Annotated in this window: 44 protein-coding genes and 7 pseudogenes (2 of these 51 running past the window's edge); 30 read left to right on the top strand and 21 right to left on the bottom strand. The window is 70.4% G+C overall.

All coding sequences use genetic code 11. The features are described 5' to 3' along the window. The 3 genes from EZH22_RS17710 to ligD all read left to right on the top strand — a co-directional run. Positions 1-32: the 3' end of a hypothetical protein gene (locus EZH22_RS17710; protein WP_203191832.1), read on the top strand. 253 nt of this gene lie to the left of the window's left edge; the window shows 32 of its 285 coding nt (coding positions 254-285); its start codon lies off the left edge, out of view; the stop codon is at positions 30-32. A gap of 169 nt (positions 33-201) precedes the next feature. After that, positions 202-1,119 (top strand): non-homologous end joining protein Ku, encoded by a 918-nt coding sequence (gene ku, locus EZH22_RS17705; protein ID WP_203191831.1) that lies wholly within the window; start codon positions 202-204, stop codon positions 1,117-1,119. A 3-nt stretch (positions 1,120-1,122) separates the two neighbouring features. Further along, a complete protein-coding gene (gene ligD, locus EZH22_RS17700; protein ID WP_203191830.1) occupies positions 1,123-3,732 on the top strand; it encodes a DNA ligase D in 2,610 nt (869 codons plus the stop codon). Between the two features lie 4 nt (positions 3,733-3,736). Here the strand turns inward: ligD and EZH22_RS17695 are convergent, their stop codons facing one another. The 3 genes and pseudogenes from EZH22_RS17695 to EZH22_RS17685 form a co-directional block, all read right to left on the bottom strand. After that, entirely contained in the window at positions 3,737-4,912 is a 1,176-nt protein-coding gene (locus EZH22_RS17695; RefSeq protein ID WP_203191829.1) for an NAD(P)/FAD-dependent oxidoreductase, read from the bottom strand. Between the two features lie 5 nt (positions 4,913-4,917). Continuing rightward, the gene (locus tag EZH22_RS17690) at positions 4,918-6,093 is read right to left on the bottom strand and encodes a CaiB/BaiF CoA transferase family protein (protein ID WP_203191828.1); all 1,176 of its coding nucleotides are present in this window, start codon (positions 6,091-6,093) and stop codon (positions 4,918-4,920) included. Positions 6,094-6,278: 185 nt separating this feature from the next. Beyond that, positions 6,279-7,483 (bottom strand): annotated as a pseudogene (locus EZH22_RS17685) (acyl-CoA dehydrogenase). A 224-nt stretch (positions 7,484-7,707) separates the two neighbouring features. On the opposite strand from EZH22_RS17685, the gene EZH22_RS17680 reads away from it, so the two are divergent. Continuing rightward, positions 7,708-8,289 carry a TetR/AcrR family transcriptional regulator gene (locus tag EZH22_RS17680; protein ID WP_203191827.1) on the top strand — a complete coding sequence of 194 codons (582 nt, stop codon included), beginning with the start codon at positions 7,708-7,710 and terminating at the stop codon, positions 8,287-8,289. Positions 8,290-8,348: 59 nt separating this feature from the next. Here EZH22_RS17680 and EZH22_RS17675 read toward each other — a convergent pair whose 3' ends face one another. Continuing rightward, the gene (locus EZH22_RS17675; protein WP_231711026.1) at positions 8,349-8,783 is read right to left on the bottom strand and encodes a hypothetical protein; all 435 of its coding nucleotides are present in this window, start codon (positions 8,781-8,783) and stop codon (positions 8,349-8,351) included. A gap of 160 nt (positions 8,784-8,943) precedes the next feature. Beyond that, the gene (gene amaB / locus EZH22_RS17670) at positions 8,944-10,476 is read right to left on the bottom strand and encodes an L-piperidine-6-carboxylate dehydrogenase (RefSeq protein WP_203191825.1); all 1,533 of its coding nucleotides are present in this window, start codon (positions 10,474-10,476) and stop codon (positions 8,944-8,946) included. A gap of 232 nt (positions 10,477-10,708) precedes the next feature. On the opposite strand from amaB, the gene EZH22_RS17665 reads away from it, so the two are divergent. The 3 genes from EZH22_RS17665 to ku (EZH22_RS17655) all read left to right on the top strand — a co-directional run bounded on the left by EZH22_RS17665 (position 10,709) and on the right by ku (EZH22_RS17655) (position 12,040). Beyond that, a complete protein-coding gene (locus EZH22_RS17665; RefSeq protein WP_203191824.1) occupies positions 10,709-10,900 on the top strand; it encodes a DUF2934 domain-containing protein in 192 nt (63 codons plus the stop codon). A 121-nt stretch (positions 10,901-11,021) separates the two neighbouring features. Continuing rightward, positions 11,022-11,210, top strand: a complete 189-nt coding sequence (locus tag EZH22_RS17660; RefSeq protein WP_203191823.1) for a DUF3008 family protein — start codon at positions 11,022-11,024, stop codon at positions 11,208-11,210. Positions 11,211-11,239: 29 nt separating this feature from the next. After that, positions 11,240-12,040: a non-homologous end joining protein Ku gene (gene ku, locus EZH22_RS17655; protein WP_203191822.1), complete on the top strand. Its 801-nt coding sequence runs from the start codon at positions 11,240-11,242 to the stop codon at positions 12,038-12,040. A gap of 37 nt (positions 12,041-12,077) precedes the next feature. Here the strand turns inward: ku (EZH22_RS17655) and cimA are convergent, their stop codons facing one another. The 4 genes and pseudogenes from cimA to cysS form a co-directional block, all read right to left on the bottom strand. Beyond that, entirely contained in the window at positions 12,078-13,676 is a 1,599-nt protein-coding gene (gene cimA / locus EZH22_RS17650) for a citramalate synthase (RefSeq protein WP_231711025.1), read from the bottom strand. 384 nt (positions 13,677-14,060) lie between these two features. Further along, positions 14,061-14,252 (bottom strand): annotated as a pseudogene (locus EZH22_RS32925) (endonuclease domain-containing protein); the annotation flags it as partial. A gap of 79 nt (positions 14,253-14,331) precedes the next feature. After that, positions 14,332-14,832, bottom strand: a complete 501-nt coding sequence (locus EZH22_RS17645) for a GNAT family N-acetyltransferase (RefSeq protein ID WP_203191820.1) — start codon at positions 14,830-14,832, stop codon at positions 14,332-14,334. Further along, entirely contained in the window at positions 14,829-16,217 is a 1,389-nt protein-coding gene (gene cysS / locus EZH22_RS17640) for a cysteine--tRNA ligase (RefSeq protein WP_203191819.1), read from the bottom strand. The genes EZH22_RS17645 and cysS overlap by 4 nt, the downstream gene beginning before the upstream one ends. A 565-nt stretch (positions 16,218-16,782) precedes the next feature. Between cysS and EZH22_RS17635 the strand changes: the two genes are divergently transcribed. After that, positions 16,783-17,094: a hypothetical protein gene (locus EZH22_RS17635; protein WP_203191818.1), complete on the top strand. Its 312-nt coding sequence runs from the start codon at positions 16,783-16,785 to the stop codon at positions 17,092-17,094. 46 nt (positions 17,095-17,140) lie between these two features. Here the strand turns inward: EZH22_RS17635 and EZH22_RS17630 are convergent. Next, positions 17,141-17,590: pseudogene (locus EZH22_RS17630) on the bottom strand (CreA family protein); the annotation flags it as partial. A 303-nt stretch (positions 17,591-17,893) separates the two neighbouring features. Between EZH22_RS17630 and EZH22_RS17625 the strand changes: the two are divergent. The 3 genes from EZH22_RS17625 (at position 17,894) to EZH22_RS31910 (ending at position 20,349) form a co-directional block, all read left to right on the top strand. Beyond that, positions 17,894-18,982 (top strand): TRAP transporter substrate-binding protein, encoded by a 1,089-nt coding sequence (locus EZH22_RS17625; protein ID WP_203196609.1) that lies wholly within the window; start codon positions 17,894-17,896, stop codon positions 18,980-18,982. Positions 18,983-19,195: 213 nt separating this feature from the next. Continuing rightward, positions 19,196-19,930: a hypothetical protein gene (locus EZH22_RS31915; RefSeq protein WP_231711023.1), complete on the top strand. Its 735-nt coding sequence runs from the start codon at positions 19,196-19,198 to the stop codon at positions 19,928-19,930. Further along, positions 19,813-20,349, top strand: a complete 537-nt coding sequence (locus EZH22_RS31910; protein WP_231711022.1) for a DUF2865 domain-containing protein — start codon at positions 19,813-19,815, stop codon at positions 20,347-20,349. The genes EZH22_RS31915 and EZH22_RS31910 overlap by 118 nt, the downstream gene beginning before the upstream one ends. Positions 20,350-20,421: 72 nt before the next feature. Here the strand turns inward: EZH22_RS31910 and EZH22_RS17615 are convergent. From EZH22_RS17615 to EZH22_RS17595, 4 genes and pseudogenes are all read right to left on the bottom strand, one after another. Then, positions 20,422-21,767: pseudogene (locus tag EZH22_RS17615) on the bottom strand (glutamate--tRNA ligase). Positions 21,768-21,867: 100 nt separating this feature from the next. Beyond that, entirely contained in the window at positions 21,868-22,302 is a 435-nt protein-coding gene (locus EZH22_RS17610) for a hypothetical protein (RefSeq protein WP_203196836.1), read from the bottom strand. A gap of 1,032 nt (positions 22,303-23,334) precedes the next feature. After that, positions 23,335-23,478 (bottom strand): annotated as a pseudogene (locus EZH22_RS32920) (SH3 domain-containing protein); the annotation flags it as partial. Positions 23,479-23,634: 156 nt separating this feature from the next. Further along, a complete protein-coding gene (locus tag EZH22_RS17595; protein WP_203191816.1) occupies positions 23,635-25,059 on the bottom strand; it encodes a helix-turn-helix domain-containing protein in 1,425 nt (474 codons plus the stop codon). Between the two features lie 228 nt (positions 25,060-25,287). Here EZH22_RS17595 and EZH22_RS17590 point away from each other — a divergent pair, with 228 nt between their 5' ends. The 7 genes from EZH22_RS17590 to EZH22_RS17560 all read left to right on the top strand — a co-directional run bounded on the left by EZH22_RS17590 (position 25,288) and on the right by EZH22_RS17560 (position 36,165). Further along, positions 25,288-26,820, top strand: a complete 1,533-nt coding sequence (locus EZH22_RS17590; protein WP_203191815.1) for an acyl-CoA carboxylase subunit beta — start codon at positions 25,288-25,290, stop codon at positions 26,818-26,820. A 202-nt stretch (positions 26,821-27,022) separates the two neighbouring features. Continuing rightward, a complete protein-coding gene (locus EZH22_RS17585; protein WP_203191814.1) occupies positions 27,023-29,050 on the top strand; it encodes an acetyl-CoA carboxylase biotin carboxylase subunit in 2,028 nt (675 codons plus the stop codon). A 380-nt stretch (positions 29,051-29,430) separates the two neighbouring features. Continuing rightward, positions 29,431-30,660 (top strand): SAM-dependent methyltransferase, encoded by a 1,230-nt coding sequence (locus EZH22_RS17580; protein WP_203191813.1) that lies wholly within the window; start codon positions 29,431-29,433, stop codon positions 30,658-30,660. Positions 30,661-31,046: 386 nt separating this feature from the next. Next, positions 31,047-32,660, top strand: a complete 1,614-nt coding sequence (locus EZH22_RS17575) for a methylmalonyl-CoA mutase family protein (protein WP_333473604.1) — start codon at positions 31,047-31,049, stop codon at positions 32,658-32,660. 15 nt (positions 32,661-32,675) lie between these two features. Then, positions 32,676-33,047 carry a hypothetical protein gene (locus EZH22_RS17570; protein ID WP_203191812.1) on the top strand — a complete coding sequence of 124 codons (372 nt, stop codon included), beginning with the start codon at positions 32,676-32,678 and terminating at the stop codon, positions 33,045-33,047. A gap of 68 nt (positions 33,048-33,115) precedes the next feature. Beyond that, positions 33,116-35,272: a methylmalonyl-CoA mutase gene (scpA, locus tag EZH22_RS17565; RefSeq protein WP_203191811.1), complete on the top strand. Its 2,157-nt coding sequence runs from the start codon at positions 33,116-33,118 to the stop codon at positions 35,270-35,272. Then, the gene (locus EZH22_RS17560) at positions 35,269-36,165 is read left to right on the top strand and encodes an MBL fold metallo-hydrolase (protein ID WP_203191810.1); all 897 of its coding nucleotides are present in this window, start codon (positions 35,269-35,271) and stop codon (positions 36,163-36,165) included. The genes scpA and EZH22_RS17560 overlap by 4 nt, the downstream gene beginning before the upstream one ends. Before the next feature lie 141 nt (positions 36,166-36,306). Here EZH22_RS17560 and dxs read toward each other — a convergent pair whose 3' ends face one another. From dxs to EZH22_RS17545, 3 genes are all read right to left on the bottom strand, one after another. Further along, positions 36,307-38,253 (bottom strand): 1-deoxy-D-xylulose-5-phosphate synthase, encoded by a 1,947-nt coding sequence (gene dxs, locus EZH22_RS17555; RefSeq protein ID WP_203191809.1) that lies wholly within the window; start codon positions 38,251-38,253, stop codon positions 36,307-36,309. 384 nt (positions 38,254-38,637) lie between these two features. Then, on the bottom strand, positions 38,638-39,435 hold the full coding sequence (locus EZH22_RS17550; protein WP_203191808.1) for a DsbA family protein: 798 nt from the start codon (positions 39,433-39,435) through the stop codon (positions 38,638-38,640). Positions 39,436-39,461: 26 nt separating this feature from the next. After that, positions 39,462-40,895 carry a M48 family metalloprotease gene (locus EZH22_RS17545; protein ID WP_203191807.1) on the bottom strand — a complete coding sequence of 478 codons (1,434 nt, stop codon included), beginning with the start codon at positions 40,893-40,895 and terminating at the stop codon, positions 39,462-39,464. Positions 40,896-41,319: 424 nt separating this feature from the next. Here EZH22_RS17545 and EZH22_RS17540 point away from each other — a divergent pair, with 424 nt between their 5' ends. Both EZH22_RS17540 and chpT read left to right on the top strand, forming a co-directional pair. Further along, a complete protein-coding gene (locus tag EZH22_RS17540; protein ID WP_203191806.1) occupies positions 41,320-42,510 on the top strand; it encodes a pyridoxal phosphate-dependent aminotransferase in 1,191 nt (396 codons plus the stop codon). Positions 42,511-42,640: 130 nt separating this feature from the next. Then, positions 42,641-43,363, top strand: a complete 723-nt coding sequence (chpT, locus tag EZH22_RS17535) for a histidine phosphotransferase ChpT (protein ID WP_203191805.1) — start codon at positions 42,641-42,643, stop codon at positions 43,361-43,363. Between the two features lie 214 nt (positions 43,364-43,577). On the opposite strand, the gene ctrA is transcribed toward chpT, so the two are convergent. Beyond that, positions 43,578-44,279 (bottom strand): response regulator transcription factor CtrA, encoded by a 702-nt coding sequence (ctrA, locus tag EZH22_RS17530; RefSeq protein WP_203191804.1) that lies wholly within the window; start codon positions 44,277-44,279, stop codon positions 43,578-43,580. 468 nt (positions 44,280-44,747) lie between these two features. On the opposite strand from ctrA, the gene EZH22_RS17525 reads away from it, so the two are divergent. From EZH22_RS17525 to EZH22_RS17515, 3 genes are all read left to right on the top strand, one after another. Beyond that, the gene (locus EZH22_RS17525) at positions 44,748-45,143 is read left to right on the top strand and encodes a flagellar export protein FliJ (protein ID WP_203191803.1); all 396 of its coding nucleotides are present in this window, start codon (positions 44,748-44,750) and stop codon (positions 45,141-45,143) included. 367 nt (positions 45,144-45,510) lie between these two features. Then, positions 45,511-46,050, top strand: coding sequence for a sigma factor-like helix-turn-helix DNA-binding protein (locus tag EZH22_RS17520; protein ID WP_203191802.1), 540 nt, complete (start codon positions 45,511-45,513; stop codon positions 46,048-46,050). 918 nt (positions 46,051-46,968) lie between these two features. Then, positions 46,969-48,015 (top strand): hypothetical protein, encoded by a 1,047-nt coding sequence (locus EZH22_RS17515; RefSeq protein WP_203191801.1) that lies wholly within the window; start codon positions 46,969-46,971, stop codon positions 48,013-48,015. Positions 48,016-48,038: 23 nt separating this feature from the next. On the opposite strand, the gene EZH22_RS17510 is transcribed toward EZH22_RS17515, so the two are convergent. After that, complete coding sequence (locus EZH22_RS17510) at positions 48,039-49,241, bottom strand: GGDEF domain-containing protein (protein WP_203191800.1); 1,203 nt, start codon at positions 49,239-49,241, stop codon at positions 48,039-48,041. Between the two features lie 205 nt (positions 49,242-49,446). Between EZH22_RS17510 and speB the strand changes: the two genes are divergently transcribed. From speB to EZH22_RS17490, 4 genes are all read left to right on the top strand, one after another. Then, positions 49,447-50,439: an agmatinase gene (gene speB, locus EZH22_RS17505; RefSeq protein WP_203191799.1), complete on the top strand. Its 993-nt coding sequence runs from the start codon at positions 49,447-49,449 to the stop codon at positions 50,437-50,439. A gap of 255 nt (positions 50,440-50,694) precedes the next feature. Beyond that, positions 50,695-51,795, top strand: coding sequence for a calcium:proton antiporter (locus EZH22_RS17500; protein WP_231711021.1), 1,101 nt, complete (start codon positions 50,695-50,697; stop codon positions 51,793-51,795). Between the two features lie 81 nt (positions 51,796-51,876). Next, a complete protein-coding gene (locus tag EZH22_RS17495) occupies positions 51,877-52,287 on the top strand; it encodes an NADH:ubiquinone oxidoreductase subunit NDUFA12 (protein WP_203191798.1) in 411 nt (136 codons plus the stop codon). 379 nt (positions 52,288-52,666) lie between these two features. Continuing rightward, on the top strand, positions 52,667-53,026 hold the full coding sequence (locus EZH22_RS17490) for a DUF2155 domain-containing protein (protein ID WP_333473738.1): 360 nt from the start codon (positions 52,667-52,669) through the stop codon (positions 53,024-53,026). Here EZH22_RS17490 and aat read toward each other — a convergent pair. Then, positions 52,960-53,635, bottom strand: a pseudogene (gene aat / locus EZH22_RS17485) (leucyl/phenylalanyl-tRNA--protein transferase). The gene EZH22_RS17490 and the pseudogene aat sit on opposite strands and share 67 nt — an antisense overlap. Before the next feature lie 209 nt (positions 53,636-53,844). Between aat and cysQ the strand changes: the two are divergent. The 3 genes and pseudogenes from cysQ to EZH22_RS17470 all read left to right on the top strand — a co-directional run bounded on the left by cysQ (position 53,845) and on the right by EZH22_RS17470 (position 57,074). Continuing rightward, positions 53,845-54,681 carry a 3'(2'),5'-bisphosphate nucleotidase CysQ gene (cysQ, locus tag EZH22_RS17480; protein WP_203191797.1) on the top strand — a complete coding sequence of 279 codons (837 nt, stop codon included), beginning with the start codon at positions 53,845-53,847 and terminating at the stop codon, positions 54,679-54,681. Between the two features lie 167 nt (positions 54,682-54,848). Then, positions 54,849-55,513: pseudogene (locus EZH22_RS17475) on the top strand (DUF1134 domain-containing protein). A 259-nt stretch (positions 55,514-55,772) separates the two neighbouring features. After that, on the top strand, positions 55,773-57,074 hold the full coding sequence (locus EZH22_RS17470; protein WP_203191796.1) for a coiled-coil domain-containing protein: 1,302 nt from the start codon (positions 55,773-55,775) through the stop codon (positions 57,072-57,074). Positions 57,075-57,116: 42 nt separating this feature from the next. Here the strand turns inward: EZH22_RS17470 and EZH22_RS17465 are convergent, their stop codons facing one another. Beyond that, positions 57,117-57,407, bottom strand: the 3' portion of a protein-coding gene (locus EZH22_RS17465) for a DUF2865 domain-containing protein (protein WP_203191795.1). Its footprint extends 435 nt past the window's final position; the window shows 291 of its 726 coding nt (coding positions 436-726); its start codon lies beyond the right edge, outside the window — the gene reads right to left on this strand; the stop codon is at positions 57,117-57,119.

Here is a 57,407-nt window from a genome sequence, read left to right as displayed (position 1 = left end):
CGCTCTTCTACGCCCGCCGCACCTGCGGCTGAGGAGATCGGCGCACGGCGGGTGTCCGCCTCCAAGATCAAATGAGAGACCGTTCTGATCAGATTGCCGTGCGCTCTGATCAGAACGGTCCCGAGGATGCCGGAAAGTCCTTGCCTGCCGCCCCGGGCGGGTGTGCCATCGATGGCAGGCGTTTTTGACGATAGGTGCGGGATGGCGCCACGGGCGAGCTGGAAGGGATTTCTCACCATCGGCGCCCTGAGCTGCGCCGTGGGCCTGTACGCGGCCGCCTCCACCGCCGAGCGCATCGCGCTCAACCTGGTGAACCGCAAGACCGGCCACCGCCTGCGCCGCCAGTATGTGGACGAGGAAACCGGCCAGCCGGTGGAGGGCGGCGACCAGGTCAAGGGCTACGAGGTGGAGAAGGGCGCCTTCGTCACGCTGGAGCCCGAGGAGGTTGCCTCCGTGGTCCCGCAGGGCGACAAGACCATCGCCATCGCGGCTTTCCTGCCGTGCGACGGCATCGACACCCTCTATCTCGACCGCCCCTATTTCCTCGCCCCCGTGGACGCCCCCGGCGCGGAAGCCTTCGCGCTCATCGCCGCCGGCATGCAGGCCGCGCAGGTGGCGGCGCTGGGCGAGGCGGTGCTGTTCCGCCGGGTGCGCAAGCTGCTCATCCGTCCCGGCCTCGAGAATGGCGCCCTGCTCGCGGATACGCTGAATTTCGACTACGAGGTGCGCCCGGCCGAAGAGGCCTTCGCCGGCATCCCCGAGGTGGCGGTGACCGGCGAGATGGTCGACCTCGCCACCCACATCATCCGCGGCAAGTCGGGCACCTTCGATCCCGCCGCCTTCGACGACCGCTACGAGGCGGCGCTGGCCGAGCTGGTGCGCGCCAAGATGGAGGGCCGCACCCTGCCCAAGGCCAGGACGCCGCGGGCGGCGAAGGTGGTGGACCTGCTCGACGCCTTGCGCGCCAGCGCCGGGGCGGCGGGCGGGGCGAAAAAACCCGCTCCGAAAGGCACCGGAGCCAAGGCGCGCGCGGCGGGCGGCAAGGCCAAGGCCGGCGAGAAGGCCGGCGCCAAGGCCGCTGCACGCCCTGCACCCCGCAGCGGACGGAAGGCGGGCTGAGCCATGGCCGACCTCGATCTCTACCGTGCCAAGCGCGATTTCGCCGCCACGCCCGAGCCCGAGGGCAAGGCGAAGGGCGGCGCCGGTCGCCGCAAGGGCCGCCAGCCGGCCCCCGAAGGCCTCTTCGTGGTGCAGAAGCACGCGGCGCGCCGGCTGCATTACGACTTCCGCCTGGAGATGGGCGGGGTGCTGAAGAGCTGGGCGGTGACGCGCGGCCCGAGCCTCGTGCCCGGCGAGAAGCGCCTCGCCGTGCATGTGGAGGACCATCCCCTCGCCTATGCCGGCTTCGAGGGCACCATCCCCAAGGGCGAGTATGGCGGCGGCAGCGTCATCGTCTGGGATCGCGGCACCTGGACCCCGGTGGGCGACCCGCACGCCGCCTATGCCAAGGGCCATATGGAATTCACCCTGGACGGGGAAAAGCTCCACGGCCGCTGGCACCTGGTGCGCATGGCGCCGCGCGGCCGGGGAACGGCGGACGGGAAGAAGGACAACTGGCTGCTGATCAAGGCCGATGACGATGCCGCCCGGCCGGAGGGGGCGCCGGATGTTCTCGACGAGCTGCCCCTCTCGGTGCTGAGCGGGCGCGACATCGCCGATCTTTCCAGCGACCCGCCGCCCGAGGGCAAGAGCACGCCGAGGGCGAGAAGCAAGCCGAAGGTGAAGGCGGCTCCCGCAGGCGCGGCGCCGGCGCAAGCGAAAGCGGCTCCGCCGCCGCAGCCCGATCCCCCTGTTTGGCCCAAGGGTGCCAAAGCGGCGCCGCTGCCGGACTTCGTGCCTCCGGCGCTGGCCACCCTCGCCACCCGCCCGCCGGCGGGGCAGCGCTACGTGCACGAGATCAAGTTCGACGGCTACCGCATCGAGGCGCGCATCGCCGGCGGGCGGGTGCGGCTTCTCACCCGCACCGGGCTCGACTGGACCCACAGGTTCGGCCCCGAGGTCCTGGCGGTGCTGGCGGCCTTGCCGGTGCGCGAGGCCCTGATCGACGGCGAGATGGTGGTGGAAAGCGGCAACGGCGCCTCCGACTTCTCGGCCCTGCAGGCGGACCTGAGCGACGGCCGCACCGACCGCTTCCTCTATTGCGCCTTCGACCTCCTGCATCTTGACGGCATGGACCTGACCGGCGCCGCCCTCGTCGAGCGCAAGGCGGCCCTGGAGCGGCTGATCCCGCCCGGCGAGGGCAAGGTGCGGTTCTCCATCCATTTCGAGGACGACGGCTCCCTCGTGCTCCAGCACGCCTGCCGGCTCAGCCTGGAGGGCGTCGTCTCCAAGCTGAAGAATGCCCCCTACCGCTCCGGCCGCTCGCGCGACTGGATCAAGTCCAAGTGCTCGGACCGGCAGGAGTTCGTCATCGGCGGCTTCGTGCCCTCCACCACCACCCGCGACGCCATCGGCTCGCTGGTGCTGGGGGCGTTCGAGGACGGCAAGCTGCGCCACGTGGGGCGCGTGGGCACCGGCTTCACCGCCCGCGTGGCCGCCGACCTGCATGCGCTGCTGGCGCCGGACGCGGTCGCCGCATCGCCCTTTTCCGGCAGGCTCCCGGCGGAGGCGGCGCGGGGCGTCACCTTCGTGAAGCCGGTCCATGTGGCGGAGGTGGAATTCCGCAGCTGGACGGGGGACGGCCATTTGCGCCACGCCGCCTTCCGCGGCCTGCGCGACGACAAGCCCGCCGCCGAGGTGGAGCGCGAGGCGCCGCCGCCCGCCGCCGCGAAAAATACGAAAGACAAGACGGCAGAAGAGGAAGCAAATCCGCCCCGGCGCCGCGTGCGCCTCACCCATCCCGACCGCATCTACTGGCCGGATGTGGGACTGACCAAGGAAGGCCTCGCCGATTACTATGCCGAGGTCTGGCGCCACATGGCCCCCTTCGTCGCTGGCCGGCCGCTGGCCCTGGTGCGCTGCCCGGAGGGGATCGACGGCCCCCGCTTCTTCCAGAAGCACCCATGGAAGGGGCTCGACCGCACCATCCTGCTGGTGCCCGATCCGCAGGAGCCGAAGGCGCCGCCCTATGTGGCCGTCCGCGACCTCGACGGGCTCACCGCTTTGGTGCAGGGGGCGGTGCTGGAGATCCACCCCTTCGGCTCCACCATCGCCGACTGGGAGCGACCCGACACCTTGATCATGGACCTCGACCCCGGCGACGGGGTCGGCTGGCCCGCCGTGCTCGCGGCGGCGGCGGAGGTGCGGGCGCGGCTGGAGAAAGCCGGGCTCGCCGCCTTCGTGAAAACCTCCGGCGGCAAGGGTTTGCACGTCTGCGCCCCGCTGACGCCGAAGGCCGACTGGGCGGCGGCGAAGGCCTTCACCAAGGCCATGGCGGAGGCGATGGCCACCGACAGCCCGACCCTCTATGTCGCCACCATCGCCAAGGCCAGGCGCACGGGGCGCATCCTCGTCGACTACCTGCGCAACCAGCGCGGCCAGACGGCGGTGGCGCCCTATTCCACCCGCGCCCGGCCCGGCGCCCCTGTCTCCATGCCGCTGGCCTGGGAGGAGCTGTCCACCGACATCGGCCCGGCCCACTTTACCGCGCTCAACGCCCTGACGCGGCTTGAAAATCTTTCCGCCGACCCGTGGGCGGACTTCCGCCGGGCGGCGGTTCCCCTGCCCGGCTGAGGGCTCACACCACCTTCAGCTCGCGCACCGGCCGGTTGCCGGCGAGGCGGGAGAAGGCGAGCGGGGAGAGGTCGAGGCTCACATAGCGCCCGTGCACGACCAGTTCGGCAATGCCCCGCCCCACCGCCGGCGCCTGCTGGAGCCCGTGGCCGGAGAAACCGTTGGCGAGGTAGAAGCCCTCCAGGCCGTCGACGGGACCGATGAAAGCGTTCTGGTCAAAGGCGTTCATGTCGTAATGCCCGGCCCAGGCGCGGCCCGGGCGGATGCGCTCGAAGGCTGGCACGCGGGCGGCGAGCGCGGGCCAGACCACGTCGTCGAAGAAGGCGTGGTCCACCTCGAAATCGTCGCTGTCCGGATCGTCCTCCGGCGCCGGCGCCGCGCCGCACAGGAAGCCCCGGCCCTCGGGTCGCACATAGGTGCCGCTGGGATCGATGAGAAGCGGGCAGCCGGGCACCTCGTCCTGCGCGGTGAAGGTGAAAATCATCCGCTTCTTCATATGGATGGGGATGTCGATGCCGGCCGCGCGCGCGATCGCCCGGCCGCCGGCTCCGGCCGCGTTCACCACTGCGCCGCAGGCGATCTCCTCGCCCCCCGCCAGCACCACGCCGGCCACCCGGCCGCCCGCCACCCGCACCCCCTGCGCCCGCGCCGCGCGGTAGGTGACACCCAGCGCGCGCGCCTTGCGGCGAAAGGCCTGCATGAGGCCGTAGCCGTCGAACCAGCCTTCGCCGGAGAGGCCGTGGCAGCCGGCGGCCAGGCCCTCGACATTCAGCCACGGGAAGCGGGCGGCCAGAGCCTCCGGCTCCAGGAAGGCGATGTCGGCGCCATGCGCCACCTGCACGCCGTGCCCCGCCGCCAGCGCCGCCCGCCCCTGCGGACCGGCGAGGAAGAGATAGCCGCCCTCGGTGAGGCCGATCTCCGGCCGCTCCCCCTCCACCGCCAGCCTCTCGCCGATCTCGCGCAGGAAGGAGATGCCGTGGAGCGAGATCTCAACGTTGATGGCGGTGGAATATTGCTGGCGGATGGACGCCGCCGACAGGGCCGAGGCGCAGCGCTGGTAGGAGGGATCGGGCTCCAGCACCAGCACCCGGCCGCCGAAGCCGGGATCCGACGCCAGGTGATAGGCGACGGAGGAGCCGGTCACCGCCCCGCCGATCACCACCACGTCGAACGCCGCCATCGCCCTCAGTCCTGCGCGAGGGCGGCGATGGTGGCGAGCACGGCCTGCGTATCCGCCCCGAGGCGGGGGCTGGCGGCCTTCGCCACCTGCCGCTCGCCGTCGAGCACGATGGGGCTCGCCACCGCCGGCACCGTGCCGCCGCCGGCCTCGACGAGGTCCACGCGCAGGCCGCGGGCCTTCACCTGCGGGTCGTCGAACACCTGGGACACGGTGTTGATGGGGCCGGCCGGAACGCCCTGCTTCTCCAGCGCCGCGAGCAGGTCGTCGCGGCGGAAGGCGGCGGTGCGGGCCGAAAGCTGCGGCACCAGCGCCGCCCGGTGGGCGACGCGCTCGGGATTGGTGCGGTAGTCGTCCTCGTGCGCCAGCTCCGCCACGCCGAGCACGGCGCAGAAGCGGGCGAACTGGCCGTCATTGCCCACGGCGGCGATGAAATAGCCGTCCGAGCAGGGAAAGACCTGGTACGGCACGATGTTGGGATGGGCATTGCCCATGCGCGTCGGCGCCTTGCCGGAGGCGAGATAGTTCATGGCCTGGTTGGCGAGCACCCCCACCTGGGTGTCGAGCAGCGCCATGTCCACATGGCCGCCGACACCGGTGGACTCGCGCCGGCGCAGGGCGGCGAGGATGCCGATGGTGGCGTAGAGGCCGGTGAAGATGTCGGCGAAGGCCACCCCCACCTTCTGCGGCTCGCCCCCGGGCGCGCCGGTGAGGTCCATGATGCCGCCCATGCCCTGCACCAGGAAATCGTAGCCGCGCGCGCGGGCATAGGGCCCGTCCTGGCCGAAACCGGTGATGGAGCAATAGACGAGGCCGGGATTTTCCGCCTTCAGGCTCTCGTAGTCGAGGCCGTATTTCTTCAGGCCGCCGAGCTTGAAATTCTCGATGACCACGTCGCTCTGGCGGGCCAGGGCGCGGATGGTGGCCTGCCCCGCCTCCGTCTCGAAATCCACGGCGACCGAGCGCTTGCCGCGGTTGGTGGCGTGGAAATAGGCGGCACCGAGATCGGCTCCATCCGCCCCGGTCAGGAAGGGAGGCCCCCAGGTGCGGGTGTCGTCGCCGGCGCCGGGCCGCTCCACCTTGATCACCTCGGCGCCGAGGTCGGCGAGCATCTGCCCGCACCAGGGACCGGCGAGGATGCGGGCAAGTTCGAGGACGCGAAGGCCGGCGAGGGGTTGGGACATGATGGGACTCGTATTGACGAATGAGTCGGACGACGATGCCACGACCGCCGCTTCCGTTGTCATCCCCCGGCTTGTCCGGGGGAACCACTCTGCCGTTTGTCAGGCGGCCGGCCAAGCGGCGCGTTGGATGCCCCGGACAAGCCGGGGCATGACAGCTTTTGACGGGCTGAGATTCCCCCCACTTCTCAGAAGAACGCCTGGATGCCGGTGATGGCCCGGCCAAGGATCAGCGCGTGGATGTCGTGCGTGCCCTCGTAGGTGTTCACGGTTTCGAGGTTCGCCGCGTGGCGGATGACGTGGAACTCGGCGGAGATGCCGTTGCCGCCGTGCATGTCGCGGGCGGTGCGGGCGATGTCCAGGGCCTTGCCGCAATTGTTGCGCTTCAGGAAGGAGATCGCCTCCACCGGAAGCTGGCTGGCCTCGAACATGCGGCCGGCGCGCAGGCAGAGCTGCAGGCCGAGGGCGATCTCGGTGGCCATGTCGGCGAGCTTCTTCTGCACCAGCTGGTTGGCGGCGAGCGGCTTGCCGAACTGCTTGCGGTCGAGGGTGTACTGGCGAGCCTGCGCGTAGCAGGCCTCGGCCGCGCCGATGGCGCCCCAGCCGATGCCGAATCGCGCCCGGTTGAGGCAGCCGAAGGGGCCGGCGAGGCCCGAGGCCTTGGGCAGGAGGTTCTCTTCCGGGATCTCCACGTCCTCAAGCACGATCTCGCCGGTGATGGAGGCGCGCAGCGAGAGCTTGCCCTCGATCTTGGGGTGGAAAAGCCCTTCATGCCGCGCTCCACCACGAAGCCGCGGATGGCGTTGTCGTGGGCGGCGGACTTGGCCCACACCACCGCCAGGTCGGCGATGGGGGAGTTGGTGATCCACATCTTGGCGCCGTTCAGGCGATAGCCGCCGTCGATCTTCTCGGCGCGGGTGCGCATGCCGGCCGGGTCGGAGCCGGCGTCCGGCTCGGTGAGGCCGAAGCAGCCCACCCATTCGCCGCTGGCGAGCTTCGGCAGGTACTTCCTGCGCTGCTCCTCGGAGCCGTAGGCATAGATGGGGTGCATGACGAGGGAGGACTGCACGCTCATGGCCGAGCGGTAGCCACTGTCCACCCGTTCCACCTCGCGCGCCGCGAGGCCGTAGGAGACGTAGCCAAGCCCGGCGCCGCCGTATTCCGCCGGGATGGTGGGGCCGAGCAGGCCGAGCTCGCCCATCTCGTTCATGATCTCGCGGTCGAACCGCTCGTCCAGATAGGCCGAGGTCACGCGCGGCAGCAGCTTTTCCTGCGCATAGTCGCGCGCCGTGTCGCGCACCAGACGCTCGTCCTCGGTGAGCTGGCCATTGAGGTCGAACGGATCGGCCCAGTCGAAGACGGGCTTGGAACTGGCGGACGAAGGGGCGGCCATGGCGTGTCTCCCGCTGGAGGCCCGGCGGTCATTGCCGGGCTGCATTTACATTCCTACCAGTCGGTATATAACTATCACGCATCAGTCAAGGGAGCGCACCGCTGCAGGAAGAACGCGACAGGGACGACCGCGACACGGACGAGCCTGGAGGACAGGCCTCGGCGGGCCGGCGCGGGCGGCCGCGCAAGGGTCCGGCCACCGCCGCGCGGCTGGGGCGCCCGCCGATGATGCAGGACCCGCGCGCGGAAATCCTGCGCAAGGCGGCGGAGCTGTTCGCCCAGAAGGGATATTCCGAAAGCTCGCTCAACGAGCTCGCCCGCGCCATGAACTATTCCAAAGGCGCCATCTACAATTATTTCTCCTCCAAGCAGGAGATCTACGACGCCATCATCATCTTCACCCTCACCGGCCTCTACGAAACCGCGGCCAAGGCGGTGAAGGAGGCCGATCCGCCGGTGGAGCGCCTGCGCCACTACATGATGGCCCACGCCCGCTTCCTCGCGGACAATTACGACTGCTTCGTCACCATGCTGGTGGGCTTCTCCGGCATGGCCAATGCCGAGCTCAAGGACGACGCCCTGCGCCTGCGCGATGCCCATGAGGGCCTGCTGCGCCAGATCCTCGCCGCCGGCATCGCCGACGGCTCCTTCCGGGGCATCGACGCGGCCATGACCGGGCGCGCGGTGCTCTCGCTGCTGAGCTGGATGGTGCGCTGGTTCAAGCCCGGCGGAAAAAAGAGCGCCGAGGACGTGGCGCAGGACTATTTCGACCTCGTCCTGCGCGGGATGCAGCCGCGGGAGGGGTGAGGGTTGGGAAGCTCCGATCGCGGTCGCTCCACGGCCCAGAACCGGATGCTCCTCGCTTCCTATGGCAGGCCGGACGGCGCCCCGAGCGCGAAATTGTTCCGGTATCTGGAAAAAAGGCGCTCCACCTCGTCGATCCGAAAATACCTAATGTTCGCGGTCTTGCTTGTCGGCTTGTCCTGCCGCGCCACTTTGGCGGCCTCGGCGCGCGGGATGACATAGATGGCGCGGCCATGGCCTTCGCCTTGGCCCAAGATAACAATTGCAAGCCAGTCGAATTGATCTGGCTCGTTGTACTCCACATAGGCTGATCCGACCTTGAAAGTGCGGGACTTTACAGAGATGCGCTGCGGCGGAAGTCCGAGCGGCTGAGCAATCACATCGTACTGCGGCCAGTTGTCGGGAACCTTCAGGGCGGGAATTCCGGCGAGCGTCAATTCAGCTGCGACGAGCATTTCACAGGCATCGCCCATCTGCTTTGTCGTAAAGTCCCTCACTCTCACTGCCCCTGCTCCCCTCACGGAAAGCCGCCGCATGGACGGCATGTCGGCTTTTAATCTCGCTGCTCGCGAGGGAAGGCGCCACTGCGGACCGCGAGCAGCGGCCGGCAGGCCCTGCCGCCGCAAAGGGAAGAGCCCGCCTCCCCCGCCTCGCACCTCATCCCACCTCGAAGGTCACGCCCTGGGCCAGCGGCAGCTTCATGCCGTAATTGATGGTGTTGGTGGCGCGCCGCATATAGGCCTTCCAGCTGTCGGAGCCGGCCTCGCGCCCGCCGCCGGTCTCCTTCTCGCCGCCGAACGCGCCGCCGATCTCCGCCCCCGACGGGCCGATGTTCACGTTGGCGATGCCGCAGTCGGACCCGGTGACGGACAGGAACAGCTCGGCTTCCCGCAGGTCGGTGGTGAACACCGAGGAGGCGAGGCCCTGGGGCACCTCGTTGTTGAGGCGCACCGCCTCGGCAAAGGCGCCGTAGCGCAGCACGTAGAGGATGGGGGCGAAGGTCTCCGCCGCCACCGTGTCGGTCTGCGCCGGCATCTCCACCAAGGCGGGACGCACATAGAAGGCGCCGGGCAAGGCCGCCTCCCCCACCCGCTCGCCGCCGGTCACCGTGCCGCCGGCGGCGCGCGCGGCGTCGAGGGCGAGCTGCATGGTGCCGAACGCCGCGCCGTCGATGAGCGGCCCCACCAGCGTTGCCGCCGCGCGCGGATCGCCTACGCTCACAGAGCCGTAGGCCGTCTTCAGCCGCGCGACGAGCGCGTCATAGATCCCGTCGTGCACGATGAGGCGGCGCAGCGAGGTGCAGCGCTGGCCAGCGGTGCCCATGGCGGCGAAGGCCACCGCCCGCACCGTGAGGTCGAGATCGGCCGAGGGGCAGACGATGGCGGCGTTGTTGCCGCCCAGCTCCAGGATGGCGCGGCCGAAGCGCTCGGCGACGCGCGGCCCCACGGACCGGCCCATGGCGGTGGAGCCGGTGGCGGAAATAATCGGCACGCGCGCATCGTCCACCAGCGCCTCGCCCGCGTCGCGGCCGCCCAGCACCAGGGTGGAGAGCCCCTCCGGCACGTCGCCGAAGCGCGCGGCGGCCCGGCGGAAGACGGCATCCACCGCCAGCGCGGTGAGCGGCGTCTTCTCCGAGGGCTTCCACACCACCGCATCGCCGCAGACGAAGGCCAGCGCCGCGTTCCACGACCACACCGCCACCGGGAAGTTGAAGGCGGAGATGACGCCCACCACGCCCATGGGGTGCCAGGTCTCCATCATCCGGTGGTCGGGCCGCTCGGTAGCGATGGTCAGGCCGTGGAGCTGGCGCGACAGGCCGGTGGCGAAGTCGCAGATGTCGATCATCTCCTGCACCTCGCCCGCCCCTTCCGAGGCGATCTTGCCCGCCTCCAGCGTCACCAGGGCGGCGAGGTCCGCCTTGACGGCGCGCAGCTCCGCGCCGAACAGGCGCACCAGCTCGCCGCGCCGCGGCGCCGGCACCGTGCGCCAGGCAAGATAGGCGGCGTGGGCGCGGGCGATGGCCCGCTCCACCTCCCCCGCACCCATCTCCGGCACATGGGCCAGGACCTCGCCGGTGAGCGGCGAGCACGCCGCGCGCGGACCCCTGAGGGCATCGCCGCCGACGCCGAGCCGCGTCAGGATCTCCCTGGCCTCAGACGGAAGGATGCCGGGTTCGGGAAAGCGGGACATCACCATCTCCTCGGGTTCGATCGGTTTCCCTTTTAGAGCGTTTTCGAGGGAAGTGGAGACCGGTTCGCGTGAAGAAAACGCGATCACGCAAAGACATAGGGCGTTTCCCCGATTCCATGAAGCGGGCAAGCGCCCCGCCCGTCGCGGCGGAAGCCGGGAACCGGCCGCGGCGGGGATCGTTGGTCTGTGGCGGGCGGCGGTTGCCGCGCGCCCGATGCAAGAGGAGGGATGCATGCCGCAGACCACCAGCACGCCGGAGAAATCCGCCGACATTGCGCTGCGCGGCCTCACCGAAACCGAGCGCGACCAGATCCGCCGGCGCGCCCACGCCATCTGGCGGGAGGAAGGCTATCCGCAGGGCCGCGACCGCGCCCACTGGGAGATGGCGGAGCTCCAGGTGCTCAAGGGGCGACGGTCCTATTAGAGCGTTTTCAGCAAAAGCGGACTCCGGTATTGCGTCAAGAAAACGCGTCGAAACAAAAGCCTGGAGCACATTCGGCAAACCGATGTTCGCCGAATGTGCCCTAGCGGCGGGAGGAGATCTTATGCCTGCCAAATCGAAAGCCCAGCAGATGGCCGCCGGCGCGGCGCTTGCGGCCAAGCGCGGCGAGCAGCCGAAAAGCAAGCTGAAGGGCGCCTCCCACTCCATGGTGGATTCCATGAGCGAGAAGGAGCTCCATGACCTCGCATCCACCAAGAGGAAGGGCAAGCCCGCGCATGCGCCCCGTGACTGAGCCCGGTCCGGCAGGCTGGTGAGGCGACCATGGCGCCGCGCTCCTTCTGGAAAGGCTATCTGAAGCTCTCCCTCGTCACCTGCCGGGTGGCCATGACGCCGGCGACGAGCGAGCGCGAGAAGCTGCGCTTCCATACCCTCAACCGCGCCACCGGCCACCGCGTGGTGTCCCGCTATTTCGACGAAGGGACGGGCAAGGCGGTGGACGAGGCCGACGCGGCGCGCGGCTACCAGACCGGCGAGAACAGCTATGTGCTGCTGGAGGACGAGGAGCTCGACGCCATCGCCCTCGACAGCACCCGCACCATCGACATCGACCGCTTCGTGCCGCGCGACAGCGTCGGCTGGGCGTATCTGGACGCGCCGCATTACCTGGTGCCCGACGACGAGGTGGGCACGGAGGCATTCGCCGTCATCCGCGAGGCCATGGCGCAGAGCCGGACGGCGGCCCTTGCCCGCCTCGTCCTCTACCGGCGCGAGCGCGCCGTGATGGTCGAGCCGCGCGGGCGCGGCCTGGTGCTGTGGACCCTGCGCTACGGCGACGAGGTGCGCCGGTTCGACGGGGCGCCCGCAGCGGATGGCGGCCCCGACAAGGCCGCCCTTGCTTTGGTGAAGAAGCTGATCGCCGAGCGCACCCGCCCGTGGACGCCGGACATGGTGGAAGACCCGGTGCAGGACGCCCTGCTCGGCCTCATCGCGGCCAAGCGCAGCAAGCGCCCGGCGCGTAGGCCGAAGGCCGCCGCCGCGCCGGAGCCGGCCTCCAACGTGGTGAACATCATGGACGCGCTGAAACGCAGCCTTTCGGCCGGGAGGAGGCGCGGCGGCAAGTAACGCCGCCAGGCGCTCAGGAAGTAACGCCGACAGGCGCTCAGGCCGGCGCGCCTTCCTTCAGCAGCTTCCAGGTGATGGAATCGATCAGCGCCTCGAACGAGGCGTCGATGATGTTGGGCGACACGCCGACCGTGGTCCAGCGGTCGCCGGTCTCGTCCGCGCTCTCGATGAGCACGCGGGTGACCGCCTCGGTGCCGCCGTTCAGCACGCGCACGCGATAGTCGGTGAGGTGCAGCCCGGAAATGAAGGGCTGGTACCGGCCCAGATCCTTGCGCAGAGCGAGGTCGAGGGCGTTCACCGGGCCGTTGCCCTCGGCGGCGGAGAGGAGCGTCTCCTCCCCCACCTTCACCTTGACGATGGCCTCGGCCACGGTGGTGATCTCGCCCTTGGCGTTGAAGCGCCGCTCCACCTTCACGCTGAAGCGCTCCACGTCGAAGAAGTCCGGCACGTTGCCGAGCACGCGCCGCGCCAGAAGGGCGAAGGAGGCGTCCGCCGCCTCGTAGGCATAGCCCAGCGCCTCGCGGGTCTTCACCTCGTCGAGCAGGCGGGAGATGCGCGGATCGGCCTTGTCCACCGGCACGCCGAGGCGCTCCAGCTCCGCCAGCACGTTGGACTTGCCCGCCTGGTCCGAGACCAGCAGCTTGCGCCGGTTGCCCACCGCCTCCGGGGCCACATGCTCGTAGGTGGCGGGATCCTTCAGGATGGCCGAGGCATGGATGCCGGCCTTGGTGGCGAAGGCGCTCTCGCCCACATAGGGGGCGTGGCGGTCCGGCGCGCGGTTCAGCATCTCGTCCAGGGTGCGCGAGACATGGGCGATGTCGGCCAGCGCCTGCGGCGAGACGCCGATGTCGAAGCGCTTGGAATAGTCGCTCTTCAGCAGCAGCGTCGGGATGATGGAGCACAGGTTCGCGTTGCCGCAGCGCTCGCCCAGGCCGTTGAGGGTGCCCTGGATCTGCCGCGCCCCGGCGCGCACGGCGGCGAGGGAGTTCGCCACCGCCTGCTCGGTGTCGTTGTGGGCGTGGATGCCCACGTGGTCGCCCGGCACCACCTTCACCACCTCGGCGACGATGGCTTCCACCTCATGGGGCAGCGTGCCGCCATTGGTGTCGCACAGCACCACCCAGCGGGCACCGGCCTCGTAGGCGGCGCGGGCGCAGGCGAGGGCGAAGTCGCTGTCTTCCTTGAATCCGTCGAAGAAGTGCTCGCAATCCACCAGCGCCTCGCGGCCGGCGGCCACCGCCGCCGCCACGCTCTCGCGGATGGAGGCGAGGTTCTCCTCATTCGTGGTCTCCAGCGCCACCCGCACCTGGTAGGCGGACGACTTGGCGACGAAGCAGATGGCGTCCGCCTTGGCCGCGAGCAGCGCGGCGATGCCGGGATCGTTGGAGGCGGAGCGGCCGGGGCGCTTGGTCATGCCGAAGGCGGTGAGGCGGGCCTTCGCCGGATGCTCCTCGGCGAACAGCTGGGTGTCGGTGGGATTGGCGCCGGGATAGCCCGCCTCCACGTAGTCGACCCCGAGCTGGTCGAGCAGGCCCAGGACCCGGATCTTGTCGGCGACGGTGAAGTCCACCCCATTGGTCTGCGCCCCGTCGCGCAGGGTGGTGTCGAAGAGGTAGAGGCGTTCTTTGCTCGGCATGGATCTGGTCTTTCCTCCGGCCGTTCCTGCGGCGACGCCGGCCCCCTCACCCGTCTCGCGGCTGCGCCGCGATCCACCCTCTCCCGCAAGGGGAGAGGGGCTGTCCCGCTTTGCCTCCCCTCTCCCCTCGCGGGAGAGGGGCCGGGGGTGAGGGGTGGCGGGACGGTGCGGTCCATCTCCCGCCACGGATCTGGCGGCACCAGCCCCCTCACCCGTCGCGCGGCCGCGCCGCGATCCACCCTCTCCCGCGAGGGGAGAGGGGCTTCCCCACTTTGCCTCCCCTCTCCCCTTGCGGGAGAGGGGTTGGGGGTGAGGGGTTTCGCGCAGCGCTTGATAGATCGCTTCCAGAACGGACTCCGTCCCCAAGAGGATGTCGTTGTTCCAGAACCGCAGAACACGGAAACCATTGGCCGCGAAATACGCATCGCGCACCGCGTCCCGCGCGGATTCCGCGTGCTGGCCGCCGTCCGCTTCCACCACCAGCCGGTGCTGGAAGCTCAGGAAATCCGCAACATAGGGGCCGACCGGAACTTGGCGGCGAAACTTCGATCCCTCCAGTCGACGATCGCGCAGCATCCGCCACAGCTTCTGCTCGGCATCCGTCATGCTCTCGCGCAAGGCCCTTGCGCGGGAGGATTTCGCGGCGCTCCGCCCCTCAGTGCCGGGGGACGGCATCGTTGTCCCCCAGCTTCTTCTTCATGGCGGTGTTGCCGAGCCAGGTGTCGGCGAGCGGCACCATGTTGCGGCGGTGGGCCTCGTAGCCGCGCTTCTGGAAGAAGCCGAGCGCCGTGTCGCTGGCGTCCACCGTCACCGCCTTGGCGCCCCGGCCCTTCGCCAGCGCCTCCGCCGCATCGCACAGCGCGCGGGCGACGCCGGCGCCGGCGGCGTCCGGGTGCACGTAGAGCAGGTCGATGTGGGTATTGTCCTTGAGCGCGACGAAGCCCGCCGGCGCGCCGTCCTTCAGCGCCACCAAAGTGAGCTGGCCGGCGAGGCGCGCGGCGAAGGCGGCCTCGTCGTCGGCCGCGGCGGCCCAGGCCTCCTGCTGCTCCTCGTCATAGTCCTCGCCGGTGAGATCCAGGATGGAGGCGCGGAACAGGGCCGCCAGCACCGGCGCGTCGGCGGGCAGATAGGGCCGCAGGGACAGGCGCGCGCTCATCGCGACACCTCCCAGGTGGTGGTCCCGTCCTTGTTGTCCATCAGCACGATGCCCTGCGCCGCCAGTTCCTCGCGGATCTGGTCGGCGCGCTTGAAGTCCCTGGCCTTGCGGGCGGCGAGGCGCTCGGCGATGAGGCCGGCGATGACGCCCTCGTCCAGAGCCTTGGCCTCCTTGCCCCGCGCGCGCCACCCGGTTTCGGTGTCGGCGAGAAGCCCGAGCAGGTTGGCCGCGCCCTTGAACCGCCGGCGCAGGGCGAACGAGGTGTCCTCGTGCTCGGCCACCTCGGCGAGGTGGTGCAGGTGGGTGATGGCGGACGGCGTGTTGAGGTCGTCGGCGAGGCGCTCGGCGATTTCGCTCTCGAACGGATTGTCGTCCCCCGCCTCGGCCTCCGCCTCGCCGATGACGCGGTACCACTTGTCCAGCGTCTTGGCGGCGAAGCCCAGGCCCTGGCGGGTCCAGTTGATGGGCTGGCGGTAGTGGGTGGAGAGCATGGCGAGGCGCAGCACCTCGCCCGGCCACTCCTCCAAGAGCTCGCGGATGGTGACGAAGTTGCCGAGGGACTTCGACATCTTCTCGCCTTCCAGCATCAGGAAGCCGTTGTGCATCCACATCTGCGCCATCACCCCGGAATGGAAGGCGCAGCGCGACTGGGCGATCTCGTTCTCGTGGTGGGGAAACACCAGGTCGATGCCGCCGCCATGGATGTCGAAGGTCTCGCCCAGGTGCTTCCACGACATGGCCGAGCACTCGATGTGCCAGCCGGGCCGGCCGGGGGTCCCGATGCCGCAGGGGGAAGGCCAGCCGGGCACGCCCGGATCGCTCGGCTTCCACAGCACGAAGTCCATGGCGTCGCGCTTGTAGGGGGCCACGTCCACGCGGGCGCCGGCGATCATCTCGTCCAGCGGGCGGCGGGAGAGGCGGCCATAGTCGGGCATGGACGGCACGTTGAACAATACGTGTTCCTCGGCCACATAGGCGTTGCCGGAGGCCACGAGGCGCTCGATGAGCGTCTTCATCTCCTCGATGTGCTCGGTGGCGCGCGGCTCGACGCTGGGCGGCAGGCAGTTCAGCGCCGCCGTGTCCTCGCGGAACCAGCGGTAGGTCTCCTCCGTGAGGTCGCGGATGGAGATGGAGCGCTCGGCGGCGCGGGCGTTGATCTTGTCGTCCACGTCCGTGATGTTGCGGACGTACTTCACATGGTCCGCCCCGTACAGCCGGCGCAGCAGGCGGAACAGCACGTCGAAGACGATGACCGGGCGCGCATTGCCGATATGGGCATGGTCGTAGACCGTCGGCCCGCACACATACATGCGCACGCGCGCCGGATCGAGCGGGCGCAGCGTGTCCTTCGACCGGGTCAAGGTGTTGTAGAGCCTGAGCTCCATGGATCGTTCCCCCGAACTCTTAACCGAAGGGGGATCGCGTTGCCCCGCCCCGCAAGGCGGAACGGCGCGAGCCCCTGGCGCGCAATGCGCCGTGCCGGTCCACCGGCCGGGGCGTCCAGGTCCTTAAGATTTAAGGGTGCAGCAAGGGACGGCCGCGGCCAGCTTTTCGGCTAACCGCAAATAATCGCCGCGAAGGCGCGGATGATGGCATTTCGACCGTTCATGGCGCGGGACAATGGTTCGGGCGGGCGCGGGCGTCAAGAGCTTTCGCACGGCCGCGGGCGGACGCCGCGCGCTTCACCGGCGGCGAGCCGGGAGGCACGGCATGCCCTCCCCGCCCCCGGCCGGCGGCCGCCGGCCCGCTCCTGAAAGTGTTATCGGGCCGCGCTTGACCGGTGCCGGCCGGCGCGGCTATCCCGGAGGCGAAGGCGCGCCAGCGGCACCCGGGCGGCTCATCCCGCGCGGTCCGTCCCCTCCGTCCCCGGCATCCTGCAGCGTCCTGCGGATGCCGTCCTTCGGGACGGCGCAGGTCCTGCGCCTTCGTCCGAGAGGCCGTTCGTTCCCCATGCAGATCATTCAAGCGCTGGTTTTCGCGGCCGTGGCGGGCCTGTCGCTCGCTGTCCCCGCCGCGGCCGAAACCCGCATCTTCATCATCGACAATTCCGACGGATACGGCATCGACGCCTGCCTGTCGTCGGGCGCGCCCTGCGGCGAGAAGGCGGCCGCCGCCTGGTGCCGCTCGCATGATTACGACCACGCCATCGATTTCGGCCGCGTGGCGGAAACCCCGCTCACCTCGACCCGCGCCGGCGCGGCCGAGGCCGCCTGCACCGGCCCCCTGTGCGCGGAAGCCGTGGCCATCACTTGCACGCGGTGAGGCGCACGCCAGGACCGCGCGCCAGGGCCGCGCGCCGGGACGGCGCTCACCGCAGGAAATCGGCGCATTTCGGCACGTCCGCGCCGCCGCCCCACGGCATGATGGGCACGGTGGAGGTGGAATTCTTCGGGCTGCCGTCGATCAGCTTGTCGGAATAGACGAGATAGACCAGCACGTTGCGCTTGGTATCGCAGCCGCGCACGATTTGCATCTTCTTGAAGAAGAAGGACCGGCTCTCGCGGAACACCACGTCGCCCTGGTCGAACTTGCCCTTGAACGAGATGGGACCCACCTGCCGGCAGGCGAGCGAGATGTCCGAGACCTCCTCGGCGAGGCCGACCATGCCCTTCACGCCGCCCTTCTCCGGCGTCGTGTAGTGGCAGGCGACGCCGTCCACCACCGGATCATCGATGCCGTAGACGGCGAGCTTGTCGTCGGGGGTCAGGAACTTCCAGACGGTGGACTTCTTGAAGATGAGGTTCGGCTCCTGCGCCGAGGCGCCCCCGCGCCGAGCACCGGCAGCAACAGCGCCAGCGCGGCGAGAAGGTGGATGACCGCGCGCGGCCGGACGAACACAGGCTTCATGGGACCCCCCTGATTGGCTTCCTCCATATAAGCGGCGCACGGCGGGACGGAAGGGCGGGCGGGGCCGCGCCGCGCCGCCTTGCCCCGGCAGGCCGGCGGGCCGGGCGCCAGCCGGCGATTGACGCGCGGCGCGCGCCATGACACCCCTTCGCCCCATCGCCCGGTTTGGAAAAATACCTCCGACAAAAAAAGGCCCAAGGAGCAAGACATGGACATCAGGCGCCGGCACTTCATTGGCGCATCCGCGGGTGCGCTCGCCACGGGGGCCCTTGCCGCACCGGCGGTGGCGCAGACGCAGCCGGAGGTGAAGTGGCGCCTCACCTCCTCCTTCCCGCGCGCGCTCGACACCATCTTCGGCACCGCGCAGATCTTCGCGCAGTACGTGTCCGAGGCCACCGACGGCCGCTTCCAGATCCAGACCTTCCAGGCCGGCGAGCTGGTGCCGGGGCTGCAGGCGCTCGATGCGGTGTCCAAGGGCTCGGTGGAGTGCGCGCAGACAGCCACCTATTTCTACACCGGCAAGGACCCGGCGCTGGCCTTCGGCACCGGCGTGCCGTTCGGCTTCAATTCGCGCCAGCAGCACTCCTGGTGGTTCTTCGGCGGCGGGGCGGAGATCATCAACGGCGTGCTGGCCAAGTATAATGTCACCTCCATGCCCATGGGCAATTCGGGGTGCCAGATGGGCGGCTTCTTCCGCAAGGAGCTGAACGGCGTCGAGGACCTCAAGGGGCTGAAGTTCCGCATCGGCGGCATCGGCGGGCAGGTGCTGGCCAAGCTCGGCGTGGTGCCCCAGCAGATCGCCCCCGGTGACGTGTATCCGGCGCTGGAGCGCGGCTCCATCGACGCGGCGGAGTTCGTCGGCCCCTATGACGACGAGAAGCTCGGCCTCGTGAAGGTGGCGAAATACTATTACTATCCGGGCTGGTGGGAAGGCGGCGCCATGCTCCACCTGGTGGTCAACAACGACCAGTGGAACGCCCTGCCCAAACACTACCAGGCCATCGTGCGCAACGCCGCCGAGGCCGCCAACAACTGGATGCTGGCGAAATACGATTCGGTGAACCCGCCCGCCCTGCGCCGGCTGGTGCAGCAGGGGGTGGAACTGCGCCCCTTCCCCGCCTCGATCATGGAGGCCGGGCACAAGGCGTCGTTCGAGCTCTACAACGAGCTCGCCGCCACCAACCCGGCGTTCAAGCAGGCGCTGGATTCCATGAACGCCATCCGCGGCGAGCAGCTGGTGTGGTGGCGGATCGCGGAATACGCCTTCGACGACTTCAACATCCGATCGCGCGGCAAGATCTGACGCGCGATCCGATGCCGGGCGGGTTTCGCTCAGGCGCCGCGCGGGCTTGCGCCGCGCGGGCTTGAGCGGGGGCCGATGCGGCGCGCGGCCGGCCGGCGGGACGGGACGAAGCCACAGTTTCGTCACCATTGGCCGGCCCTGTCGGGCTATAGAGGGACAAACGGCGACGCCGAGGGCGGCCGGGGGCGTTTTCGAGCGAGCGAGAAGGTAGGAATGGGTCTTTCGCGACGGATGGGCGTCACAGGCCGCAAGCTGGCGCTCGCGGCCCTCGTGGCCGCGACCGGCATCAGCGCGGTCACCCAGGCATGGGCGCAGGGGGCCAGCTGCGCCCAGCTCGAAGGCGCGCTCGCGTCCCTCGATCGCGGCGGCAACGCGGCGGCCCAGCAGGCGCAGGCGGCGAAGATGCGCTCCGACCTCGACCGCCTCAGCGCGCAGGCCCGTGGCATGGGCTGTGACGCGCCGCGCGGCTTCCTCATCTTCCAGGGGCCCCCGCGCCCGCCGGAATGCGACCAGATCAGCGACCAGATCTCCCGCCTGCGCTCCTCGCTCGCGGGCATCGAGCGCGGTGGCACGGACCAGAGCGGCCAGCGCCGGGCGCTCATCGTCGCCCTCGCCCAGAACAATTGCGGGCCGCAATACACCGCCGCCGTCCAGGCCGCCCGGCGATCCGAGCCGCAGCGGCCGAAGAACTTCTTCGAGGCCATCTTCGGCGCCCCCCAGAACGACGTCGAGGAAAGCGCGCCGGACATCGACCTCGCCCCCTGGAGCAGGCGAAGCCGTCCTATTCGCGCACGGTCTGCGTGCGCACCTGCGACGGCTATTTCTTCCCCATGGCCAGCGGCACCAATTCCAGCCGGGCGGCGCAGGACGACCAGCTGTGCAAGCGGCTGTGCCCGGGCTCGGAAGCGCAGCTGTTCACCTATGGCGGCGACATCAAGTCGGCGGTGAGCATCTCCGGGCAGTCCTACATGTCGCTGCCCAATGCCCTGCGCTACCGCAAGGAGCTGGTGCCCTCCTGCACCTGCAAGCCGGCGGGCCAGTCGTGGGCGCAGGCCCTCGCCGGCGTCGAGGACGAGACCACCCTGAAGAAGGGCGACATCCTGGTGACCGAGGAGCAGGCGCGGGAGATGTCGCAGCCCAAGTTCAACGATCCCGGCAAGGGCAAGGCGCAGGCGCCCAAGGGCCCCACGGCGGCCGAGGCCGCGGGCGGCCCCGTCGCCGCCACGGCCGATGCCCCGCTCGCCCCCGAGTCGGAGCAGCCGGGGCAGCGGCAGGTGCGCATCGTCCCCATGCCCCGCTCGCAGGCCCGGCAGAGCGCCGCCCCGCAGAACACCCCCCAGGGCGCAGGCCAAGGCACGGGCCAGTAAGGCACGGGACGGCTCCCGGGCCGCTCCGGCTGGGCCGGCGCGGCCCCGCGCCCTGCCGCGTCCTCCGACCGGCTACGCCGTCCCGCCCGGAAGTCGCCCGGCGACGCGCGCGCGTCCCATCAGCGGCAGCAGCGCCGCCAGTTCCGGACCGGTGTCGCGGCCGGTGAGGGCGCGGCGCAGCGGATGGAACAGCGCCTTGCCCGAGCGCCCGCTCGCCGCCTTCACCGCGCCGATCCAGGCGGCATAGGTGGTCCCGTCCCACGGCTCCGCCGGCAGCGCCGCCGCCGCGACGGCGAGGAAGTCGCGGTCCGCGTCCGCCACCAGCCCCGCGCGGGGGTCGCCACCGTCTCCCACCAGTCGGCCGCATCGGCGAAGCGGGACAGGTTGCCCCGAACCGCGCTCCAGAAGGCGTCCCCGCCGCCGATGCCGAGGGCGGCAAGGCGCGGCGCGGCGGCGGCGTGGGGCATCATGTGCAGGGTGCGGGCGGTGAGGGCCGAAAGCTCCTCCGGATCGAAGCGCGCCGGCGCCCGGGAGATGGCGGAGAGCTCGACCTTCGCCGCGAGGGCCTCCAGGTCCGCCACCGCCTCCACCGCATGGGACGTGCCCACCAGCACCGCCGCCGCCGCCACGGCGAGGGCCTCCTGCCCGTCCGCGCGCAAGGCGGCGAGGGAGAGATGCCCGAGCCGCTTGGACAGCCCCTCGCCGCTCGGCAGGGTGATGAGATTGTGGTGGGCGAAGCGCGGCACGGCGCCGCCCAGCGCCTCGAAAAGCTCGATCTGCACCGCGGTATTGGTGACATGGTCCTCGCCGCGGATGACGTCCGTCACCCCGAGGGCGATGTCGTCCACCACCGAGGGCAGCGTGTAGAGGTAGGAGCCGTCGGCCCGCACGAGGACCGGGTCGGAGAGGTTCGCCGTGTCCACCTGCTGCGGGCCGCGCACGCCGTCCTCCCAGGCGACGGTGCGCTGGGCGAGGCGGAAGCGCCAGTGCGGCGCCCGGCCGTCCGCCTCCAGCCGCGCCCGGTCGGCCTCGGCGAGGGCGAGGGCGGCGCGGTCATACACCGGCGGCAGGCCCCGCGCGCGCTGGAGCCGGCGCTTCAGCTCCAGCTCCTCCTCGGTCTCGTAGGCGGGATAAAGGCGGCCCGCCGCCTTCAGGCGCTCGGCCGCCGCGGCATAGTCGGCGACGCGGTCGGACTGGCGGACGACGAGGTCGGGCGCGATGCCGAGCCATGCGAGATCGGCGCGGATGGCATCGGCATATTCCGCCTTCGAGCGGACCACGTCGGTGTCGTCGAAGCGCAGGATGAAGGTGCCGCCGCCGCGCCGGGCGAGCAGCGCATTGAGCAAGGCGGTGCGGGCATTGCCCACATGCAGGAGCCCCGTGGGCGAGGGGGCGAAGCGAAAGACCGGACGAGACATGCGCCAGCCCATAGCCCGGCGCGGCCCGTCCGTCGATGGGCTCGGCGGCGCCGTGGCCTGAAAGGAAGGAGCCCGGCCTTGCGGGCCGGGCTCCGGTTCGTCAGCGCGGCGGGCAGTCCGGCCCGTTGCAGTTCTGGCGGCCGCCCTGCGGGCGCTGCTGCTGTTGCTGCTGCTGGCGCTGTTGCTGCTGTTGCTGGCGCTGCTGCTGGAACTGCTGCTGTTGCTGCTGGCGCTGCTGCTGCAGCTGTTGCTGTTGCTGCTGGCGTTGCTGCATCTGCTGCTGGCGCTGCTGGACCTGCTCCTGCTGGCGTTGCTGACGCTGCTGGACCTGTTCCTGCTGGCGCTGCTGCTGCTGCTGACGCTGCTGCTGCATCTGCTGCTGTTGCTGCTGACGCTGCTGCTGGATCTGCTGCTGCTGTTGCTGCTGACGCTGCTGACGCTCCTGGATCTGCTGCTGCTGACGCTGCTGCTGATCCTGCTGACGCTGCTGGAACTGCTGCTGGCGTTGCTGCAGCTGCTGCTGGCGCTGCTGCAACTGCTGTTGCTGCCGCTCCTGCGGGGTCAGCCGTCCAGGCTGCTGGCCAGGCTGGCCAGGAATCGAGCCGGGCAGGCCGGGACGACCGGGACCACCAGGCCCACCCGGAGTGCCAGGACCGCCAGGACCACCGGGCTGGCCGGGAGGCAGGCCGGGTTGGCCGGGACGACCGGGACCGCCCGGACCACCGGGAGTGCCGGGACCCCCAGGACCACCGGGCTGACCGGGAGGCAGGCCGGGCTGGCCGGGACGACCGGGACCGCCAGGGCCGCCCGGACCACCGGGAGTGCCGGGACCACCAGGACCGCCGGGCTGACCGGGAGGCAGGCCGGGTTGGCCGGGACGACCGGGACCGCCCGGACCACCCGGACCACCGGGAGTGCCAGGACCACCAGGACCGCCGGGCTGACCGGGAGGCATGCCGGGCTGGCCGGGACGACCGGGACCGCCAGGGCCGCCCGGACCACCGGGAGTGCCGGGACCACCAGGACCGCCGGGACCACCCGGGCCACCAGGATAGCCGGGACCACCCGGACCACCGGGGGTGCCGGGTCCGCCGGGATAGCCGGGACCACCCGGTCCGCCGGGGCCACCCGGACGACCGGGACCGCCCGGATAGCCGGGACCACCGGGGCCGCCGGGGTAACCCGGCCCGCCGGGACGGTTCCAGCCCGGAGGGGGCGGCGGCGGCGCGGGCGGCGGCGGACGCATGCCGGGAGGCGGCATGTAGCCGGAGCGCCACCAGCCGGGCTGACGCGGCCCGGGAGGCGGCGGACCCCAGCCGGGACGCGGGCGGGGATTATAGCCCTCCCACCGGTACCGATCGGCGTACCAGGGCTGGTTCACATAATACGGCCGGCCCACATAATACTGGTTCCAGTACTGGGACGCGGCAAAGGCGACCACCGGCACGCCGATGGCGGCCACGCCCCAGTCGGGAAGCACCGCGGTGCGGCCTTCCTGCTCGAAGCCGAGATATTCGCTGTAGACCCAGCCCCGGTAGTCCATCCAGCTGACGTCGCACCAGGATTCATCCTGGAGGCAGCCCTGGATATCGACCGGGGAGCCCTCGGGAATCACGCCGAGGCTCGGGAATTCGGTGTCCGGGCCGGTCCGGATATTCACGTTGGCGGTGGAGTAGGCCGGCGCCGCCTGCGCGGACACAATCCCTGCCATCGCCAGGCCGGCGACCCAGCCAGCCAGTCTGAGCACCCTCATGGATCACTCCCATTCGACTCGGAGAGAGTCGACGTTGTTACTCTAGCGCCGCGCTCATGGCGTTTCATGTGCCAAGGCGCGACGTTTCCTGAGCGGCAGCACGGCCGAATTGCGTCAGGAAATGGTAAACGGAACAATGCCGCGGACGTTCCCGTCGATGCGAATTTCCCGGTCGAGGGGCGGGAAGGCCCGCAGGTCGCAATCCCGGCGCGGGCAGATGCGGCAGGAGACGCCGAGCCGCGCCACCGGCGCCGCCTTGAGATCCAGCCCGTCCGCATAGACGATGTCGTGGGCGAAGGAGACCTCGCAGCCGAGCCCGAAGGCGAAGGCGCGGGAGGGCTGGCCGTGGCGCAGGCTGGGCGTGGAGACCGCGCGGGCGAGGCAGATGTAGCGCGCCCCGTCGGGCATCTCGCCCACCTGCACCAGAGTGCGGCCCGCCATCTCGAACGCCTCGTGCACGTTCCAGGCGGCGCAGGCGCCGCCATGGCGGGCGAACTGGAAGCGGGTCGCCGAATGGCGCTTGGTGATGTTGCCGGCCCGGTCCACCTTGGCGAAGTAGAAGGGCACCCCCTTCGCCCCCGGCCGCTGCAGGGTGGAGAGGCGATGGCACACCTGCTCCAGGCTCGCCCCGGTCTCCAGCACCAGCCGGTCGAGGTCGTGCCGCAGCGTCCGCGCCAGCTCCAGGAAGCGGCGATAGGGCAGCATCAGTGCCCCGGCGAAATAATTGTGCAGGGCGAGGCGGCAGATCTCCGCCGCCGTCTGGCTGCGGAAGGCGCCCGAGGCCACCGTCTCCTGCACCAGGTCGGCGTGCTCCAGCTGGGCGATGGTGGCGGCGATGCGGAAGGCGCGCGTGGGCGCCGTCAGCACGCCGGACAGCACGAGCCGCCGCGCCCGCGGATCGAAGCGGGAGAGGGGGGCCTCGGGGTCGGGCCGGTCCACCTCCACCTGCACGCCGTGCCGGCGGGAGAGATGCGCGGCGAAGGCCGCGGCGGGGTCCGCCCCGTCCAGCACGCCGAGCGCAAGGGCGGCATTTTCCGCTGCGCGATCAAGGCCATCCACGTAATTGTCAATGTAATGGAAGAAGTCGCGCACCTCCTCGTAGGGGATCAGCTTGGCATCGTCCCCGCCCGGCGCGACGCCGGCGGCGAGCATGTCATCGAGGGAGGCGCGCCACTCCGCCGTCCGCTGGAGCGCCACATGCATGCGCAGGAACGCATGGGCGAAGACGGGCGAGAGGTTGGCCACCGCCTTCACGTCCTGCAACCCCAGGTCCAGGTCGCGGAAGAACGGGTCGGCGGCCACCTCCCGCAGGTCCGCCACCAGGCGGTCGAGATCCTCCGCCCCGAACGAGGTGATGTCCACCGCGAAGGTGCGGGAAATGGCGATGAGGACGGAGGCGGTGAGCGGACGCTGGTTGCTCTCGATCTGGTTGATGTAGGACGGCGAGACGGCGAGGCGCTGGGCCAGCTCGCTCTGCTTCAGCCCCAGCTTCTCGCGCAGCCGCCGCACCGCGTGGCCGGCATACACCTTCTGGCGCATGGCGCCCTCCCCCCAGCCATGGTTCGCGATTGTGAAGAATTCACAAATTACAATACGGAACTTTTACATATTCAAATGTCGCACGCCACCTGCTAGCGAACAAGCCGGCTCAAGTCCGGTCAGGGCCGGGAGGCAGGCGCGGAGGAAGGTGCGTTCGGCGCCCTTTCCTTCGCGCCGCCCGCCGCTACACTCTAGTTTACAATTCCATCCCAGAGAGGGGCGCTCGGCATGAAGGACATCCTCGAAGAGCTCGAGAGCCGGCGCGGCATCGCGCGCCTCGGCGGCGGCGTCCGCCGCATCGAGGCGCAGCACGCGCGCGGCAAGCTCACGGCCCGCGAGCGCATCGAGCTGCTCCTGGACCGCGGCTCCTTCGAGGAATATGACACCTTCGTCCAGCACCGCTGCGTGGACTTCGGCATGGCCGACCAGAAGGTCCCCGGCGACGGCGTGGTGACCGGGTGGGGCACCGTGAACGGCCGCAAGGTCTTCGTCTTCGCCAAGGACTTCACCGTGTTCGGCGGCTCCCTCTCCGAGGAGCACGCGCGCAAGATCACCAAGATCCAGGACATGGCGCTGAAGACCCGGGCGCCGATCATCGGCCTGTTCGACGCCGGCGGCGCGCGCATCCAGGAAGGTGTGGCGGCGCTCGGTGGTTACGGCGAAGTCTTCAAGCGGAATGTCATCGCCTCGGGGGTCATTCCGCAGATCTCGCTGATCATGGGGCCATGCGCCGGCGGCGACGTCTACTCCCCGGCCATGACCGATTTCATCTTCATGGTGCGCGACACGTCCTACATGTTCGTCACCGGCCCGGAGGTGGTGAAGACCGTCACCAACGAGACCGTCACTTCCGAGGAGCTGGGCGGCGCCAAGGTGCACACCTCCAAGTCCTCGGTGGCCGACGGCGCCTATGAGAACGACGTGGAGATGCTGCTGCAGACCCGGCGGCTCATCGACTTCCTGCCGGCCAACAACCTGGAGGGCTCGCCCGAGTGGCCCTCCTTCGACGATCCCGCGCGCATCGACGAGAGCCTCGACACCCTCATCCCGGACAACCCGAACAAGCCCTACGACATCAAGGAGCTGATCCTCAAGGTCGTGGACGAGGGCGACTTCTTCGAGATCCAGGCCGCCTATGCCCGCAACATGGTCACCGGCTTCGGCCGCATCGAGGGGCGCACGGTGGGCTTCGTCGCCAACCAGCCCATGGTGCTGGCCGGCGTGCTCGACAGCGACGCCTCCCGCAAGGCGGCCCGCTTCGTGCGCTTCTGCGACGCCTTCGAGATTCCGATCGTGACCTTCGTGGACGTGCCCGGCTTCCTGCCCGGCACCGCCCAGGAATATGGCGGCCTCATCAAGCACGGCGCCAAGCTGCTGTTCGCCTATTCGCAGGCCACCGTGCCGCTGGTCACCGTCATCACCCGCAAGGCCTTCGGCGGCGCCTATGACGTGATGGCCTCCAAGCACGTGGGCGCCGACGTGAACTATGCCTGGCCCACCGCGCAGATCGCGGTGATGGGCGCCAAGGGGGCGGTGGAGATCATCTTCCGCGCCGACATGGGCGACCCGGAGAAGATCGCCGCCCAGACCAAGAATTACGAGGAACGCTTCCTCTCGCCCTTCGTGGCGGCCGAGCGCGGCTATGTGGACGAGGTGATCATGCCCCACTCCACCCGCCGGCGCCTTGCCCGCGCGCTCGCCATGCTGCGCACCAAGAAGCTGGAGCAGCCCGCGCGCAAGCACGACAACATGCCGGTGTGACCGGCTTCCAAGCGGCACCGACGCTCCCCCTCTCCCCTAGCGGGAGAGGGTTGGGGTGAGGGGTGTGGCGCCGATGGACCCGGCGCCGGGCAGACCCCTCACCCGCCTTCGCTTCGCTCCGGCCCCCTCTCCCGCAAGGGGAAGGGGTAACGGGCCACACCGCACCTATCTCCGCGCCGATGGCGCCCAAGGAACCCGCACCATGTTCACGAAGATCCTGATCGCGAACCGGGGTGAGATCGCCTGCCGCGTCATCAAGACGGCGCGCAAGATGGGCATCAAGACCGTCGCCGTCTATTCCGATGCCGACAAGGACGCCCTCCATGTGGAGATGGCCGACGAGGCGGTGCATATCGGCCCGCCCCAGGCGGCCCAGTCCTACCTGATCGCCGAGAAGATCGTGGAGGCCTGCAAGCTCACGGGCGCCGAGGCGGTGCATCCCGGCTACGGCTTCCTGTCCGAGCGCGCCTCCTTCCCCGCGCTGCTGGCCGAGCATGGCATCGTCTTCATCGGTCCCAACCCCCATGCCATCGAGGCCATGGGCGACAAGATCGAGTCCAAGAAGGCGGCCGCCGCGGCCAAGGTCTCCACCGTGCCCGGCTATCTCGGCGTGCTGGAGAACGGCACCGAGGCGGCGAAGATCGCGGACGAGATCGGCTATCCGGTGATGATCAAGGCCTCCGCCGGCGGCGGCGGCAAGGGCATGCGCATCGCCTATTCCCGCGACGAGGTGCAGGACGGCTTCGACCGCGCCAAGTCCGAGGCCAAGTCCTCCTTCGGCGACGACCGCGTGTTCGTGGAGAAGTTCATCGTCGACCCGCGCCACATCGAGATCCAGGTGCTGGGCGACAAGCACGGCAACGTGGTTTATCTGGGCGAGCGCGAATGCTCCATCCAGCGCCGCAACCAGAAGGTGGTGGAGGAAGCCCCCTCGCCGCTCCTGGACGAGGCGACCCGCAAGAAGATGGGCGAGCAGGCCGTGGCCCTCGCCAAGGCGGTGGGCTACGACAGCGCCGGCACGGTGGAATTCGTCGCCGGCCAGGACAAGAGCTTCTACTTCCTGGAGATGAACACCCGCCTGCAGGTGGAGCATCCGGTCACCGAGCTGATCACCGGCATCGACCTCGTCGAGCAGATGATCCGGGTGGCGGCGGGCGAGCCCCTCACCTTCACCCAGGAGGATGTGAAGCTCACCGGCTGGGCGGTGGAAAGCCGCATCTATGCGGAAGATCCCTACCGCAACTTCCTGCCCTCCACCGGCCGCCTGGTGCGCTACCGCCCGCCGGCCGAGGGCAAGGACGGCCCCATCACCGTGCGCAACGACACCGGCGTGTATGAAGGCGGGGAAATCTCCATCTTCTACGATCCCATGATCGCCAAGCTCGTCACCCACGCGCCCACCCGCGCCATGGCCATCGAGGCCCAGGCGGATGCGCTCGACGCCTTCGCCATCGACGGCATCGGCCACAACATCCCGTTCCTCTCGGCGCTCATGTCCCATCCGCGCTGGCAGGAGGGCAAGCTCTCCACCGGCTTCATCGCCGAGGAATATCCCGACGGCTTCCACGCCCGCGCGCCGGAAGGCGAGCTGGTGCACACCCTCTCCGCCGTCGCGGCGGTGATCGACAACATCCAGAACGCCCGCAAGCGCAAGATCTCCGGCCAGGTCTCCGGCGTGCCGGTGACCTTCGAGAAGCGCCGGGTGGTGCATCTGTCCGGCGGCCACGACACCATCGTCACCTCCTGCGAGGTGGAGCCGGTGGATGGCGGCTACAAGGTGCAGGTCTTCGGCGCCGACGGCACGGCGGGCCACACCCACCTTTTGCGCTCCGCCTGGAAGCCGGGGGAGCCGGTGTGGGCGGGCACCATCGACGCCGACCAGGTGGCGGTGCAGGTGCGCCCCATCCCCAACGGCGCGGCGCTGGCCCATCGCGGCATCGCCACCCAGGCGCGGGTGTTCACCGAGCGCGAGGCGGAACTCGCCGCCCTCATGCCGAAGAAGGAAGCGGCCGGCGGCGGCAAGGAGCTGCTCTGCCCCATGCCGGGCCTCGTGGTCTCCATCGCCGTGGTGCCCGGCCAGGAAGTGAAGAACGGCGAGATCCTCGCCATCGTGGAAGCCATGAAGATGGAGAACGTGCTGCGCGCCGAGCGCGACGGCATGATCAAGGCGGTCCACGCCAAGGCCGGCGACAGCCTCGCCGTGGATGCGGTGATCCTGGAATTCGCGTGATGCGTGCGGCGCGGCATCTCTTCACGACGCTCCTCCCCTCTCCCCTCGAAGTCGGCTGTTGCCGACTTCGACGTTCACGAAACGAACTCGGCAACAGCCGAGTTCGTCCGGGAGAGGGGCCGGGGGTGAGGGAGCTGCCGTGCCGCGTTCCAAATGCAGGGTCAAACGGCTCCATACCCCTCACCCCCGCCCTCTCCCGCAAGGGGAGAGGGGGTACGGACGGTTTGGTGGGGAACCGTCTGCTCTCCTTTCGCTTGCGCTCCAGTCGGCCTGGGCGCGAGGGTGGCCTCGCGCGCCGTCATGTGAAAATGTCCGGCACACCCGCCCCCTCCCCGTCCCTCCCGCATCTGCGGGAGCGGGCGCCTGCCGGAGCCTTGTGAATGCGCCTCCTCTCCCACCTCCTGAACCGCTTCGTGGAGAAGGGCCAGCTCACGGTCCTCACCGCCGACGGGCAGCGCCATGTGTTCGGCTCGGGCCAGGACGGGCCGTCCGTGACCGTGCGCATGCACGACAAGAAGCTGGAGCGGGATCTGTTCTTCAATCCGGAGCTGGTGGCCGCCGAAGCCTATATGGACGGCCGCCTCTCGTTCGAGGACGGGGCCGGGGCGTTCGAGCTGCTGATGCTGTTCTCGGTGAACCGCAAGGGCCTCGGCGCGCATCCGGTGCAGCAGGCGCTGCGCAAGGCGTGGCGTTCGGTGCGGCGGTTCCAGCAGGCGAACCCGGTGGCCAAGGCGAAGGAGAACGTCTCCTCCCACTACGACCACCCGGCCGCCTTCTACCGGCTGTGGCTGGACGAGACCATGGCCTACAGCTGCGCCTATTTCCGCGAGCCGGACGAGCCGCTGGCCGACGCCCAGCGCAACAAGTTCCGCCACATCGCCGCCAAGCTGAACATCTCCCCCGGCATGCGGGTGGCGGAGATCGGATCCGGCTGGGGTGGCCTTGCCATCTACATGGCGAAGGAATGCGGGGCGCACGTCACCGCCATCAACGTCTCGCCCGAGCAGCTGGCCGAGAGCCGCCGCCTCGCCGAGGCCGCGGGCGTGGCGGACCGCATCGACTTCCGCGAGGTGGACTACCGCAACCTTGAGGGCAAGTTCGACCGGGTGGTCTCCATCGGCATGATGGAGCATGTGGGCGTCTCGCACTTCGACGATTACTTCACCACCGTCCGCAACCTGCTGGCCGAGGGCGGCTTCGCGCTGGTGCATGCCATCGGCCGCATGTCGCCCCCCGGCACCACGGCGCCCTTCATCCGCAAGTACATCTTCCCCGGCGGCTATGTCCCGGCCTTGTCCGAGGTGTTCGCCTCCACCGAGCGCACCCACCTGTGGGTGGACGACTGCGAGGTGCTGCGCCTGCACTATTACTGGACCATCCGTGCCTGGCGGCGGAACTTCATGGCGCGGCGCGCGGAAGTGGACGCCATGATGGGCGAGCGCTTCGGCCGCATGTGGGAATTCTACCTCGCCGCCGTGGAGCTGGGCTTCCTGCACGGCTCCAACATGGTGTTCCAGCTCCTCCTCTCCGAGAAGCGCGACGACGTGCCGGTCATCCGCGACTACATGATCGACGGCGAGCGGGCGCTCGCGGCCCGGGAGCGGCGGTGATGGCGGGAGACCAGAGCGGACGCAGCCGTTTGCCTCCCCTCCCCCCTTGCGGGAGAGGGGGCGCGAACGTGAATGCCGGCGCCATCAGAAATCGTTTGTCTGGCGGCGCGCCCCGCGCCCGCCTCCCCTTCCCCGTCCCGAGGTCCTGACATGACCGATGCGACCGCCCTGCCCTTCGCCGAGGACATCGCCCGAGGCCTCCCCCCCGTCACCCGCGCCGACTGGCTGAAGCTGGTCGACGGGGTGCTGAAGGGCGCGCCCTATGACCGGCGCCTCGTCACCCGCACCTATGAGGGCCTCGCCCTCGACGCCCTGCCCGAGCGCAAGGCGCACGCCCCGGTGGTCGCCGGCCGCCCGGCGGGGCCCCGTGGATCATCAGCGCCCGCGTGGACCAGCCGGACCTCGCCGGCGCCAGCGCGCAGGCGCTGGAGGACCTGGACGGCGGCGCCTCCGGCCTGTCCCTGGTCTTCGCCCCTTCCCCCCACGCCCACGGCTTCGGCCTGCCGGACGGCGCCGACCTCGGCGTGGTGCTGAAGGACATTCTCCTCGACCTCATCGAGACCCGGCTGGAAAGCGGCGCCTTCCAGGGCCGCGAGGACGCCCTCGCCTTCGCCGACCATGCGGAAGCCCGCGGCTTCGATCCCAAGGGCCTGTCCGTCTCCTTCGGCCTCGACCCGCTGGGCGACTTCGCCGCCGCCGGCACCCTGCCCATGGCGTGGCCGCTTCTGGCCAAGCGCTTCGCGGAAAGCTCGGCCATCCTCGCCGCGCGCGGCTTTTCCGGCCCGTTCGCCCGGGCGGACGGCGCCATCTATCACGCCGCGGGCGCCTCGGACGCGCAGGAGCTGGCGGGCGTGCTCGCCACCGCCGTCGCCTATCTGAAGGCCTATGCCGAGGCCGGCATCCCCCTGTCCGATGCGGCGCCGCGCATCGAGGCGGCCCTGGTGGCGGACGTGAACCAGATCGCCACCGTCGCCAAGTTCCGCGCCATCCGCCTGCTGTGGAGCGCGGTGCAGCGCGAGTGCGGCATCGAGGCCGCCCCCCTCAAGGTGCACGCCACCACCGCCTGGCGCTCGCTCACCCGCCGCGATCCTTATGTGAACCTGCTGCGCAACACGGTGGCAGCCTTCGCCGCTGGCGTCGGCGGCGCGGACAGCGTCACCGTCCTGCCCTTCACCCAGGCGCTGGGGCTGCCGGATGCCTTCGCCCGCCGCCTCGCCCGCAACACGCAGGTGATGCTGATGGAGGAGAGCAACGTCCACCGCGTGGCCGACCCCGGCGCCGGCGCCGGCGCGGTGGAGGCGCACACGGACGGCCTCGCGGAGAAGGCCTGGGACCTGTTCCGCACCATCGACAAGCGCGGCGGCATGGCCGACGTGCTGGAGGACCGCTGGCTCAAGGCCGAGATCGCCGAGGTGAAGGCGAGGCGCGACAAGGACGTGGCCAGCCGCAAGGCGCCGATCACCGGCACCTCCGAATTCCCCATCCTGGTGCAGCAGGCGCCCGAGGTGCTGGCGCCCCTCGCCCCCGCGTCCCCGGCGGCGGACGGGGCGCTCGCCCCCCACCGCATCGCCGAACCCTTCGAGATCCTGCGCGACAAGGCCGAGGCGGCGGCGAAGGCCCCGTCCGTCTTCCTCGCCGCGCTGGGGCCGGTGGCAGCCTTCACCGCGCGGGCGTCCTTCGCCAAGAACTTCTTCGAGGCCGGCGGCATCTGCGCCACCGTGCCGGACGGCTTCGCCGACCTCGACGCCCTCCTCGCCGCCTTCGGGGCGTCGGGAACGCCCTTCGCCTGCCTCGTCTCGTCGGACGAGGTCTATGGCACGGAAGCTGCTTCTACTGCCTCGGCGCTGAAGGCCGCGGGCGCCGGCGCGGTCTGGCTTGCCGGCAAGCCGGCGGAGCTGGAAGCGGCGCTGACGGCGGCCGGGGTGACCGGCTTCGTCTTCGCCGGCTGCGACGCGCTGGAGACTCTGGCGCGGGCGCAGGCGGCGGCCGGGCTGGGCTGAGGACAGGGGAGAACCATGTCGCAAGTCATTTCGGGCCTGACTGCAATTGCGTTCATCGCTGCCGGCGCCGGGGCGTCCCCCGCTTATGCCGACAACGCCAGGCGGTTCGACGGCACCTGGAGCGTGCGCACCTCGGCCGAGACCGGGGATTGCAACAAGAATTACGACTTCAAGCTGGCCGTGAAGGGTGGCACAGTCACCTATGCGGGCTTCTGGCCGGTGACGGCCACCGGCGGCATCAACAAGCTCGGCGCGGTTCGGATGATGCTCAAGCACGGCAGCCACAAGGTGGCGGCCACCGGCCTCGCCGAGGGGGATCAGGCATCGGGCGACTGGTCCTCGCCCCATCCCAAGTGCAGCGGCTCCTGGTTCGCCAAAAGAAGCTGAGCTGGCGGACCTGAGCTGGACCAACCCGGGCACTCGCGAAGACGCGGTCGATTTCGAGGGAAATGAAGATGAGCCGGATCCCCAATTTCGCCGACATCGACTGGCGCGCGCCGGACGTCGTGCCGCCCTCGGTCGCCGCGCAACCCTGGACCACGCCCGAGGGCATCCCGGTGAAGCCCCTCTACGGCCCCGCCGACATCGAGGGGCTGTCCTATATCGACACCTATCCCGGCATCGCGCCGTTCCTGCGCGGGCCGTATGCGGCCATGTATGCCACCCAGCCCTGGACCATCCGGCAATATGCCGGCTTCTCCACGGCAGAGGATTCCAACGCCTTCTACCGGCGCAACCTCGCGGCCGGGCAAAAGGGCCTGTCGGTGGCCTTCGACCTCGCCACCCACCGGGGCTATGACTCTGATCACCCGCGCGTCGCCGGCGACGTGGGCATGGCGGGGGTCGCCATCGATTCCATCTACGACATGCGCACCCTGTTCTCCGGCATCCCGCTGGACCAGATGAGCGTGTCCATGACCATGAACGGCGCTGTCCTGCCGGTGCTGGCGCTCTACGTGGTGGCGGCGGAAGAACAGGGCGTGCCGCACGCCAAGCTGTCCGGCACCATCCAGAACGACATCCTCAAAGAATTCATGGTGCGGAACACCTACATCTATCCGCCCGCGTCTTCCATGCGCATCATCTCCGACATCTTCGCCTATACGTCGAAGGAAATGCCGCGCTACAACTCCATCTCCATTTCCGGCTACCACATGCAGGAAGCCGGCGCGACGCAGGATCTGGAGCTGGCCTATACGCTGGCGGACGGCGTCGAATACGGCCGCGCCGGCGCCGCCGCCGGCCTGCCCATCGACGTATTCGCGCCGCGCCTCTCCTTCTTCTGGGCCATCGGCATGAATTTCTACATGGAGGTGGCGAAGCTGCGCGCCGCCCGCCTCCTGTGGACGCGGCTGATGACCGACCTCGGGGCCAAGAACCCCAAGTCCCTGCCCCTGCGCACCCATTCGCAAACCTCCGGCTGGTCGCTCACCGCGCAGGACGTGTTCAACAACGTCATGCGCACCGCCATCGAGGCCATGGCCGCCACCCAGGGCCAGACCCAGTCGCTGCACACCAATGCGCTCGACGAGGCGCTGGCACTGCCCACGGACTTTAGCGCCCGCATCGCCCGCAACACCCAGATCCTGCTGCAGCAGGAGAGCGGCACCACGCGGCAGATCGACCTGTGGGGCGGCTCCTATTTCGTGGAGAAGCTCACCACGGACCTCGCCGCCAAGGCGTGGGCGCACATCCAGGAGGTGGAGGCGCTGGGCGGCATGGCCAAGGCCATCGAGGCCGGCATTCCCAAGCTGCGCATCGAGGAGGCCGCCGCCACCACCCAGGCCCGCATCGACGGCGGGGCGCAGACGGTGGTGGGCGTCAACAAGTTCAAGCCCGAGCGCGACCGCATGATCGACGTGCTCAAGGTGGAGAACGCCACCGTGCGCGCGGCGCAGATCGAGAAGCTGCGCCGCCTCAAGGCCGAGCGCAACGACCCGGACGTCGCCGCCGCGCTCACCGCCTTGACCAACGGCGCGGCGGGCGGCGGCAATCTCCTGGAGCTCGCCATCGACGCCGCCCGGGTGAAGGCGACGGTGGGCGAGATTTCCGACGCGCTGGAGAAGGTGTTCGGCCGCCACCGCGCCGAGATCCGCGCCATCTCCGGCGTCTACAAGCGCGAGGCCTCCGCCATGAATGACAAGGTGGGCAAGGTGCAGAAGCTGGTGGAGGCGTTCGAGCATGCGGAAGGCCGCCGGCCACGCATTCTCGTCGCCAAGGTGGGCCAGGACGGCCACGACCGCGGCCAGAAGGTGATCGCCTCCGCCTTCGCCGACCTCGGCTTCGACGTGGACATCGGCCCCCTGTTCGCCACGCCCGAGGAAGCCGCCCGGCAGGCGGTGGAGAACGACGTGCACGTGGTGGGCATCTCCTCGCTGGCCGCCGGCCACCTCACCCTCGTGCCGGCGCTGAAGGCGGCGCTGGAGGCCGAGGGCCGGGGCGACATCATGGTGGTGGTGGGCGGCGTGGTGCCGCCGCAGGACTACGAGGCGCTCAAGGCCGCCGGCGCCGAGGCCATCTTCCCGCCCGGCACGGTGATCGCCGATGCGGCGAAGGAACTGATCGCCACCCTCTCCCACCGCCTCGGCCACACGCTCGAAGCGGCGGAGTGAGCGGCGCCGGCGACCTCACGCCATTGGGTTCCACCCTGCGGGTGCTGGAGCCCGCCCCGCACGTGCTCGCCTTCTATGACGGGCGCGTGCCCGGCGCACGCCTGCACGGCACCCACGAGAACTGGCTGGACGATGGCGCCTATGCGCTCGGCATCGCCTCCTATGCGGTGATCGATGGCGAAGACGCGCTGGTCTACGACAGCCACGTCTCGCTGGCCCACGCCCGCCTCATCCGCCGCACGCTGGAGGCAAAGGGCGCCCGGCGCATCCGCTTGGTGCTGAGCCACTGGCACGACGACCATGTGGCCGGCAACGCCGTGTTCGCCGACGGCGAGATCATCGCCAATGGCGAGACCGACGCGCTGCTGCGCCAGCATCGCGCCCGGCTGGAGGCGGCCGACCCGCCCATTTGCCCGCTGGTGCTGCCGAACCGGCTGTTCGAGGAGCGGCTGTCCCTGATGGTCGGCTCCGTCCCGGTGGACCTGATCCACATGGACATCCACAGCCGCGACGGCACGGTGGCGCTGCTGCCCGGCGGCCTGCTGCTGGCCGGCGACACGCTGGAAGACCCCATCACCTACGTGGACGAGCCGGACCGGCTGGCGATCCACCTCGAAGGGCTGGAAAAGCTTGCGGCACTCGGCGCGACGCGCATCCTGCCCAACCACGGCGCGGCGGAGGCGATCGCGGCCGGCGGCTACGGCGAGGGGCTGATCGACGCGACGCGGCTCTATGTGGAGAAGCTGCTGCGGCTGAAGAATGAGCCCGAGCTGGCCCCGCTCGATCTGAGGACGTTCGCGGCCGAGGCTTTCGCCACGGGGGCGGTGACGTATTTCGAGCCCTATGAGGCGGTGCACCGGCGGAATGTGGAGGCGGTGTTGGGGGTGGGGTAGGAACCGGTCGCCCTTGTCCCGGTCGCCCTTGCCGAGGCATGGAGGGTGCCGCTTGAGTTGGACACTGGGGCACCGGCCGCATGAACCCTGCGGAGATTTACAGTGCGGGGCGCACGGGACTCACCCGGCGCTCCCGCCCCTTCACCCCGCCTTGTGCAGTCCCAGCCCGGCGTTGCCCAGCCCGGCCTTCGCCGTGCCGACCAGCCCCTCCACCTTGGCCACGATGGCGTCCGCATCGAGTCCCGCCTCGGCCAGCTGGCGGGCCTGCGAGTCCTGGTCGATATAGGTGTCCGGCAGAACCATGGTGCGGACCTTCACCGCGCCGCGGTCCAGCACGCCTTCGTCGGTGAGGAGCTGGAGCACGTGGCTGCCGAAGCCGCCCACGGAGCCCTCCTCCACGCTCACCAGCGCCGCGTGGCCGGTGGCCAGCTGCAGCACCAGGTCGCGATCCAGCGGCTTGGCGAAGCGCGCGTCGGCGACGCTCACGGCGAAGCCCGCCGCCTCCAGCCGCTCGGCCGCCTCCAGGCACGCGGCGAGACGGGTGCCGAGGGAGAGCAGGGCCACGTCCCCCGCGCCGGTCCCGCGCACGAGTCGGCCCTTGCCCATGGGCAGCACCTCGCCCCGGTCGGGCCGCTCGATACCGACGCCCTCGCCGCGCGGGAAGCGCACGGCGATGGGGCCGTCGTCATAGGCGACCATGGTGGCCATCATGTGGGTCAGTTCCGCCTCATCGGCGGGGGCCATCACCGCCATGCCGGGCAGGCAGGCGAGATAGGCGATGTCGAAGGCGCCGGCATGGGTCGCCCCGTCCGCCCCCACGAGGCCGGCGCGGTCGATGACGAAGCGCACGGGAAGGCCCTGCAGGGCCACGTCGTGCACCACCTGGTCGTAGCCGCGCTGGAGGAAGGTGGAATAGAGCGCGCAGAACGGCTTGAAGCCCTCGGCCGCGAGCCCGGCGGCGAACGTCACCGCGTGCTGCTCGGCGATGCCGACATCGAAGGTGCGCTCGGGATGCACCTGCCCGAACAGGTCGAGCCCCGTCCCCGACGGCATGGCGGCGGTGATGGCCACGACCTTCGGGTCGCGCCGCGCCTCGGCGATGAGGCTCTCGGCGAACACGCGGGTATAGGACGGCGCGTTGGACTTGGCCTTCACCTGCGCGCCGGTCATCACGTCGAACTTGACCACGCCGTGATACTTGTCGGCGCTGGCCTCGGCCGGGGCGTACCCCTTGCCCTTCTGCGTCACCACATGGACCAGGATGGGCCCGGTCTTGGCGTCGCGCACGTTCTTCAACACCGGCAGCAGGTGGTCGAGATTGTGCCCGTCGATGGGCCCCACGTAATAGAAGCCCAGCTCCTCGAACAGGGTGCCGCCGGTCCAGAAGCCGCGGGCGAACTCCTCCGCCCGCTGGGCGCCGCGCTCCACGAACTTGGGCAGGTGGCCGGCGATCTGCTTGCCGATCTCGCGCAGCGAACGGTAGGTCTGCCCCGAGATGAGCCGCGCCAGGTAGGCCGACATGGCCCCGGTGGGCGGGGCGATGGACATGTCGTTGTCGTTGAGGATGACGATGAGCCGGGAATCCATGGCGCCGGCATTGTTCATGGCCTCATAGGCCATGCCCGCCGACATGGCCCCGTCGCCGATGACGCAGACCACGTTGCGCTCCTCGCCCGCGAGGTCGCGCGCCACCGCCATGCCGAGGCCGGCCGAGATGGAGGTCGAGGAGTGCGCCGCGCCGAACGGGTCGTAGACGCTCTCCGACCGGCGGGTGAAGCCGGAAAGGCCGCCGCCCTGGCGCAGGGTGCGGATGCGGTCGCGGCGGCCGGTGAGAATCTTGTGGGGATAGCACTGGTGCCCCACGTCCCAGATCAGGCGATCATGGGGCGTGTTGAAGACGTGGTGCAAGGCTACCGTCAACTCGACCACGCCGAGGCCCGCGCCCAGATGACCGCCGGTGACCGAGACGGCATCGATGGTCTCGGCGCGCAATTCGGCGGCGAGCTGGGCGAGCTTGTCCTGGGGGAGGCGCCGCACGTCGGCGGCATCCTTGATGGTATCGAGCAACGGGGTCTTCAACGAGGTCACGGACCACTCCGACCGGAACGAACCGGGAAAACGAGCCTTACACAGCCAAATGGCGGCTTGCAACGGACAATGGGTGCGCACCGGCCCCCTCGTCGCGGCGCCGGGAAGACGGCTTCAGCGGTCCTGGACGTGTGGTGACCGGCCATGGATGAACCCGCGGCACCGGAGCGGCGGGCCCTCCGCGGCCTGCCACAGGGGACCCGCCACAAGGGACCTGCCACAAGGGACCTGCCACAAGGGACCTGCCGCAGGTTCTCGCGGCAGGTCGCATTTCCCCAGGCCACATCACCCCGGGTCACATCACCCCGGGCCACATTCCCTCATATCATTTGACCTCAGGCCACTGACCCTGGGTCACTTGCCCTCAGGTCACTTGCCCTCAGGTCACTTGCCCGCCTGCGCCTTGCGGGCGTCGGCGATGGCGGCCTTCAGCTTGTCGAAGCCCACCGCGCCGATCACTGCCTGGTCGCCCACCACGTAAGACGGCGTGCCGTTGAGCGACAGGGCGGTGCCGATCTTCATGCTCTCGTCGAGGGTGGCGTTCAGCTCGGGCGAGGCGGCGAACTTCTGGATCGCGGCGGGATCGACGCCCACCTCCTTGGCCACCGCCAGGGCCTTGGCCCGGTCGGCCGTGCCACGGGCGCCGAGCAGCGCCTGGTGGAACGCCATGTACTTGTCCGGCGCGGCGAGCCGCACCGCCACCGCCACCTGCGCCGCCTCCACCGAGGGCTGGCCCAGCACCGGATATTCCTTCAGCACCACGCGCAGGTTCGGGTCCTGCTTCACCAGCTGCTGGAGGTCGGACAACGCGTGCTTGCAGTAGCCGCAATTGTAATCGAAGAACTCCACCAGGGTGACGTCGCCCTTGGGGTTGCCCACCACCACGCCGCGCGGGCTGTTCAGGAGCAGCTCCTTGTTCTCGCCGATGGCCTTGGTGCGCTGGCCGGACTCGACCACCATCTGGCGCTGCTCCAGCACCGCGATGGCCTCCTGCAGCACTTCCGGATTCTGCACCAGATAATCCCGGATGACGGCGCCGATTTCCTTCTTCTCGGCATCGGTGAAGGCGGCGGCAGGGCTCGCCGCGAGAAGGACCGCCGGGACGGCGGCCAGCGCAAGCGCGGCGAGGCCGCCGGCGATGCGCCGGAAGCCGGAAAGGGACGAGCCCTGGTTGCGGGACATAAAGGTCTCCATGGGGTGAAAGTGCATCATTGTGGTCGGTTCAGCGCCGACTTGGGCGGCTTGAAGTTCACGAGGTCGTCGGCCTTCAGCCAGCCGGGCGAGCCCTGCGGGAAGCGCTGGCGCGCCCGCGCCGCGAGCTCGCGGCCGGACTTGAAGTCGCCGGTGGCAAAATAGCCCTGGGCGGCGGCGAGGTCGGCATTGGCGAGGTCGCCGGCCCGGCCATAGGCGATGGACAAGGAGCGCCAGGCCGACGACGAATTGGGATCGCGCTGCGTCGCCTGCACCAGCTCGCGCATCGCCTCGGAATTGTCGCTGGGCTTGCCGGATTCCACCAGCGCCTGGCCCAGCATAGAGCGGATGAGCGGCGCATTGCCGGTCATGGAGACCGCCTTGCGCAGGGGCGCCACCGCATCGGCGGCCCGCCCGCTCTCCAGCAGCGCCTGCCCCTTGAGCTCGTAGAAATACGGGTTGGACGGATCGCGCGCGATGAGCGCGTCGATCTGCGCGACGGCGCTGGAAACGTTGCCGAAGCGGTAGGCCGAGATCGCCCGCGCATATTGCGCCGCCATGGAGGTGTCCGAGGCCGGGTAGCGCCGCGCCACCACCTCCGGCCGCTCCATGAAGCCGATCAGCTTGGCCCGCATCATGTCGTGCCGCGCCTGGAGCGCCGGCGGGTCCTTCACATTGTAGTAGGGGCTCTTCTTGGCGAGCTCCTCCAGCGCCGCGATGCGCTCGCGCGCCATGGGATGGCTCAGGAGGTAGGGGTCCACCCGCTGGCTGATGAAGAGCTGGTCGCTCTGGAAGCGCTCGAAGGTCTCGATCATGCCCTTCGAGGACTGGCCGGTGGCATCCAGATACTTCACCGCCGAGCGGTCGGCCGCCTGCTCCTCGCCGCGCTGGTAGGAGAGCAGGGAGCGGCGGATCGCCTCCTGCGGCGCGGACATGGCGGCGGCGCCCACATTGCCGAGGTCGCGGCCGTTCATGCCGCTGGCCGCGCCGGCCGCCATGCCGCCGGCGGCGAGCAGCATGGCGACGATGGCCATGGTCTGGGCGCCCGCCAGCTGCTCGCGCATGCGGGCGAGATGGCCGCCGGCGATATGCCCGGTCTCGTGCGCCAGCACGCCGATGATCTGGTTGGGCGTCACCGAATCCACCAGCGCGCCCGTGTTGACGAAGATGCGCCGCCCGTCCGCCACGAAGGCGTTGAACGAGCGTTCGGAGATCAGCACCACTTCCACATTCTGCTGGGCGAGGCCGGCGGTCTTCAGGATGGGCCGCGTATAATCGCGCAGCAGGGCCTCGATCTCGGTGTCGCGGATGGTGGTGGGCCGGCCCCGGGGGCTTGATTCCTGCGCCACCGCGACCTGGACGGGCAGGCTGACGGCGGCCAGCAGGCACGCGCCGCGCCCGAGACGGGCCGCGCCGCGGCGGGCCACCTGGAAGAGCTTCTGGAAAGACATCGGCATCGCTGCTCGGCTTCGTTCCGTTCCTGGGCCCGTCCGGCCCTGTTGCACATGCGCGGTCCTCGCGCCGAAAATGCCCCCCGCGCCGCAGGGGCCGGCGCGGCGGTGAAGCCCGCCGGCACCGAAATCCTCGGTACCGAGATCCTCGGCGCCGAAATCCTTGGCGCCGAAATCCTTGGCGCCGAAATCCTTGGCGCCCGGGGCGGCGCAGGCTACGAGACGCAGGGGACACTGGCGAACACCCGCCCCGCGGTCAATGCGCCGATCTTCACGTTGGGGCGACCCTCGGGATGCCCGGTGCGGTGTCCCCTGGGAATGGAACCCGACCCTGGGTGAGACCCCGTCTCAGGGACAGTCAGAATGCGGCGGCAGCACGGCAGCGCCGGCCGCCGCCTGGAAGGAAGCGGAAAGTCAGCCTCGCATGACCGCCATCGCACATCGCACCCACGCCGCCGCCATCGCCCTGTCCCGGCGCAGCGCCGTGGATCCGTTCATCGTCATGGACGTGATGGAGCACGCCGCGCGCATCGAGGCGCAGGGCGGCCGCGTCATCCACCTGGAGGTGGGCCAGCCGGCGGCTCCCGCTCCCCTGGTGGCGCGGCAGGCCGCCGCGACCGCTTTGGCGGCGGGACAGGTGGGCTATACCGCGGCGCTGGGCCTTCCGGCGCTGCGCGCGCGCATCGCCCGCCATTATGGCGAGACCCACGGCGTCGCCATCGATCCGGAGCGCGTCGTGGTCACCAACGGCTCGTCCGGCGGCTTCATCCTGGCCTTCCTCGCCTTGTTCGAGCCCGGCGACCGGGTCGCCATCGCCGCCCCCGGCTATCCGCCCTACCGGCACGTGCTCTCCGCCCTCGGCTGCGAGCCGGTGCTGATCGAGACCCGGGGGGAGGACCGCCACGCCCTCACTCCGGAAGGCCTCATGGCGGCGCACCGCGAGGCGCCGCTCAAGGGCGTGCTGGTGGCAAGCCCGGCCAACCCCACCGGCACCATGATGGACCGGCCCGCGCTCTCGGCCCTGCATGCGTGCGCCCGCGACCTCGGCCTCGCCTTCATCTCCGACGAGATCTATCACGGCCTCGACTACGCCTTCCCGGCGGTGAGCGCGGTGGAGATCGGCGAGGACGTCACCGTCATCAACTCCTTCTCCAAATATTTCTGCATGACCGGCTGGCGCGTGGGCTGGATGGTGGTGCCGCCCGGCGTCTCGCGCACCATGGAGCGGCTGCAGCAGAACCTGTCCATCTCCGTGCCCACCCTGTCGCAGATCGCCGCCGACGCCGCCTTCGAGGGCCGCGCCGAGATGGACCTCGTCAAGGCGAGCTACGTGGAGAACCGCCGCATCCTCACGCAAGGCCTCCCCAAGGCGGGCCTTGCCCGCTTCCTGCCCGCCGACGGGGCCTTCTACCTCTATGCCGACGTCTCCGACTTCACCGACGATTCCGCCGCATTCGCCCGCCGCATGCTGGACGCGGTGCACGTGGCGGCGACGCCGGGGGTGGATTTCGACCCCTTCCACGGCCGCAGCTTCCTGCGCATCTCCTATGCCGGGTCGCCGCCCGACATGGCGCAGGCCGTGGCGCGCATCGGCGACTTCCTGAACCGGGGATGACAGCACGCGCGGCGCGCCGGCTTGTGAGAGCCGCAAGCGGCGGTGTATCTGGACCAACTTTCATCGAGACGGATTCGGACGCGTTCCGGCTGGGCCGCATGCGACCACCGTCGCTGACCGGGAATATCCCATGTCCGCGTCCGAGACCCCCGCGTCCGAGACTCCCGCGTCCGAGCCCCCCGCGTCCGGAACGCCCGAGCCCCAGACTCCTGCGCCAGAGGTCACCGTCGCGGTCTCCGCCCTGGACCTGGGCGCGCTCCTGTGCTCGCGGGTGTGCCACGACGTGATCAGCCCGGTGGGCGCCATCGTCAACGGCATCGAGGTGCTGGAGGACGAGGACGCCGCCGACATGCGCGAGGTCGCCCTCGACCTCATCGCCAAGAGCGCCCGGCAGGCCTCGGCGCGCCTCCAGTTCACCCGCCTCGCCTTCGGGGCGGCGGGCTCAGCCGGGGCGCGGCTCGATCTCGGCGACGCCGAGCAGGTGGTGCGCGCGGTGATCGAGGACAGCCGCACCGCCATCGAGTGGACCCTGCCGCGCGAGCTCCTGCCCAAGAACCGGGTGAAGCTGCTGCTCAACCTCGTGCTGCTGGCCGGCACCACGGTGCCGCGCGGCGGCGTCATCCGGGTGTCGGCCCAGGGCGAGGGCGACGCCACGGGCTTCACGCTGGCCTCGACCGGGGTCAGCGCCCGCATTCCGCAGGGCATCGTGGCGCTGGTGGGCGGCGGCGTGCCCGAAGGCGGGCTGGACGCCCATTCGGTGCAGCCCTTCTATGCCGGGATGCTGGCGCGCGACTGCGCCCTCGGCGTGAGCTTCGCCCAGGACGGCGAGACGGTGACCATCACCGCCGCCTGATCCCGTCAGCCATCGGCTTGCACCAACGGCCTCGGCCTTCGATCGAGGCAGAGAAGGGGGCGCCCGGGCGCCGCGCGGGCCTGATGGCGATGCCGGGCGGGCGCGGCGCCAGCGGTCCGCGCTGGCCGGCTTTCGGCCCGCGATCGCCCCATTTTCAAGCCGGAACGAAAAAGCCCCGCCGAAGCGGGGCCTTTTTGGGATGCGGCGGCGCGCGTCAGACGGCGATGCGCTCGGCGCCGGGCATCGGTTCGCGCAGCACATAGCCGCGTCCCCATACCGTCTCGATATAGTTCTTGCCGGCGGAGGCGTTGGCGAGCTTCTTGCGCAGCTTGCAGATGAACACGTCGATGATCTTGAGCTCGGGCTCGTCCATGCCGCCGTAGAGATGGTTGAGGAACATCTCCTTGGTCAGGGTGGTGCCCTTGCGGAGCGAGAGCAGCTCCAGCATCTGGTATTCCTTGCCGGTCAGGTGCACCCGGTTGTTCTCGACCTCCACCGTCTTGGTGTCGAGGTTGACGATCAGGTCGCCGGTCTGGATCACCGACTGGGCATGGCCCTTGGAGCGGCGGACGATGGCATGGATGCGCGCCACCATCTCGTCCTTGTGGAAGGGCTTGGTGAGGTAGTCGTCGGCCCCGAAGCCGAAGCCCTTCACCTTGTCTTCCGTATTCGCAAGGCCGGAAAGGATGAGGATGGGAGTCTTCACCTTGGCGAGGCGAAGAGAACGCAGGACCTCGAACCCGGACATGTCCGGCAGGTTCAGGTCGAGCAGAATGATATCGTACTCGTAGACCTTGCCAAGGTCGACGCCTTCCTCACCGAGGTTGGTCGTATAGACATTAAAGCTCTCGGTCTTCAGCATCAGTTCGATGCCTCGGGCCGTAGCACTGTCGTCCTCGATGAGCAAGACGCGCATGGCTATCCCTTTCCTCGCAACTACCCGAAAGGCGGCGTTGCCGACTTTCGTTGCTCGGCCGTTGGAGTGATTCGCGATACGTGTGTAGAATCGTTAACAGAACTCGATTCTCTCCCACAAGAGTCTGCGGAAAATTCTTTATGCCCGGGAGTCAAGACTGACTCTGTTTCAAGCACTTAAGGTTTTCCACAACCCGTTGGGCACGCGCCCGATCACCCCACGCCCGAGTCCTTAAGGGCGGCGTTCGGGAAAGCGCCCAGCGCGCTTCACCCGAACCGTAGCGCCATCATTAACGAAGGCGGTAAACGATTGGTTGCCGACGGGACGGGTGTTGCGATTTTCTCGCCGGACGCGACGCTCAGTAAGGAAAGGGCAACCCTCACCGGACATTCTCTGCCCCGGAGGCTCCGAGCGCACACGGGCGGGCGTGCGGGGCGCGTCAGCCTGTGCGTACCGGAGTAGACGGCGATGAAGTCGCGTGACCCCCTGATCCGTGCCAAACGTTTCCAGATCGAGGATGCGCGTCGCCGCCTCGTCCAGATCGAGGCGATGATCGCCGATTTCGAGCGCATGGCGCAGGATCTCGAGCGCGACATCGCCGCCGAGGAGGAGCGCTCGGGCATCACCGATCCGCGCCATTTCGCCTACCCGCCGCTGGCGCTGGCCGCGCGCAACCGGCGCGACAACCTGCGCCGCTCGGCCGAGGACCTCGCAACCCAGCAGGACGATGCCAAGGCGGTGCTCGCCGAGGCCGAGGCCGATCTCGCTCTGGTGGAAGCCGCCGGCGAGATGGAGCGCACCGGCCGGGTGGAAAGCCCGCCGCGCCGCGCCCCCCTGCGCCCCACCGAGCCCGCGCGCCACTAGGCGCGAGCCGACGCGGGGGCCCTCATCGCGCCGAAACCCGGGGACCGTCATGTCCCGGCTCGTCCGGGGCATCCGCTCGGCCGCTCGCCCCGCGCCCGCAAGCCAGGGAGCCGGCACGCCAGCCCGGCCGCACCGCCTCCCCCGGACAAGCCGGGGATGACGGCCGGCGCATGAATTCGCCGCGCGTGGAGGCCGGCAGACACCGCCGTGACGGGGGATGGCTCACCGAGCGGTAGGTTGGTACAACCTATTGCGGTGCAGCGAAATTATTTACCCGTGAAGGGGGTGCCGAGGCGCCCTCCAAGCTTCCAAACGCCGCCAAGGCTCCGGTAACCTCTTCCTCACCATTCCCGAGCGAGAGCGTTCCGTGACGCCGATCCGCAAGGTCCATGCCCTCGTCGAAGCGGTCGCAACCGGCGACCGACAGGCGTTCGAGGAGCTCTATCGCCTCACCAGCCCGAAGCTGTACGGCATCGTGCTGCGCCTGATGCGGCGCCCGGAGCTGGCGGCGGAGGCGCTGCGCCGCACCTATGGACGCATCCACGCCGAGGCGCACACCCTCAAGCCGCAAGAGGATCCCGTCGCCTGGATGGTGTCCATCGCCCGCGCCTGCGCCCTCGACATGGCCTGGCGCCGGCCGGTGGGGGATGCCTTCGAGCCGTTCGACGTGGGCCAGCGGGGGGAGGACCCCCTCGCCGGCGCGCGGCGCAGTCCCGCGCTCCAGCGCCTGCTCACCTGCCTCGGCACCCTGCCGGAAGAGCGCCGGCGCATGGTCCTTCTCGCCTTCTACGACGGCTGGAGCCGCGAGGCCCTGTCGGTCTATTTCGATGCGCCGCCAGCGGGCATCCGGGCCTGGATGGCGCGGAGCGTGGCGCAGCTCGGCGCCTGCCTCGGACGGCGCGCGTGACCGCGGCCCTGCCCGCCCAGGTGGTCCGCTCGCCCTCGGACGTGGACCGGACCCTGGCCGCCGAGTTCGTGCTCGGCACCCTCGATCCCGACGAGCGCAAGATCGCCCGGGGGCGCGTGGGCGCCGATCCCCAGTTCGCGACGCTGGTGCGGCAATGGGAGCGCCGCCTTGCGCCCCTGCACGAGCTTGCCGTTCCGGTGGCGCCCCCGCCCCAGCTCTGGCGGCAGATCCTCGCCGATCTCGACGCCGCCCGTGCCGCCCGGCCGAGCGGCGGCCGCGTGCGCTCCGGCGCTCCCGTCGCCGATGCCTCCGGCCGGCCCGCGCCGCGGCCCGACCTGAAGGGGCGGCCCGATCGGCCGGCAACAGGCGTGCTCGGGCGGTTCCGCCGGCTGCTCGCGCTGCCGTTCCGCCGGCGCGCCGCCGCCCGGCCGGCCCGGCCCGAGACGCCCGAGCGCCGTGCGCGGCCCGAGGGCGGAGCCGCCGCGCCGCTGTCTGCGCCCGTCGCCCGCGGCCCGCAGGAGCGGACCCTCGGCCGCGCCATCCGGGCCGCGACCGACGCCGGCCTGCTGCCGCCCCGGCGCGCGCGCCCGCGCCCCCCGAACCGGCGAGGCGCGCCGAGCCGCAGCGCCCCGCCCTGCCCGTCGCGGCGGCGGCCGGCCCGCCGCCCGCCCCGCCCCGCGTGCGCCCCCCGCCGGAGCCGCTGGCCCCGCCCCCGCCTTCATGTTCCTCGAGCCGGAGGGACCGCCCGCCGCCGGCCCGCCGGCCTCCGAGCCGGCGCATGGACCGGCCGCGAGTCCCCCGGGGGAAAATCTCCCCCCGGCAGAGACGCCGGCGGCAGGCGCCCCGGCTGCAAGTCTTCCGGCGGCAAGTCCCCCGCTGGCAAGTCCCCCGGCGGCAAGCCCTCCGGGGGCAACCGCCGTGGCCGCCACCTTGGCGCTGCTCCGCGCGCCCCCCTCGCCGCCGCAGCCCCCGGCGGCCGAGGAGGAGGCGGGCGCAGAGGCGGCCGCGGCCGTGGGACAGGACGCTCCCCCGGCAGCCGACACCGACATCGGCTTGACCCTGCCCGACACGGGCGATGCCGACGGAGTGTCGGGGCCGGTGTCGGATGCGGCCGCCGCGCCTTCCGAGGCGCCTGAGGGCGGCGACCGCCCGGTCGAACCGGCGACCGCCGCCGCGTTCGAGGGCCCGGCCGAGACCCCGCTCGCGGCCCCCTCCCCCGCCGATCCCGCACCGCCCGAAGCCGGACCGGAGGCCATCCTCCCGGACGCTGCGCCACCCGCCGAACAGCCGCCATCCGGCGCCGATCCGGACGATGAGCCCCTGGCCAGCGATGGCTCGGGCGCCGAGGCCCAGCCCTTGCCCTCCTGGGCCGAGGCGGTCGCCTCCGGCAGCGTCTCCGCATTGCCGGAGCCCGAGGACGGCGGCCCGGCCGCCGCCTTCCTGACGGGGCAGAGCGACCTTGCGGGCGAGGCGCAATCCCGCCCCCTCGACCCAGCTGCGACGGCCCGGCAAATGCTGCACCGGCAGGTGCTGCGCTGGCAGGTGGCGGCGTCGCTGCTGCTGGTCCTGTGCCTCGGCCTCGGAGCCGGCGTCGCCTATCGCACCTGGTTCTGGCCGGACGACGGACAATGGGTCGGCGTGCTGCGCGCCACCCAGACGCAGCCGGCCATCGCCCTGCGCATCGATCCGGTCAGCGGCGCTTTCCACGTGCGCGCCTTCGCGCCGGAGCCGGACCCCGGGCAGACCTACCGCCTCTGGCTCGTCACCGAGACGCGCGGAACGCTGCTGCTCGGCGCCTTCACCACGATGCTGTCCGAGCGCGCGCCGGCCCTCGCTCGCATGGGGGCCGGCGGGCTTCGGGCATCGGAGGTCCTCGTCACCCGCGAGCCGGCGGCCCGGGCGCTGCTCCCCGGCAGCGGGCCGGGCGAGGACGTGGTCTATCGCGGCCGTCTCATGCCGGACTGAGGCGCGCCGCGCCCCGTGCCGCCTCAGGCGGCGGGGCCTGCGGCGATGCGGGGCCCGGGCCGGGCGCCGGTGACCCGCAGGGCATTCTGGCGCGCGCTGACAACGCAGTTGCGGCCCGATGCCTTGGCCGCATAAAGCGCGCCGTCGGCCGTGTTGATGAGCTCTGAAACGTCCGCGAGGTCCGGCCCGCTGGGCAGGAAGGTGGCGGCGCCGACGGAGAGGGTGACCCTGGTATCGCGCCCCTCGACCCGAACGAGGCATTCTTCCGCCAGCGCCCGCAGCCGCTCGGCGGTCAGATGCGCGCCCTTCTCGTCCGCGCCGGGCAGGACGATGCAGAATTCCTCGCCGCCATATCGGCCCACGATGTCAGACGGGCGCACAGCCCCCGGCATGAGCAGGGCGAAATGCCGCAGGACGGCGTCGCCGGTCTCGTGGCCGAAACGGTCGTTCACCGACTTGAAATGGTCGAGGTCGGCCAGCAGCACCGAAAGGGGAATGCGCCGGGCCTTCGCCACGCCGAGGAAATGCACCGCCCGCTGAAGTGTGGCGCGCCGGTTGAGCAGGCCGGTGAGGTCGTCCACGGAGGCGAGACGCTCCAGCACCATGAACAGGCTGCCGAAGCTCCAGGCCACGGCGAGGCCGAGGCTCACGACCAGCGTGCCGTGCTCGGCCGGCGTATCGAGCGGATGCAGGGCGCCGCCATAGCCGAACTGCGCGGCGATCCCGCGCAAAAGGAAGATCGACGCGATCCCCGCCATCAGCAGGCCGGCGGGCAGGCGGGACATCACCGGCCCGGAGCCGGAGCTCTCCAGCAGCGCCACGGCGGAAAGTCCGGCCCAGGCGGCAACGATGAGGGAGGCGATGCTGACGCGGTCGGGCGCGTTGTCGCCGAAGGCCAGAGATACGCCGAGCGCCAACGCGCCCGCGACGGCGCTGGCAAGCACCCACGTCACATGGGCCGGGCGGTCGTCGAACGTGCGGATTCCGCTGAACAGCAGCCCCATGCCCAGGAAGACGAGCCCGTTGCCCGCCAGCGCGCTCACGGGCAAGCCAATGCTCGGCCGGGCGGCGATGGCCAGGCAGCCGCCCGACAAGGCGAGATTGGACAGGCCCCAGAAGGCGAGCGGGGACGCCCGCAACCGCACGGCAGCCAAAAGTTGCATGGACGCCAGCATCACGCCGACCAGCGCCGAAATCCCAAGCATGGTCTGGACATGAAACTGCATGGAAGAGCCCCGCCCCTGCGTGCACGCACTGCAATCGGCGCGCCACTCCTGCACCAATTACGTGTGCACCTCAAGCGGCAACATCGTTTCGATTCCGCTCAATCATCGTGCGCTTTGTAACCAAGGACGAGACTGTGGCGCAGCAATGACGCCATCGGCCGGGACCGCTATGATGCGCACCGTCGCGCAACCTCGAGGAGGCTTCATGGCCGAGCAGCCGTCCGACCCGCATCTGCCCCGTCCCGTGGACCGCGCGCTGGATGCCCGATTCCGGCACGGCCAGTCCACCGAGCCGAACTATTCCGGGGTCACCTCCTTCCTGCGGCGGCGGTATGCGCGTGACGGCGGCGGGGCGGAGGCGGTGGTGTGGGGCGTGCCCCTCGACGTGGCGGTGTCCAACCGGCCGGGCACGCGCTTCGGACCGCGGGCCATCCGCGCCGCCTCCTCGATCCTCGACGGCGATCCCTTCTATCCCTTCGGCTTCGACCCCTTCGAGGCGCTGGACGTGGCCGACGGCGGCGACTGCGTGTTCGACTACGGCCTGCCGGCGGGAATCCCTGGCGCCATCACGGCGCAGGCGGCGGCCCACTACGCGCGCGGCACCCACCTCGTGACCCTGGGCGGCGACCATTTCCTCACCTATCCGGTCCTGCGCGCCCTCACCGCCCGCCTCGGCGGGCCGGTGGCCCTGGTGCAGTTCGACGCCCACCAGGACACGTGGGACGACGGCGGCGAGCGGGTGGACCACGGCACCATGATCACCCGCGCGGTGAAGGACGGGCTGATCCGGGTCGACCGCTCGGTCCAGGTGGGCATCCGCACCCATGCGCCGCAGACCTGCGGCATCGAGATCATCGACGCCCTCACCGCAGGAGAGCTCGGGCCGGCGGCCGTCGCCACCCGCATCGCCGAGCGCGTGGGCGATGCGCCGGTCTATCTTTCCTTCGACATCGACGCCCTGGACCCCGCCTTCGCGCCGGGCACGGGCACGCCGGTGTGCGGCGGCCTCTCAACGCGCGAGGTCATCTCCTGCCTGCGCCGCCTCGGCGGGCTCGACCTCAAGGGCTTCGACGTGGTGGAAGTCTCCCCGCCCTATGATCACGCGGAGGTCACGGCGCTTGCAGGGGCGACGCTGGCATCGGTCTATTTCTGCCTGCTGGCCGAGCGCAAGGCGAAGGGGGCGGTGATTTCGCTTTAGAGACGGCGGCGCACCCTGGTCCGGCCTGAAGTCACCCCTCGTCCCGCCCCGGCCCGTCCGGGAGAGGACGGTCGGGCCGCCTCTTCCAGGCAAGGCCCCCACCCCGCGCTTCACGACAGGGCCCGGCTCAGCGCGGGAATGGTGCCGGCGCCCCTTCGGTTCGGTGAGGCATGGTACCGCCTTGCCGGCCCGACCCGGATATGGGACAGCCCGTGCGCAGCGGCATAATTGGGCAGCCTGAGAGGGAAGCTTGGCGTGAAGGGAAACCGGCCGGGGCTGACCACCTATATCCTGCCGATGGCAGCCCTGCTGCTCGCGGGCCTGTTCCTGCTCAGGCCGGAGCTCTCGCCCGGCCACAAGGGGCTGGCGGCCGACGCCCTGGCGTTTTTCTCGGTGATGCTGCTCGCCGCCGCGGCCTTCTGCACCGTCTCCCACGCCGACGTGGTGGCGGCGCGGCTGGGCCAGCCGTTCGGCACGCTGCTTCTCACCTTGTCCGTGACCGTCATCGAGGTGTCCGTGATCGCCTCCATGATGCTCAACAAGGACAACAATCCGACCCTGGCGCGCGAATCGGTGCTTTCGGTGCTGATGATCGTGAACACTGGCATCGTTGGCCTGTGCCTCCTGCTCGGCAGCCTGAAGCACCGTGAGCAGACCATCCAGCAGCAGGGCGTGTCCGGCTACCTGTCGGTGATGATCGCGCTCGGGGTGATGCTGCTGATCCTGCCGAGCGAGACCCGGGAGGGCGCCTCCGGCGCGTTCTCGACGGTGCAGCTGCTCTACATGTCGTTCATCGCCCTGTCGCTCTACGCCGCCTTCCTCTACATGCAGACGGTGCGGCACCGGGAGCATTTTGGCAGCCAGCCCGAGGGGCACGCCGAAGCCCCGCCCGCGACGGCGCCGTTCCTCGTGGCGCTCGCCATGCTGCTCGTGTCCCTCGTGGCGGTGGTGGCGCTGTCCCGGCACGTGGCCTCGGCGTTCGAGGACTTCCTCGGCCAGTTCGCGCTCGAGGACCCGGACGCTGTGACAGGCGCCCTCGTGGCCCTGCTCCTGCTGCTGCCCGAAGGCATCAGCGCGGTGCGCGCGGCGGCGCGGAACCATCTTCAGCACTCCCTCAACATCGCGCTGGGCTCGGCCCTCGCCACAATAGCCCTGACCATCCCGGCCATGGCCGTCATCAGCGTGCTGATCGGACGACCCATGGTGCTCGGCCTCGACAACGAGGACCGCACGCTGCTGCTGCTCACCTTCGTCCTGTCCATCCTCTCCTTCGGCACCGGCAAGACCAATGCGCTCAACGGCGCGGTGCATCTCATCGTGTTCTGCGTCTATGTGCTGCTGCTGTTCCTGCCATAAACGCGGCGGGCCCCTGCGCGGCGGTGGACAGGCCGTTGGCCAGATGGCATGGTCCGGCCGAATTTGAACGGGGCGCGAGCCGTGAAGAATTTCCTGCTCTACATCTTCACCTGGTGGAACAAGCAGACCGTGGGCACCATGTGGTGGACCAAGCGGTTCGGCGAGTTCGTGGGCGAGGACGAGTTCGGCAACCGCTATTTCCGCACCAAGGGCGGCAAGATCGACCCCACGCTCGGCTTCGAGCGCCGCTGGGTCATCTATCCCGGCTACGCGGAGGCCACCACCATCCCGCCCGGCTGGTGGGGCTGGATGCATCACCGCGTGGATACGCCGCCGACCGACGAAAACTACGCGGCCTTCTCCTGGCAGAAGCCGCATCGCCGCAACATGACCGGCACGCCCGGCGCCTACCGGCCGAAGGGCTCCGTGCTGGCGGGCGGGCTTCGTCCCCGCGTCACCGGCGACTACAAGGCCTGGACCCCCGGCGAATAGCGCGGTTCCGCGCCGCCTTGCCACCGCCCGATTCAGGCGGTCTGAAGGGCAGGCACGCGCCGATCGCGCGCCGGAGGCGGCCCGGACCGGCCGCCCCTTCCCCACAGGTTGATGAGTTGATGCGCGCCATCCGCACCGTTCCGCTTCTCGCCCTGGCCCTCGCCGCCGGCTGGGCCCCGCAGGCGGTCGCGCAGACGATCGGGCAAGGGCGCGGCGTGATCGAGCAGATGCCCCTCCCCCACCCGGAGCCACGGCGCCGCAGCGGCCGCCGCCCGGCGCAGCGCGCCCGCCGGGCACCGGCACGCCCCCGCCGGTTCCGCCGGCCCCCGCAGCCCCCGGCGCGGCCCAGCAGCCGAAGCCGGACGAGGGCGGCGACGTGATGGTGGTGCAGCCGCCGACGCAGAAGATCCCCAACGCCTTTGCGGTCTTTGCCGGGCTCGACAAGATCACCGGCCGCACCACCACCTTCGACGTGGCCATGGGCGAGACCGCCCAGTTCGGCGCGCTGCAGGTGACGCCGCGCGTGTGCTACACGCGTCCCGCCACCGAGACGCAGAACACCACCTCCTTCGCCGAGGTGAACGAAGTGACGCTGCAGGGTCAGGCCAAACGCATCTTCACCGGCTGGATGTTCGCCTCCAGCCCGGGGTTGCATGCGGTGGAGCACCCCATTTACGACGTGTGGCTGATCGGCTGCAAAGCGGCCGCCCCGGTCACCGCCCGCCCCGCCGGCCAGTGATAGAAATCCGCCTCCGCCTGGAGCGCGTGGTCGAGCAGGCGGTGATACTGGCGCCGTGACACCTCGATGGCGCCGAAGGTCTTCAGGTGGCTGGTGACGAACTGGGTGTCGAGCAGGCGGAAGCCGCCGGCGATCAGCCGGCCCACGAGGTGGACGAGGGCCACCTTCGAGGCGTCGCGCTCGCGGTGGAACATGCTCTCGCCGAAGAAGGCGGCGCCGAGCCTCACCCCGTAGAGACCGCCCACCAGGCGGCCATCGTGCCAGGCCTCGACCGTGTGGCAGCGGCCGCGGACGAAGAGCTCGCCGTAGAGCTTGCGGATGCGGTCGTTGATCCAGGTCTTCTCACGGCCGTCCTGCGGCTCGGCGCAGCCGTCCAGAACCGCGTCGAAGTCGTAGTCCACGCGGATTTCGAACTTGTCGGAGCGCACCGTCCGGGCGAGGCGCGAGGAAATGCGAAAGCCGTCGAGGGGATGATGCCCCGCCGCTCGGGCTCGATCCAGTAGAGGCCGGGGTCGTCGGCGCTCTCGGCCATGGGGAAGATGCCGCAGGCATAGGCCTTCAGCAGCACCTCGGGGTGATCTCGACGATCTGGTCGCTCAGCCGGCTCATGCGGAAAGAGTAGCAGCAAATCGAGCGTCCGTGTGGCACCGCACCTCCGCGGCGCGGCTTCTGCCCGCTTCGGGTGCGATCCGGCCCGAGCGGCGCATCCCTCGCCCGCCCCGGGCGGGGCCGGCGCCCGGACGGGCGCGATTCCACTTCCACCCGGACGGATCGCACTCTAGACACGGCGCATCCGTCCTTCACGCGAAGTCCCCGCCATGACCCTCTCCCGCGCGCCCGCACCCACCGATGCCGCTCTGCTGGCGGGGTTCGCCGAGGCGGCCCTTGCGGCGGGCGTCGCCATCCGCCGCATCGAGGCCGAGGGCATTTCCCACAGCCGCAAGGCCGATGCGAGCCCGGTGACGGAGGCGGACCACGCCGCCGAGGCCATCATCTGCGCCGCCCTCGCCCATCTCCTGCCGGGGGTGCCGGTGGTGGCGGAGGAAGCCATGGCGGCCGGCGCCAGCGTCACCTGCGGCAACCGCTTCCTGCTGGTGGATCCCCTCGACGGCACCCGCGAATTCATCTCCGGCAACGGCGAGTATACGGTGAACATCGCGTTGGTGGAGGACGGCACGCCGGTGCTCGGCGTCGTCTATGCCCCGGCCCGGGCATTGCTGTTCGCCGGGCGGCCGGGGGCGGCCTTCCGCGCCATCCGCGCCCCCGGCGCCGCCGTCGATGCGCAGGACTGGACGCCCATCGCCTGCCGCACGGTGCCGAACGGCCCCATCGTGGTGGCCGCGAGCCGCTCGCACGGCGATCCCGCCACCGACGCGCTCATCGAGCGCTACGAGGTGGCCGAACGGATCCCGGCGGGCTCGGCCCTCAAGTTCGGCCTCCTCGCCGAGGGCAAGGTGGATCTTTATCCCCGCCTCGGAACGGTGATGGAATGGGACAGCGCCGCCGGCCACGCCCTCGTTGTGGCAGCGGGCGGCCGCGTGACGCGGCCCGACGGGAGCCCCCTCACCTACGGTCACGCGGAAGCCGGCTTCAAGGTCCGCGGCTTCGTCGCCTGGGGTGCGGGACACCGGTCGTTCCACGCCGCGGCGAGCTGAGCCTGAATAATTCCGCAACCATGATGGTGATTGCCGCGCAACGCGCCGGCACAAGCTGCTGCGCGCCTTTCCGGTGTCATAGTGATGGCCATAATCGCAGCGATTCGTTGCTGCCCATCCCCGCCCCGTCGAAGCCCCGCCGTCGAAGCCCACCGCGAGATCCAGCCATGCGATTTTCTTCGAGCTTCCCCAAGACCGCGCGCTTCCCGGGCGCCAGCGTCTCGTCGGCCTTGTCCCGGCGATCCGTGTTGCAACGCCTGGCGCTGGGGCTCGCAGGCCTCGTCCTCGGCCTCGCCGCCCTGTTCGCCGGAGCGCCGGCCCATGCCCAAGGCGCCCAGGGCGCCCCGCCGCAGAACTATTCCACCAACGAGCTGGTCAGTAAGGGACACTCCTTCTTCGGCAGCGTCTCGCGCGGCCTCGCCCTTTCCATCGAGAAGGCGGTGAGCCAGTGGGGCCAGCCCAACGGCTACATCCTCGGCCAGGAGGGCGCGGGCGCCTTCATCGGCGGGCTGCGCTACGGCGAGGGCGTGCTCTACACCCGCAATGCCGGCGACCTGAAGATCTACTGGCAGGGTCCCTCGGTGGGCTGGGACTTCGGCGGCGACGGCGCCCGCACCATGATTCTCGTCTACAACATGCGCAGCGTGGAGGACATCTTCCGCCGCTTCGGGGCATTTCCGGCTCGGCCTATCTGGTTGCCGGCTTCGGCATGACCGCGCTGGGCGCCGATGGAATCGTGGTGGTGCCCATCCGCTCGGGCGTGGGGGTGCGGCTCGGCGCCAATCTGGGCTATCTCAAGTTCACGCCCAGCCCCACCTGGAACCCCTTCTGAACGGAACGTTCCACGAGGGCGGGATCACGGTACCGGCTTTGCGCCCGCGCCCGGCGTACGCGGCTCGGTCTGCGCGGCGCCGCTGGCGGCGGCGTCCCGGCCATGGCATGAATGAGACGAATGCCGCAGCGCGGGGGTTCCGGAATCAGTTCGGCGCCGACCGCCTGCGGAGGGCGAACGGGAACGGGTGACGGCCCTGCCGCACCGTCCGAAAGGGCGGGCCAGCCGGACCGGCTCAAGGCGAAGGGCGAGTGCGCGCGTGATCGAACAGATCATGTATTTCACGTTGGGCGTGCTGATCGCGACGCTGGTGGCCCTGCTGGTGCTGCCCGCCGTGTGGCACCGCGCCGTCCGGCTCACCACGAAGCGCGTGGAAGCCGCCGTCCCCATCTCCGTCTTCGAAGTGCAGGCGGATAAGGACCAGCAGCGGGCCTTCTTCGCCCTCAACCAGCGGCGCCTGGAGCTTCAGACCGACGCGATGCGCGAGACCATCGTGTCCCACGCCGCGGCGATCGAAACCCAGCGTCAGAGGATCTTCGACCTGGAGGGCGCGCTCAAGGCCCTTCAGGAGCGGCATGATTTCCTCACCGGCACCAGCGCCGAACGGGATGTGCTGCTCGGCGAGGTGCAGGACCAGCTGGCAGATCGCACCGCCACCCTTGCGCGGGTGGAAGAGGACCTCGCCGGCCGCCTCAGCGCCCTCGCCGCGCTCGAAGAGGCCCACCGGACCCTCGATGCGCAGTCCCGCGAGCTCGCCGCCACGCTGGCGACGCGCGAGGCCACCCTCGTCACCGAACGCGCCCGCATCACGGCTCTGGAGAGCGATGTGGCGGCGCTCCGCGCCAATCTCGCTGCGACCACGCAACGGCTCGAAGAGACCACCGCCACCCTGGAGGCGGAACGCCTGGCCGCATCCAAGGCCCGGATCACGGCGGCCGAGGTGGCGACCCGTCTCACCACCGACCTCGCCGAAATCCAGTCCGCCCTTGCACATAGGGGGAAGGAGAGCGACGAGCGGCGGGAAGCCATCGCCGGCCTCGAAGCCGAGCGGGACCGGCTCGCCTCGGCCCTCGCCGTCGCCGAAGCCGATCTCGACGCGAACCGGGCCGTCGTGCACGCCTTCGAGCAGCGCCGGGCCACCGAGTTCGCCGCCGCCGAGGCGGAGAACCGCCGCCTCGCCGACACGCTGCACATGCTGCGCGCCGATCATGCCCTGATGGAGGACGCCATGCGTCGCCCGGGCCGCGAAGCAAGCGGGGCGCCGGCACCTCGCCTCGCGGCCGAGGGGCTGGAGGCCTTGCGTGACAGCGTGAGCGATGTCGCGGCGCGTCTGGTGGCGCTCACGGCGCGCCTCGAAGGGGCGGCCTCGCCGATCCCCGCTCTGGTGGACGGATCTGCCGACGGCCTTGCCGGCCGCATCCGCACACTGCTCGACGCCGAAGCACCGCCGGAACCGGTCGCCACGCATGCGACGGCCGATGCCGGGCTGGAGGGAGACGAGGGCGAGGACGAGGACGCTCCGCCCGTCAGCAAACCGCGCAGCCGCGCCGCCGCCCTCTGAGCCCGCAAGCTCCGCCGTCGCCTTCCCCCTTCGGCGCACGTCTCAGCGCGAGGCGACGGTCAATTCGTCGAGCCGGGCGCGCATGTCGCGAGGAAGCTCGGGGAATTGCGCGGGGGTGACGAAATCCGCCTTCTGGTAGGGCATCCCCCCGCCTGCCCCCGATCGCGCCGCCACTTTCGTCCCGGCCCCGGCAAAGACGCGGCTGCCGTCGCGGCTCATTACCACGTCACCGCGCTTGAGCGTCGGGTCGCGCATCACGTCGATCTTCGCCAGCCCGCCGATGCGCGGGCCACCGGTGCAGGTGCAGCCGTCCACCAGTCGCTGGCGATAGAC

It is taken from the genome of Xanthobacter dioxanivorans (genome assembly GCF_016807805.1).
GTDB lineage: Bacteria > Pseudomonadota > Alphaproteobacteria > Rhizobiales > Xanthobacteraceae > Xanthobacter > Xanthobacter dioxanivorans.
Note: the sequence above shows the minus strand (reverse complement) of the source record. Positions and strands in the feature narration are given on the sequence as shown.

Bases quoted from the DNA above. Each gene is read 5' to 3' on its own strand.
- EZH22_RS17680 (WP_203191827.1), top strand. From the start codon at position 7,708: ATGATGCAGGACCCGCGCGCGGAAATCCTGCGCAAGGCGGCGGAGCTG.
- EZH22_RS17660 (WP_203191823.1), top strand. From the start codon at position 11,022: ATGCCTGCCAAATCGAAAGCCCAGCAGATGGCCGCCGGCGCGGCGCTT.
- EZH22_RS17490 (WP_333473738.1), top strand. From the start codon at position 52,667: ATGGTGGTGCAGCCGCCGACGCAGAAGATCCCCAACGCCTTTGCGGTC.
- EZH22_RS31915 (WP_231711023.1), top strand. From the start codon at position 19,196: ATGGGTCTTTCGCGACGGATGGGCGTCACAGGCCGCAAGCTGGCGCTC.
- ctrA (WP_203191804.1), bottom strand. From the start codon at position 44,279: ATGCGCGTCTTGCTCATCGAGGACGACAGTGCTACGGCCCGAGGCATC.
- EZH22_RS17545 (WP_203191807.1), bottom strand. From the start codon at position 40,895: ATGTCTTTCCAGAAGCTCTTCCAGGTGGCCCGCCGCGGCGCGGCCCGT.
- EZH22_RS17595 (WP_203191816.1), bottom strand. From the start codon at position 25,059: ATGCGCCAGAAGGTGTATGCCGGCCACGCGGTGCGGCGGCTGCGCGAG.
- scpA (WP_203191811.1), top strand. From the start codon at position 33,116: ATGAGCCGGATCCCCAATTTCGCCGACATCGACTGGCGCGCGCCGGAC.
- speB (WP_203191799.1), top strand. From the start codon at position 49,447: ATGGCCGAGCAGCCGTCCGACCCGCATCTGCCCCGTCCCGTGGACCGC.
- cysS (WP_203191819.1), bottom strand. From the start codon at position 16,217: ATGGAGCTCAGGCTCTACAACACCTTGACCCGGTCGAAGGACACGCTG.
- EZH22_RS17540 (WP_203191806.1), top strand. From the start codon at position 41,320: ATGACCGCCATCGCACATCGCACCCACGCCGCCGCCATCGCCCTGTCC.
- EZH22_RS17665 (WP_203191824.1), top strand. From the start codon at position 10,709: ATGCCGCAGACCACCAGCACGCCGGAGAAATCCGCCGACATTGCGCTG.
- EZH22_RS17590 (WP_203191815.1), top strand. From the start codon at position 25,288: ATGAAGGACATCCTCGAAGAGCTCGAGAGCCGGCGCGGCATCGCGCGC.
- chpT (WP_203191805.1), top strand. From the start codon at position 42,641: ATGTCCGCGTCCGAGACCCCCGCGTCCGAGACTCCCGCGTCCGAGCCC.
- EZH22_RS17585 (WP_203191814.1), top strand. From the start codon at position 27,023: ATGTTCACGAAGATCCTGATCGCGAACCGGGGTGAGATCGCCTGCCGC.
- EZH22_RS17635 (WP_203191818.1), top strand. From the start codon at position 16,783: ATGCAGATCATTCAAGCGCTGGTTTTCGCGGCCGTGGCGGGCCTGTCG.
- cysQ (WP_203191797.1), top strand. From the start codon at position 53,845: ATGACCCTCTCCCGCGCGCCCGCACCCACCGATGCCGCTCTGCTGGCG.
- EZH22_RS31910 (WP_231711022.1), top strand. From the start codon at position 19,813: ATGGCCAGCGGCACCAATTCCAGCCGGGCGGCGCAGGACGACCAGCTG.
- EZH22_RS17550 (WP_203191808.1), bottom strand. From the start codon at position 39,435: ATGTCCCGCAACCAGGGCTCGTCCCTTTCCGGCTTCCGGCGCATCGCC.
- EZH22_RS17510 (WP_203191800.1), bottom strand. From the start codon at position 49,241: ATGCAGTTTCATGTCCAGACCATGCTTGGGATTTCGGCGCTGGTCGGC.
- cimA (WP_231711025.1), bottom strand. From the start codon at position 13,676: ATGCCGAGCAAAGAACGCCTCTACCTCTTCGACACCACCCTGCGCGAC.
- ligD (WP_203191830.1), top strand. From the start codon at position 1,123: ATGGCCGACCTCGATCTCTACCGTGCCAAGCGCGATTTCGCCGCCACG.
- EZH22_RS17695 (WP_203191829.1), bottom strand. From the start codon at position 4,912: ATGGCGGCGTTCGACGTGGTGGTGATCGGCGGGGCGGTGACCGGCTCC.
- EZH22_RS17570 (WP_203191812.1), top strand. From the start codon at position 32,676: ATGTCGCAAGTCATTTCGGGCCTGACTGCAATTGCGTTCATCGCTGCC.
- amaB (WP_203191825.1), bottom strand. From the start codon at position 10,476: ATGTCCCGCTTTCCCGAACCCGGCATCCTTCCGTCTGAGGCCAGGGAG.
- EZH22_RS17690 (WP_203191828.1), bottom strand. From the start codon at position 6,093: ATGTCCCAACCCCTCGCCGGCCTTCGCGTCCTCGAACTTGCCCGCATC.
- EZH22_RS17645 (WP_203191820.1), bottom strand. From the start codon at position 14,832: ATGAGCGCGCGCCTGTCCCTGCGGCCCTATCTGCCCGCCGACGCGCCG.
- ku (WP_203191831.1), top strand. From the start codon at position 202: ATGGCGCCACGGGCGAGCTGGAAGGGATTTCTCACCATCGGCGCCCTG.
- ku (WP_203191822.1), top strand. From the start codon at position 11,240: ATGGCGCCGCGCTCCTTCTGGAAAGGCTATCTGAAGCTCTCCCTCGTC.
- EZH22_RS17525 (WP_203191803.1), top strand. From the start codon at position 44,748: ATGAAGTCGCGTGACCCCCTGATCCGTGCCAAACGTTTCCAGATCGAG.
- EZH22_RS17580 (WP_203191813.1), top strand. From the start codon at position 29,431: ATGCGCCTCCTCTCCCACCTCCTGAACCGCTTCGTGGAGAAGGGCCAG.